The following is a 56554-nucleotide window of genomic DNA, read 5'->3' on the forward strand; positions in this document are numbered from 1 at the left end:
CGCAATGACCTGATTGATGTTGACTTAAACCGAGACGGTGTCATTGACCTCAGCGACGATAGCCCGGATGTGAGGTTGAAATGGTTTTTCTTAGATAACACCGATGTCGTCAAGCGGGTGGAATTTAGCGACGCCTTGGTATTTGAAGAACAAGGCATCGATTTTACCTATATTGGCTATGACTTTGATGACGACGGCGCGGTGCAAGATGACCAGTGCTATGTGCTCTACACACAAGCGCAATCTGCCGATCAGCCACCTACTTATGCACGCCAAACAACAGGATGCTAAGCGCTATCGACGCGCTTTACAAATCATCGAACATTTGCGACCAGGTAATGGCCGATTGGTGTAAATTGGGCAACCCCTCATCACTGATGTTGAGCGGTACACAGGCTCTTTGCATCGCCCACCAACTGCCAGACTCGTACGCTTTTACCAGCTCGAGCAGATAAAACAAGGTGTTGTTTTCCCCATTTAGCGCATTGGCAATATCATCGGGGAAAGGCAATTGCTCAACAATGCTTTGCATGGGTCTATCGAGCATGGCATCAATGAGTGAAAAGAGCCCTACAAGGAACGCGCTGCTACTGAGATGAGGGAAATAACGCTTTGCTAATAGCTCACAGAAGCGCGCGCGAATTGACGACATCTTGGTCAGCTCAAGCGGTTTTTCGTGGGCGATATGGGCGGTCACTATCAGTGACACAAAACGCCGCACCCGCAGCTCGCCTAGATACACCAAAGCTTGCTTAATGGAGTCCATACGCTCTTTAAGCGGAAACAGCCCAGAATTGATAAAGCGCAATAATTTGTAGGCTAAGGCGGTGTCTTGAGAAAACACCTCGCTGAGTTTATTGAGATTAATATTGGGCTTGAGGGTCATGCTGTAAATCATCATGATCAATGCCGAACGAGCAACACAATCGCGCTGTTTAACCATTTGCGGGCGAGCAAAATAATAGCCCTGAAAAAAATCAAAACCGCGTGCTTTGGCTTGCTCGTATTGCTCTTGCGTTTCTACTTTTTCCGCTAGGTACTTTATATTTGGATACTTTTTTAACACTGCAAGGGTTTGGTCTATTTCCTCAAAGCTGCTGTGCATAAGGTCAAACTTAATAAGCCGCACTAGCTTTAGAAACTTTTCCCATTGTGGGTGGTATTGAAAATCATCGAGCGCCAAACGAAAGCCACGGTGAAACAACTCTCGGCACAACTGATAGTGCTCTTCACTGGGTTCAACAGTCTCGAGTATTTCAATCACCACTTTATCGGTAGGAAGAAACTCTCCTAAACGGGCATGTAGCGATTGCTCACCAAAATTGATCAGTGCTTTTCGCCCACCGGTGAGAAATGATAAACCTTGATTGAGCTGATTATCATAGATCAGTTTGGCTGTCGCGGTTTTATCCTCGACATTCGGGAAACGGTTGTCTTCACCATCGCGAAACAACAACTCATAAGCAACCACCTTCTGTTGCTTGTTAAATACTGCTTGGCGCGCTACAAAAACGTCCAACCCTGCTCTCCTCGGCTACCAAATTCGCACTCAATCTTCACTACGACGCAAGTATACCCACCGCAAAAAACTTCACAATCGAACAAAAGCATAGGGTTGGAGAAGAATTTAACGCTTTACCTGGGTGTTAAGCATGGCTGAAGATGAAAAAAACACCAACAAATCGACGAAAAAGCGCAGAATTAAGGCCAAGTTACTTGTTGTCAGCACACTTTGCCAGTAATGTTACAGCCTATCAAAATGAAAGAGCCCCACCCTTCTTTTCATGATTACACAGTGCAAGTCACTGCACTCTCCCGGGGACGTGGCTTGCTCATGCGATAACTGACAACAATAACTTCCTGATAATGGAGTAAGCAATGCGTTTATCTATGATTGCCGCAGCGATTGCTGCGACTACCCTAGTTACAGGCTGTAGCGAGCAACCTGCTAACAACGAACAAAACCAAGCTCAAACCGAACAAGTAGCCAAAACCACCACTGACGCTGTACAAGAAAATCTCTTTTTAAGCCCTAGTCCATTGCAATATATGGCGCCCGAATTTGATAAGATTGATACCAGTTTATATGAGCCGGCATTTGATGCGGGGATTGAAGAGCAACGTGTTGAGATTGAAGCTATCGCTAACAATTCTGAAGCGCCTACTTTTGAAAACACCTTGGTTGCAATGGAACAATCCGGCGCCATTTTGGACCGTGTACGCGCCGCTTTCAACAATCTCTCTGGCCTAATCTCAAATGATGAATATCAGCGTATCGATGCCAAAATGGCGCCGGTTTTGGCCGAGCACCGTGACAATATTTATCTAAACAAGGCCCTTTTTGACCGTGTCGCTGCTGTTTATGACAACAAAGACACGCTGAGTAAAGAAGACCAACGCCTGGTTGAATATTACTATAAACGCTTTGTGCGTGCGGGTGCTAAGCTGGATGAAAGCCAAAAGCAACGTATGCGCGAGATTAACTCTGAGCTTTCTAAACTCAGCACTGAGTTTTCGCAAAATATCTTAAAATCATTCAAACAAGATACCATCTTAGTCACAGACAAAGCGCAATTAGCAGGTTTAGCTGAAGATGAAATTGCCAGCTTAAAGGCAGCTGCGGAAAAAGCAGGAAAAGACGGCTACATGATCACCTTGGTCAACACCACCCGTCAGCCAATTCTTTCAAGCCTCGAAAATCGTGAGCTACGTGAAAAAGTGTGGCGCACGTCATCACAGCGCGCGCAACAAACCAATGGCCCAATTGCTATTAAAGAAGCGCAGCTTCGAGCAGAAAAAGCTGCTTTGCTTGGTTTCGAATCATGGGCACATTACCAGCTAGACGATCGCATGGCGAAAACGCCGGATGCAGTGTTTACTATGCTTGATGATCTCGCGCCGAAAGCGGTCGCTAAAGCTAAATCTGAAGCTGAACTCATTCAAGCAGCAATCAAAAAAGACGGTAAAGACTTTGAGCTTAAGCCTTGGGATTGGGCTTATTACGGAGCGAAGGTGCGCGCCGAGCTATATGACATTGATGCAAGCTTAGTAAAGCCTTATTTCGAAATGAATACCGTTATTAACGACGGCCTGTTCTTCGCCATGAACAAGCTTTATGGCATCACCATGAAAGAGCGCAATGACTTGCCAACCTACCACGAAGACGTGTTTGTATGGGAAGTATTCAATGAAGATGGCAGCTCAATTGGCCTATTCTACCTTGACCCTTATGCTCGCGAAGGTAAGCGTGGCGGCGCGTGGATGAGTGCCTATGTATCGCAGAACCACCTTAAAGGAACCAAGCCTGTTATTTATAACGCGCAGAACATTCCCAAGCCAGCTGAAGGTCAACCAACACTGATGACCTTCTCTGAAGTTACGACTATGTTCCACGAGTTTGGTCATGCCATTCACGGTCTGTTCTCCGATGTAAAATACCCATCGCTTGCCGGTACGGCCACTGCCCGTGACTTCGTTGAATTCCCGTCTCAGGCTAACGAGGACTGGAACATTGAGCCGAGCGTACTCGCTAACTATGCTAAGCACTACAAAACTGGCGAGCCTATCCCTCAAGAGCTGCTAGATAAGTTATTGAAGTCGCATACCTTTAACCAAGGTTTTGATACCACTGAATACCTAGCCGCAGCGTTGCTGGATATGGAATGGCACTCTATTGCACCGGGTACCAAGGTTGAAGACTTTGCCCAGTTTGAGCAAAACGCGCTTGAAAAACACGGCATTGATTACTACCCAGTGCCGCCGCGTTATAAAACCTGCTACTTTAGCCACATCTTTGCTGGCGGCTACAGCGCGGGCTACTACGCCTACCTTTGGACAGAAGTGTTTGCAGCGGACTCGTTCGCACATATGCAAAACGAAGGTGGCTTGACCCGTGAAAACGGTGATCACTATCGTAAAGAAGTACTCTCGCGTGGTAACAGCCGTGATTTAATGCAAAGCTACATTGAATTCCGTGGTCAAAAGCCGACCACCGACGCATTACTTAAACGCCGTGGTCTCGTGGAAGACAGCAAAGAGTAAATAAACGCTTTATAAGCACATCATAACGCGGCCCTTGTGCCGCGTTTTTTATTGAAAAAATTCATACTCAGGTACAGGCATCCCTACTGTGGCCCTGCTATAATGCCCAGCGTTTTTCCACACCATCCAGATTATGATAAAAAAAACGCTTATTACCCTTATTTCCCTCAGTGCAATCGTCCTTGGCGGCGCCGCTGTCTGGTTGAGTTATCAGTTATATCAGAACAAGTTTGTCACTCTAGATCCACAACTTAAAGAGGTGTCGGGGATTGAGTTTGATAAACGTGGCCGCTTGTGGGCCATTAACGACAGTGGCGATGGCCCATTTCTCTATCAGGTCGATGACAAAGGCAAAGTGCAACGGCGCGTGCAAGTGGTCAATGCCAAGAACATTGATTGGGAAGACATGACCCAAAACGAATTTGGCCATTTCTTTTTAGGTGACTTTGGTAACAACGATAATCTGCGCCGCTGGCTGACAATTTATAAAATAGAAAACCCCATTGATATTAAATCTGATGAAACCAACGCAGAGATCATTAAATTCACCTACAAAGAATTATGGGAGCAGCCGCTTACGCCTGAACGTAAGAACTTTGATTTAGAAGCCTTTGTTGAGTATCGACACCAACTGTATTTATTTACCAAAAATAGAACTCAACCATTTGATGGTAAAACGAACTTGTACCGTATTGGCAATCACGCGGGTAATTATGAGGCGCAATTTATCGCCTCATTTCAAACCTGTACCACCGCCGAAAAGTTATGTTGGGTGACGTCCGCAGCCATGAGCCCAGATAGAAAAAAGCTGGTATTGCTAGACTCCACCCATTTATGGCTGTTCGAGAACTGGCAAGGCGATAATTTTTTCTCCGGTACCATAGATAAGATCAATCTCGGTTTGGTAACACAAAAAGAAGCCGTCACGTTTTACGACAATGACACCCTGGTTATCACCGATGAGGAATTTAACGGGATTGGCCGCAATGTCTATGTTATAAAATTAACACAACAACAAAGAGAGCGTGTCAGCGATGGCTCCAAAGCCTTGTAGTATAGCGCCTCACTGACCACCTATTTAAGGAGTAATAGGGTGCTAGATAGTCCTATGCTAAAACAAATTACCGAATCCTTGGATACCGTTATATTCAGCTATGGCGGCTCCGCGTTTACCCTAGCGACCTTGATTCAAATCCCACTTATCATCGCCGGCGTGTGGCTCGTTGTGCGCTACATTGGTCGGCTCATCCATCGCCGTATTATACAAAAGCGAATGGGGCCAGATGCGGCGCTTTTATTCAAACGTATCTATTTGGTGCTGTGCATCATTATTATCATCTTTACCACCCTTGAAGTGCTTAATATTCCGCTCACCGCATTCGCATTTGTCTCCGGGGCCGTGGCGATTGGCGTTGGTTTTGGCGCACAGAATATCATTAACAACTTTATCAGTGGTTGGATCCTCATCGGTGAGCGCCCAATCCGTATCGGCGACTTTTTAGAGGTCGGTGATGCCAAGGGCGTTGTGGAAACGATTAACACCCGTTCGACCCGCATTCGCCGTAACGATGGCGTGCACCTACTGGTTCCTAACAGCCAGCTGCTAGAGAATACCGTAACCAATTGGACACTGATCGATACCATGGCGCGCACCTATGTTCGAGTTGGCGTGGCCTATGGCAGTGATGTGAATTTAGTGGCTCAGCTTATCACCGAAGTGCTAGAAGAGGTGCCCACCGTACTCAATAACCCACCCCATAGCGTTATTTTTGAAGATTTTGGCGACAGTGCGCTTATCTTCGATGCAGTCTTTTGGGTTAATGCGGAGGCCGAGTCCAACGTACGGAAAATAAAAAGCGATATCCGTTTTGGAATTTGTGAAAAATTTGCCGAGCATGATGTGGTTATCTCATTCCCACAACGAGACGTGCATATTGATGGTGAGTTGCATATTCGCCAACAAAAAAGCCCCAACTAGTGGGGCTTTTTACTTCGCTTAAATGTGCTTAGAAAGCATCAACGACCTTGTGTAACACTTCTACTTTACTGGCTTTAACCAAATCAGAAGCTTGAAGCTGGTCATTAAGTTGCTGCAATTCTGTGGCCGTCGCTGGCTTAACCAAAACGGTGCCATTAGCAAACTGTTGAACCATTTGTAAGTCGAAAGTGTTAAGCACTGCGTCAATATCGCCCGCAGGGATGAGCACTAAATTGCCGCTTACTGTAGCAAATTCACCACGTAGGGAGTGGCGCATTACATCGCCTTGCCACAGCCCCTCACGGTCACTGGCTACAGCGCCATCATTCGCTTGCACGTAGGCATTCGTGCCCTGCACGCTCACAGTTTTAGCCGGATCGGCTAAGTAAGCAGGTACGATACGGACATTGTCCACCTTCTCATACAGACCCACGCTGGCCTTTCGCTCTAACTTAGCGGCACTAATCGCAGGCACATCTTGAGTGCTTAGCTTATTACTTTGGTCCATAGTCGATTTTAGCGTTGTAGCATGAACTGGCGCCATAATCGCAGCGCTTAGCGCTATTGCAAGAGTTGTTAACTTATTCATTATTATGCTCCTTATTGACGACCAGTTACACGTAAACCCCATCCCTCGAGGACAGATTCTGCCTCGTTCGGGAAGACTACGCTGGTTTGACCGTTCATACTAAACGCAACTTGATTAGGCTGCGCCGTATCAACGACTTTCACAGTCCAGGTTCCTTTCGCACTCTCGCCATAGAAAGCGTTTGAGCGGAAATGCACCGTTGGCAAGTGAACATAACCTTGAGCAAAGTTGAAGTTGGCATCCAATGCTGGGTAAAGCTGCGCATGATGAGACGCAAGAACCACACTCTTAGTGCCACTTGGCGAAGTCACTTCGATAGCCAAGTCTGAACCCGCAGAGCTTTGAATCAGGCCCGGGATTTCTGGGTGACGGTAATCGGAGCGCATTTCTTCGTTAGCCACTGTGAAGCTAAACTGCATTGCTTCGATAGTATAGTCATCCGCCACTTCGATGCTGTGCGTTGCACCTGCCGCGTTGTTATCTGGAACCACTAAGGCTAATGATGCATCATCATTTTGAACACCCGCTGAAAGCCAGTCTGATTGCAGACGCTCGCCTAAGTCAACATCATAGTTCAACGCCATTTTAACCGCTTCACCCGCATTCACACGGCCAAAGCCATAGAAGTTATTGAAGTGGTAACCTGCGGCGTTTTCTACCCAACCTTGGTGAGCGACAAACTCGCCGTTAGCCGTATTGAGCGTAACAGCGGCGTTATCAGCGTCAGTCATGCTCGCCGTTGTCGCCAAAATATGTTGAATGTCGCGAGCGCTCAGATCTGGGTTAGCTTCCATTAGTAGCGCAACCACACCCGCCGTGTTTGGTGCCGCAGATGAGGTACCGCTCATGGAGTTACTGTAGTGACAGCTTGGGTTCATCGGGTGACCTGGGAAGTCAAAGTTTTTATATCCTTCAAGGAATGAAAGCGGCACACCCCATGCACTCTCTAAAGCATCCATCATCGGCAGTCCCGACGCACCTTGCAAGCAGGTCATTTCGTCCGTGGTGACCATTGCTGGCTCCCAGCTGCCGTCTTCACCGGCAGGAGCCGCAATAAACATGGCACTACCGGCAATAGAATAGCTTGAACGCTCGCCATTGGCTTTTAGTGCCGCCACAGACACACTGTGTAAGCTACGGTTAGCCTGAGAAACGTTGAGATCAATACAGCTTAGGCCGATGTCATTAACACCTGAAGAGCTACAGTAATTGCCGTTGTGGCGCCCTTCTTCGAAATCGTTACCCGCTGCGTTAATGCTTAAAGCACCTTTGCCATCGCGCAACACATCGCTAGCATAGGCCATGTTTGCCTCTTCGAACGGGTCCTCTGGTAAGAACGCCGGTGGGTTATAGCCATAGCTACGGTTAAACACTACCTGCTCATGGTTTTGAATACCACTGGCAGGTAAACCACTGATCAAGGCGCCCATGTGCGCGGCATTTTGGTTGGGAATATCCAGGTAGTTCATGGAGATAATTCCCGCATCAGGGGCCACACCACGACCACCCACACCATTGTGTGCTTTAGCCGCAATTAGACCGGCCACCGCAGTACCATGACGCGATGTTTTATCGCCTGTGATGGTCGGGTTAGTTGGGTCGAGGGCGTCATCACGCAGGTTTAAAGAGCGGTGAGCGAGCACGTTATCAGCCAAATCTTCATGGCCAATTTCTACGCCTTGGTCGACCACGACGGCAATACTGCCTTTACCCGTGATTCCCAGTTTATACGCTTCCAATACATTCATATCCGCACCGGCAGCGCGGCTAGAAACAAACGAATCCTCGAGTTGGGCGAAATACGCTTCTTGGTCTTGCTCGGCGATGCCATTAAGCACAGCAAGCTGTTCTTTGAAGATATCACTTTGAGCAAAAGCGCGCTGCTCATTGTTGTGTAAGTGCCACTGCTGCGCTGCTAAAGGATCGCCAGTAACATCGCTGATAGTGATGCTGCCAGCCGACGTTTTACCATTGGCAGAGACATCGTAATTGATAACAGCAGGCTGTCCTGATAACGAGGTGTAAATAAACTCTTTGTCTTCACCAAGTGCTAAAGTGCCGTGTGAGAACGTATAGATACCGTCTTCGGCCGCAACCACCTGGTCTTCGTCATAGAATGTCAGCGTGATAGCATCGCCATCTTGATCGTGAGCAATCAAGGTGCCGGTCATCGGCTGCCATTGTTTCACTCCCTCAAGACTGACTTCCCCAGCTTTCGGTGCAGTATCAACTACAGGTTGATCGTCGCTGTCGCTGCCACCACAACCACTTAATGCGATAAGCATTGCGCTGGTCAAGGCGCTTAATTTTATTTTATTGTTGTTCATTGACCTTCCTTCATTGTGAATGAAGGAACCGAATTTACGCAAATAGGAACATACACTCAATAGAGTATTTACATCTCTTTACAACTAAAGCATGAATTTGTCATATTTTGGTGTAAGAGTTCAAAAAGCCAGCACTTTAAGGTTGTTTATTGAACCCCAAGGCAACATTTTCCTACATTAGCGCTTGAATTTTGTTTCTAAAATGACTGATGAATTGGTGCGCTCAACGCCATCTAGGTTGCCAATATCATCAAGCAAGTGACTAAGCTTTTCGAGATTTTGCGCTTGCACTACCGCGATCAAGTCAAACTCGCCACTAATGGCATATAAGTCGGTAATCGCATCTATGTGCTTGAGTTCAATGTTGGTTTTCGTGGTGAGCTTTTGTTTCACCTTAATCGACACATGGGCTGACACCATGGATGATAAATAGGCGTCACCATACTCGACACTGTAGCCTTTGATAACGCCACTTTCTTCTAGCTTTTGCATCCGGCTTTGTACCGTCGAACGAGATAAATCCAGTGCTCTGGCCAAGTCAGAAATACTGGCGCGAGCATTGGTGCGCAGCAAGGACAACAACTTTTCATCTTGTGCGTTAATCATTTTGCATGCCTTTTTCGTTAATTTGATGGCTATTATAATCAATTTTAACAATATGGCACTGCAAATTGAACTTGATTAACGGCACCATAGCAGTAAGTTTTAATGAATCTATGCTTGGTGCAGCAATGACTCGGCCAAGCACAGTAAAAATAAAGGTGTGTCATGCAAGTAAATCGTGAACTATTTAATGAAGTAATGGTGCCAAACTACAACCCGTCAGCGGTTATTCCGGTAAAAGGGGAAGGCTCTCGCGTTTGGGACCAACAAGGTAATGAATTTATCGATTTCGCCGGTGGCATCGCGGTCAACTGCCTAGGTCATTGTCATCCAGCTCTGGTTACTGCATTGAAAGAACAAGGCAGTAAAATCTGGCACCTTGCCAACGTTATGACCAACGAACCGGCTCTGCGCTTAGCGAAAAAACTCACCGACGCAACCTTTGCCGATCAAGTGTATTTTGCCAACTCTGGCGCTGAAGCCAATGAGGCGGCGTTAAAACTGGCTCGTCGTTGGGCGTTGGATAACTTCGGCGAAAAGAAAGCAAAAATCATCGCGTTTAACAAAGGCTTCCATGGCCGTACTTTCTTCACCGTTACCGTGGGTGGCCAAGCCGCTTACTCTGATGGCTTTGGGCCAAAACCGGGTGAAGTAGTTCACTGCGATTATAACGACCTCGAGACTTTTAAGTCGTTGATTGACGACGACACCTGTGCGGTGATGATGGAGCCATTGCAAGGTGAAGGTGGGATCATTGCCCCTGATATGGACTTTGTTAAAGGCGTGCGTGAACTGTGCGATAAGCATAACGCGTTACTTATTTTTGATGAAGTTCAAACCGGTGTTGGTCGCACTGGCGAGCTATACGCCTACCAAGGCCTAGGCGTAACACCAGACATTCTTAGCTCAGCCAAAGCACTGGGCGGCGGCTTCCCTATTGGTGCCATGCTTACCACTAAAGAGATTGCCAAACACTTAAAACCGGGCACGCATGGTTCAACCTATGGCGGTAACCCACTGGCCTGTGCGGTCGCTGAAGCAGCATTTGACACGGTAAACACACAGCAAGTGCTAGAAGGGGTGAAAGTTCGTGAACAGCTATTCCGTGACGGTCTCAATGCTATCAATGAAAAGTACAATGTGTTCAGCGAAGTACGGGGTAAAGGCTTGCTACTAGGCGCGGTACTTAACGCCGACTACCAAGGCCGCGCCCGTGATTTCCTTAATGCGAGCGTTGAAAACGGCCTAATGAGCTTAGTCGCAGGCGCCGATGTAGTTCGCTTTACGCCATCGTTGGTGATCCCTGAAGCGGATATCAAAGAAGGGCTAGCGCGCTTCGAAAAAGCCGTTGCTTCGCTGGTTAACGCCTAGTAACCACACGGCTAAGAGCCTACTTATGTTAGTACTTAGACCTATTCGCGGCGATGACTTCGCCGCGCTAAAACAAATCGCCATCGAATCGGGCCATGGTTTTACCTCGCTGCCTGTCGATGACGAGTTGTTACAAGCAAAAATCGAGCGCTCAGAGCGCAGCGTTGAAAAGCATGTCAATGGCCCCGGCGATGAGGGCTATTTGTTCGTACTGCAAGATACCGAAAGCGGCGATATTGTCGGCACCACCGGCATTGAGGCGGCAGTCGGTATGAGCGTGCCGCTGTATCATTATCGGCGCTCCACCTCGGTGCATCACAGTCCAAGCTTAGATGTTTACAACCGCGTAGATACTCTGTCGATGTGTAACGATTACACCGGCTGTTCGGAGATCTGCACCTTATTCTTGCGTGAGCCGTATCGGCGAGGACTCACCGGTCGCTTCTTATCGCGCATCCGCTTTTTGTTTATGGCCGAACACAGCGACCGTTTTAGCGACACCATTATCGCAGAAATGCGTGGAGTCAGCGACGAGCATGGCCATTCGCCTTTTTGGCAATGGTTGCAACAACACTTTTTTAGCATCGAGTTCCCTCAAGCCGACCACTTGGTAGGTTTAGGTGACAAGACCTTTATTAGTGAGCTGATGCCGAAATACCCCATTTACGTCAACCTTCTCAGTGAAGCGGCCCAAGCGGTCATTGGCCAGGTCCATGACAACACCAAGCCGGCGTTACGACTGCTGCAACGCGAGGGCTTTGAGCACCGTGGCTATGTTGATCTCTTCGATGCTGGGCCAACGGTGGAGGCCAAGCTAGGCAATATCAGCACCGTTCGCCAATCGAAAGTATGCCCAATTCTCATCAAAGAGCAGCTTGAACCGCAGGCCACCACTTGGGCGTTATGTAACGATAAAGTCGCCGATTTTCGCGCTATTTTTAGTGATGCCGTTGAATATTGCGACATCAAGCACCAACTTTATATCAGTGCCGAGGCTGCTGACACTTTAGGCGTCAGCCAAGGTGATTCAGTGCGCTTTTTCGCACTCTCTAGTCGTTAAGGAATGGCTATGAATGTTCAATTTATAAATAACCAATGGCTGGCCGGTGAAGGCCCGCGTTTTGAATCGATCAACCCCGCTACAGACAGCGTTGTTTGGCAAGGCCAAGGCGCCAGCCCAGAGCAGGTCGATACCGCTATCGCCAGCGCCCGTGCCGCACAATTTGCTTGGTCGCAGAGTGCACTTGATGAGCGTATTGCCGTACTCGAGCGCTTTGTCGAGCAGTTAAAGGCCAATGCCGAAGAGCTCGCCACCACCATCGCCGAAGAAACGGGCAAACCCATTTGGGAAACGCGCACCGAAGTCGGCGCCATGACCGGCAAAGTGGCTATCTCGATTCGCGCTTACCAGGAGCGCACCGGCACGGTAGAAAACCCGATGCCAGGAGCCAAAGCCTTTATTCGTCACAAGCCCCATGGCGTGGTGGCGGTTTTTGGCCCTTATAACTTCCCAGGTCATTTACCCAATGGTCATATTGTACCTGCCTTATTGGCTGGCAATACTGTGGTATTTAAACCATCAGAGTTAACACCTAAGGTCGCCGAACATACCCTTAAACTTTGGCAACAAGCCGGTTTGCCAGCTGGGGTTATCAACCTAGTACAAGGTGAGATTGAAACGGGTAAGGCCCTGGCCTCACATCAAGACATTGATGGCTTATTCTTTACCGGCAGCTCACAGACCGGGCACTTATTGCACCAACAATTTGGTGGTCATCCGGGCAAGATCTTGGCGCTGGAAATGGGTGGCAATAACCCATTGATTGTCAAAGGTGTCAGCGACATCGACGCCACCGTCCATGATATCGTGCAATCAGCCTTTATTACCTCAGGTCAACGTTGTACTTGCGCTCGCCGCCTATTTATAGAGCAAGGTGAACAGGGTGATGCCATTATCAAGCGTTTACTTGAAGTAACCAGCAACATTAAAATTGCCGACAGCTTCGCCGCAGAGCAGCCATTTATGGGCGCGATGATCAGCAAAAAAGCGGCAGCGGGCATGCGTGCAGCGTACGAGCAACTGCTTGCACAAGGCGCTACTTCCCTACTGGAAATGCAACACCTTGATACAAACACTGGTTTTGTCAGCCCCGGCATTGTTGATGTCACCAACATCGATTTAGCCGATGAAGAACATTTTGGGCCGCTGTTAAAGGTGTACCGCTACAGTGATTTCGACAGCGCCATCAATGAAGCAAACAATACCTCATATGGTCTATCAGCCGGTCTTTTAGGCGACAGCCAAGCTGATTACGACTACTTTTTAGGACGCATTCGCGCTGGTATCGTTAACTGGAACCGCCCCATCACCGGTGCCTCAAGTGCCGCACCTTTTGGTGGTATTGGCGCCAGTGGCAACCACCGAGCCAGTGCCTATTATGCTGCCGATTACTGTGCCTATCCGGTAGCGTCGGTGGAAGCACCCACGTCTACCTTGCCGGAAAAACTTGCGCCGGGCTTAATACTTTAAAAGAATCAAACGCATCTATGTGTTAAGGAATTATTATGCATAACAATGTAAACACACTATTTGAACACTTGTGGGACAACTACCTTGAAGTGACTCCATCAGCCGTTAAAGTACACGAGCTACTAGGCTCGACTCAACGCGATGACGTTATTAACGACCATATTGCGCTGCGCACCTTTAACTTGCCTAAGGTTGGCTTAGAAAAGCTCGCTGCGCACTTTAAAGCCGTGGGTTACAAAGAGTGTGGCGAGTATCACTTCGAAGCCAAGAAACTCTACGCCAAGCATTTTGAGCACGAAGACCCTACTCAACCTAAAGTGTTTATCTCTGAACTACTTGTTGAACAGTTCTCAGATGAGCTACAAAAAACCGTTCATGAGATGGTCGATAGCATTGATGAAGACGCCGTCACTGCAGACAACTTCTTATACTCTGGCACCCATTGGGATGTCAGCTATGAAACCTATCAAAAGCTATTGGCAGAAAGTGAATACGCTGCCTGGATGTCGGCTTGGGGTTATCGCGCCAACCACTTTACCGTGAGCATTAACCACTTGGCGCAATTTGATACCATTGAGCAGGTGAACCAAAAGCTTAAGGATGCTGGTTTTAAACTGAATACCTCAGGCGGTGAGATCAAAGGCTCTCCAGAGGTGCTACTAGAGCAGTCATCAACGCTAGCTGACGATGCCAAGGTGGCTTTTTCAGACGGTGAAAAAGCGGTACCAAGCTGCTTCTATGAGTTTGCTCTGCGCTACTTGAAGCCTGATGGCGAAATCTACACCGGCTTCGTCGCCGCTTCTGCGGATAAAATCTTCGAAAGCACCAACGCCCGTTAAGGGTTAACGGTGCTTATACTGAGTCTTGCAGTATCCGCGTTCAATACGCGGATCACGCAAGGCTTGGTGTTTACTTTTGCGACCACTAACCCGCGCTCGCCAAAGACGAAAACTCCCCGCCTTTAGTTCACGACGCATCAGTTTTATTACCGCTTGCTCATTGAGACCGTAGAGGCGTTCAATGGCCTCAAACGGGGTTCTATCTTCCCATGCCATTTCAATAATACGCGAATGATCGCCAGCACCGCTGCTCATCGTATCTCCTACTCATTGATTACTAATCACCACGCCTATTAGCCATAACGGCAACAAGGCTCATGGTGCAGTTAAACCTTGGCAAAGGCGGGAAAGATCACTGTGGCGCACAAAAAAGTTAATCTTCCTTATAAATATTGTCCGGTGTGTGGCTTGCGCTTTACGTGGCGTAAAAAATGGCGCAATAACTGGCCTTCTGTACGTTATTGTTCGAAGCGCTGCGCAGCTAAAGGTGTAGGCTAAATACTTTATTATCAAGGTGTTTTCTAGCATACTTAGCGCATATATGCCGCTATTGGATTTTACACTAAGGAAGGTTTGCGCATGGGTGCAAAGCAAGATGTTACTGCCGAGCTACTACCGGATTGGGACCACTATATTGCTAGCGAGCCCAGTCGGGCCCTCGCGGATATTTATCAGCGCGCAGGCGCTCGCAGCCAAGATATTCGCAACTGGTATTGGCGCAGTATTCAATCCAAACGCCGCGCCTCATTAACGGTGCGCATTCTGACTTTCTCTTTGGTTATTCTTGGGGCTTTACTGCCTATTTTTGCCGGTCTATTTGAGCATTATCAACAGCGTCTATACCTAACCCAAGCAGGTGTCGGTGCGCTTGCTCTGGCGGGACTGTTACAAGCGGCAGATCGTATTTTTGGTTGGTCCAGCGGTTGGATCCGCTATATTTCCACGGTGACAGAAATGGAAAGCCTCAGCCGACGCTTTGAGGCCGACTGGTCACAGTATATTTTACACCGCCAACAGCCATTGCAACAGGACGATGTCCGCGCCCTGTTTGATTTGTCGCGCCACTACTTAGCGCGCACCGCACAATTACAAAAAAGCGAAACTCGGCAGTGGGTGTCAGAGTTTGCCACCGGCAATGAATTGCTCGGCGAGCTTATTCAACAATACCAAGCACCGTCGCAGCCAAGCGAATCAATATCTGCGCCGTCAACCACGCAACCGGGTGCCCAACTTGGGGCGGTGAATGTTAAGGTGGAATTTAGCCACAGCCCCTACTGTTATGCCATTGCCATCGACGATGCCGCCCCGATACGTTGTTGCGCCCACACGTGGACACAGCGCCATCTCGCACTGGGCGCGCACATCATCAAAATCTATGACGAGCAAGGTAACGAGGTGCTGGCGCAACAAACTTTTTATGTCAGCGCGGCACAGATTGCCGAGCTCACTATTGCCTTGCCGGCACGCTCAACATAGCCTTATTGGGCTGCGTGGGTATTGCTGTGTAGCAAGTGCGGCAACGCTTTGACCTGATAGGCTTTAAAAAGTTGGCCGCCGTTATCTATGATAATATCAATGCTGGGGTGAAACTGCTGTGCAAACACTTGCGCATCCGCCGGCGTGGTCCACAAGTTTGACACCACCACCACCACTTTTTTGCCTTGCTCGGCGAGCTTATTCACTCGCTCACGACTCGCTTGACACTGGCGCGCCGTATCCGCCTTGCGCTCTTGCCAGTAACTCTCGCACCATGTGGCGCTAAATAGCACTGCATCTGCCAAAGGGAGCTTTGTTGGCGATGGGTCATTTTCTCGAAGCATCTTGGTTGGCAGTGGCTTAGCGTTGGCCAATGCCATGAGTGCCTGGGCCAACTGTTCATCGCTTTGATGGCTGCGATAGACTAATTGCCCTTGGCGGTTAAACAGCAAATGCAAGGGCGTCCCTTGCAAGCCGACCTGGGTTGCTAATTGCTTATGCTCATCCTGAGCAATCGTCATACCCAGTTGAAAACGCTCAACCACCTTGTTAATGGCCTGCGCATCATCGTTCAGGTCGATGTTAACGGCAACAAAGGCTAATTTATCGCCAAAATCTTGATAATGCTGCTGCAATTTTGGCATCTGTTGCATGCACGGGCTGCACCAGCTTGCCCACATCTTTACATACAGAGGCTTCGCGCCCTGCAACTGCGCGAGTGACACTGAGGTACCGCCTTGCAGCTCTTTTAGCTGAATGTTGTGCAATGGTGTGGCGTGGATGAACCAAGAAACGAATGTAAAGGTCAAAAGTATGAAGTATTTCATTGTTGCTACCTAGTTATTGCGATGGCCCTAAATTAGCAATATGCTGGTGGCAAAGCTTGAACAAAACCGACAATGTCATGACCTCGCCCACACGCATATTGAGCAGCCAGTATTATCGTCCTTTAAGCGACTTTGCCCTGCATATAAAGGCCCTGTCTGTAGGTGGTGTGGCCCAGGTATGGCAGGCGCGAACCGGCGCTGAACAGCCCTACTCGCAGCAATTGTTACACGCTGATGCGCGCATGGGCTTGCTCGCACTTACACAGGGTCAGGCTTATTTAGGCGAGCAGTTATTAACGCCGGGGCTGTACATCACCGGTTGTCAGCAGCATAGCAAGGTGTTGAGCTGTGCAGCGGGCACTCATTTGCTCGGAGCCCGTTTTCATTTAGCGGCACAGGGCAGCTTCATCAGACAACCCGCCGCAGAGATGGTGAATCAATGTATTCGCATTGATGATATCGACACCGCCCCGCAACTGCACCGCGCCGCGCGATTCAGTGAAGCGCAACCATTTTTTGATCTCATTAAAACCCTGAGCAGCCATTTACCCCGCCAGCAACAAGTGCTCAGTGGCGCCGCGATTGAGGTATGCGCCAGCACCGCCGATTTAGCCGAGCAACTGGGTAAAACCCCGCGCACTATCGAGCGCTACTGCAAACACCACATTGGCATTTCCCTGCGCAGCATTCATAAACTGCAAAGAGTGGCCCGCGCCCGCGAGCGAATTAAACATCAGCGCCAAACGTCTTTAACCGAGTTGAGTTATGCTCTAAATTTTGCCGATCAGGCTCACTTTAGCCGTCAGTTTAAACAAGTGGTTGGGCTCAGCCCGCGTGATTATCAACAACTAAAATGGGCTAATCGTTCGGCCTAAAGGGCTGAGCAAACCGCGCATGTATCAGCGCACTGTGGCCCTGTTTGTCTACACCAACACATAAACCATCTTCCGCCAAATACAGTGCTCCGCTATACCTGTCTGTGGCAATGTCAGCAATGTGCGCCATCGTTGCATCTCCCCCGTATCGGGCACTGAAATGGGTGAGTATCAGGCTCGGCACCTGGCGCTGTTGGGCATAATCACAAATTCGCTCAACGTCGCTGTGGCCAGTGTGAAACCCAACCTTGTGTAAATCTTTGGCGGTGAAAGTCGCCTCATGAACCAATAACTGAACCCCTTCGATAAGCGGGTCTAAGCATTGCGGCTTTTCATTATCGCCACACACCATGACGCTGCGCGCTGGCCACGATGGATAGGTATATTGGGTGGCCGTTAAAGTTCGGCCCTCAAAGGTTACGTCTTCACCACGTTGCAGTTGGTTATAATGGCGGCCTGAGTCGATATGGTGGCGCTTAAGCTGTGCAATATCCAGCTTTAATGGGATGGCATGCTCGTCAAAGCGATACGCCTTGCTTGGCACCCGGTGTTGTAGCGCGCAGCTGCGCACTGTGGCCCAAGAGCCGGAGTACTCATCAAGGGCATCATAATCATAGAGCTGCAAGGGAAAGTTCAATTGCCAATCACTGAGCTTAAGAGTGGCACTGACAAAATCCAGCACCTGCTGTGGGGCGATGATGGTAAGCGGCGCTTGGCGGCCACTGAGCCCGGCCGAGGCAAGTAGCCCCGGCAAGCCATAGCAATGGTCGCCGTGTTTATGGGTAATAAATATCGCCTCAAGGTGATAAAGACTGAGCGTCGTTTTTAATATTTGATGCTGCGTTGCTTCACCACAATCGACCAAATACCAAGGCTTTTTATCCTCTCGAAACACCGCGTAGCCTGAGACATTGCGCGTTGATGTCGGTGTGCCCGAACTACTACCGAGAACCTGGACCTGCATTGTGGCCTCCTTGAACAAATGAAGGTGTTGGTTGATTTTACGCACCTTACCCCCAAAATATAAGTAACGACAGCAACATTGTGAGAACCTCGATGAAAAACGAAATAGACAGTAAGACCCTGCTGCGGGTCTATGAACATATTCAAAAACATGGTGAGCAAACCGACGAGGGCAAGTTCTATGAGGGGCTCACGGCATTTTCTGATGTCGATGGCTATACCGTCTACCTACAAGGAAGTGGTGTGTTAATGCGCTTTGGTTTTCACAACACTTACCACCTCGATTACCAAAGTGATAAGAACAAAGAAGATTTCATCAAAAAAATTGAGGCGATAGCTAAACAAGCTTGATCGCTGCGTTACTGTGCCTGCGTATATCTTTTCATAGCAGTTTAAGGAGATGAATGTGCGCAGGCCTCGAGGTCCAAGAAAGACCCCCAAGACATTACAACACCATAGTGAGCAAGTGGTCGCCGCTCTAAAAGCGGACCCCAGTAAGCTCGAACTGATCAAAAATAACTTGAAATATTACCGCCAGCAGCGCCATCTTAAGCGCGGCTTTTTACTAGCCATCGAGCGTTTTGATTGGGTTTTTAGCGCGCACAGCGATGTCGATGAAATCTGCGACGCACTGCTGCGCGACGACTATATTGGCAAACGCTTACGCCGTTATCCCCTGCTCTACAAAGGAGTATTGGATGATTAGCTTGGTGTGGTTAAAGCGCGATTTGCGCATTAATGACCATGCCCCTATTCATTTTGCCGCGCAAAGCATGCGCCCGGTGCTGTGTCTGTACGTTATTGAGCCCGAATATTGGTGCCTTGATGACACCAGCGAGCGCCAATTTCGTTTCATTGCTCAAGCATTGCACTCCCTAGCTACCCAACTTGAGCGAATCGGCGGGCGGTTATTAGTGCGGCGCGGAGAGGTGTGCGACATCTTAGCGCGCATCCATCAACATGCGCCTATCCATACCCTGTATAGCCACCAGGAAACCGGCAACTCGTGGACGTATATCCGAGATAATCAGGTGTTTTCATGGTGTCGCGAGCGCAGCATTGCCATTGCCACCTATCGCCAACAGGCGGTATTTCGTGGCGCGATAGAACGCGATCATTGGCAAACAAAGGCGCAGCACTGGCTCAAGCAACCGCAATTAGAAAGTCCCACACACTTAACGAGTTTGCTTAGCCATCATGACGGTTTAGCATTACTCGATCACTATCCGGGCAACGATAACCTTATTGCCAGCGGCGCCCAGCATGGCGCCCACGCCTGTGCCTTGGCCACCCAGCAAAGCTTTTTAGCAACGCGCATGCACCACTATCGCGGCGGCATTTCTTCTGTCCTCAGTGCCCCCACCCGGTGCTCTCGTTTAAGCCCTTACCTCGCCTATGGCGTTATCAGCCTGCGCGAAAGTATCCAGAGCCTGGGTGCTATCAAAGGCGCCGTAGGCCATAAGCGGGCGGTATTGGCCCGTATGCATTGGCACAGTCACTTTGTGCAAAAGCTGGAGTCAGAGCCGAGCTATTGTGAACACGCAGTGCACCGCGACCTTATTCATTTACGCGCCGAGCAGTTTGACGAGCAGCAGTTTTTAGCCTGGTGCCAGGGGCAAACGGGCGTACCCTTTGTCGACGCCTGCATGCGTTTTTTGCATCACTATGGTTGGATTAACTTTCGTATGCGCGCCATGCTTATTGCCTATGCCAGTTACCAACTCTGGTTAGATTGGCGCCAACCAGCGGCGTTTTTAGCAGCGCAGTTTGTTGACTATGAACCCGGTATTCATTATCCCCAAGTGCAAATGCAATCGGGCTGCACTGGTATCAATCCGTGGCGAATGTATAACCCGGTGACACAAGGACAAAAATACGACCCGCACGGTCATTTTATTCGTCGCTGGCTGCCCGAGCTGAACAAGGTGCCTAGCGCCTATGTGCACACCCCGTGGTTATACAATGGCCTCAGTCATGACACCTACCCGCACCCGAGTGTGCTACCGGACATTGCCCTGCGACAAGCCAAAGCGCGCATTTCCGATTACTACCAGCGCCATGTCAATAGCCGCGAGACGGCGCGCGTGGGCCACCAACATGGCTCCCGTAAACGCCAGCCAAAGGCAACAAGTAAAACAAAATCAAGCAAACAGCTGGGGCTATTTTGATCTCTTAGCACTGTTGGTGCGTAACAATTATTGCTTTTCCCTAAAGCATTATGCCCCTGAGCGGGCAAGCAGAGGTGCCCACCTCTGCTTTTTTTTGGCTATCCATCGCGCGCTGCTCGGCTTTGACCGATAAACGATGACCGCCGCGCGCAATAATGGTATCTTTTGCGCCATTTGTGACTCCAAGGACAATAACAGGTATGAGTAAAGCAGTCTCATCTGACATGCCAGAACAACAAAAGGGGTGGTTTAATCGCTTTCTAGCAACGGTCGAGTTTCTCGGCAACCTGCTGCCTCACCCTATCACTCTATTCGCACTTTTTTGTGTCGCCATTGTGGTTATCAGCGGCATAGCCGACTGGGCCGGCCTCAGCGCCATAGACCCACGCCCTGAGGGCGCTAAAGGACGCGATCCAGATGGGGTGATCGAAGTCGTGAGCCTATTTAGCGCCGAAGGCTTGCGCCGCATTTTTGAAGGGTTAGTGACTAACTTTACCGGGTTTGCGCCGCTAGGCACAGTATTAGTGGCCTTACTAGGGGTGAGCGTTGCTGAACACTCTGGGCTACTGTCAGCGGCCATGCGTGGCATGGTCATGGGCGCCTCTAAACGGTTAGTGACGTTTATGGTGGTGTTTGCTGCGATATTGTCAAATACCGCTTCTGAGCTCGGTTATGTGGTACTTATTCCCCTAGCAGCAATGATTTTCCACAGCCTTGGACGCCACCCTCTGGCCGGTTTAGCGGCAGCGTTTGCTGGGGTTTCCGGTGGCTACAGCGCCAACCTTCTATTGGGCACCATTGACCCATTGTTAGCAGGGATCACCACCCCAGCGGCACAAATGATTGACCCTGACTACCAAGTGGGCGCTGAGGCCAACTATTACTTTATGTTTGTATCGGTGTTCATGATTGCCATCTTAGGCACTTGGGTCACTGAAAAAATCGTTGAGCCGCGCTTGGGTAAATATGACCCCAGTGAAGCCAGCATTGATTTGGGCGAGAATAAAATCGACCACCTGAGCAAAAAGGAAAAAACAGGCCTCAAATGGGCGGGTCTTTCGTTTGTGCTTATTGGTGTAATTTTAGCGTTCACCATTATCCCCGATGACGGTATCTTGCGCCATCAAGAGACCGGCGAAGTGAAAGGTTCCCCGTTCTTAGAAGGAATTGTGGTGATCATTTTTATCACCTTTGCTATTCCTGGTTTTGTTTACGGCCGAGTGGTCGGCTCAATGAAAAATGACCGCGATATAATTGATGCCATGAGCAAAAGTATGGGCTCGATGGGCATGTATATCGTTCTGGTGTTTTTCGCTGCGCAATTTGTCGCCTTCTTCAAATGGACCAACCTCGGGACTATCTTAGCGGTGAATGGCGCTGCCTTGTTGCAAGCGCTTAATCTAACCGGGCCTGAGGTGTTTGTGTTCTTTATTCTTATGTGTGCCATGGTGAACTTGAGTCTCGGTTCATCATCAGCGCAATGGGCAGTAACCGCGCCTATCTTCGTTCCTATGCTGATGCTTATTGGTTATGCCCCGGAAACAATCCAAGCCGCCTACCGCATTGGCGACTCGGTGACGAACCTTATCACCCCGATGATGAGTTACTTCGGTCTCATACTTGCGGTTGCAACCAAATATAAAAAGAATATGGGTATTGGCACCTTAGTCGCGACCATGCTGCCTTACAGTATGTTGTTCTTTATTGGCTGGGTATGTTTGTTCTACTTATGGGTGTTTGTGCTCGGCATGCCAGTCGGCCCAGGCTCGCCCACCTACTATCAACCTTAAATAAGAAAAGCCGGCCTCTATGCCGGCTTTTTTGTATTTGCCCACATAAGTTCAAGGCACATTACCTTTGGCGTATGCAGCTGAGGATGTTGAACAACGTTGCATACAAAAATCTCGTATGAGGTCACGTTATGATTCGAAGTGAATAGCTCTGTTAGAGGAAAGTCAGAAAAAAAATAACGCGAGCATTTGAGTTAGCAAAAATCGCTCTCATTTTTATATATCAAAGTTGGAAATAAAAACTCTGTTAAGATATCCAACATCAGATTACTTCAATCGCATAGGTGCTAACGTCCACCTGTTCATTCCCTTGAGAATATGCAAAAACTGTATATTAAAACAGTTACGTCGCAATCGCTCACTTAGTCAAGAAAACGACCCAATCGCGTGCTTTTGTCGCAAGATAAAAACGAGCAATAGCTATTTTTAATGATACTGGCAATGAGTTAACTAGTCTGCTAAAAATATATCATTCAGAAAAGTGAGCGGTAGCGTATTAGAAAAACGCGCGATTCGCTCGCTATAGACATATTAACTGCCAAAATCAACCAAGGAAGGGTTAATGCAGGCTACTTTAATTATCGGACTACCAGTAATAGTAATTTTGTTGCTCATTACAATGTTAAAGCTCAAACCAATTTTCAGTTATATGGCTATAGTTGGATTAGGGGTATTGTCATCATTCGCAGTGGAATTCTTTTTCTGCTCTGTTCTAAAAACACAGTGTGAATCAGATGCTTTAAACGCAGTAGGTCTCTTATTCCTTTCATTATATGTAATAGTGATTAGTGCGGTTATTTACGCTATTTTGCCGCGTAAGTTTAAAAAACATCGCGGTGATCATGTCAGCTAGCAAACCAAGTAAGCGGCTTAATCAAACTATCAAAAGGATCACAAGTCATGGAAACTGATAACCAAAGCAAAATAAACTCTGAAGATATTAGTCTCAACAAGGATCAGTTCATTTCACTACTGATATCCTCAATAACAAGTGAGGTCTATCAGAGGGTTGAAGAAAAGCAATCTAAAAATAGAAATATATTTATTGGTGTTTCATCTTTAGTCCTTGCTATTTTTGTTTCATTAGGAGGTGTTCTAATGAATCAGCTTATGGATGTCGCTATCGACAAAAAGATAGCTCAAGCTCAGGAGGAGAATTTGGGTGAATCCCTCTATGTATTTGAGGTGGCGGCGTTAGATATAGAAGTTCGCTCGATATTGGAAAGCGATAGATTCTCAAACGAAGATGCTGAATCTATCATTAGAAAAATTGATAGGCTCTACAAGTCTGGAGTGTTAACTCAAAAAGATCCCAACATAATCAATGAAAATATAGAAAGATTGAGTTACTCGGTTAGTAAAGCAATTTTGTCTTTTGGACAAGCTGACCGGGTAGACTATATTCTTGAGGTTGAGAGAAAAGCATCGCTGGTTGCTCAGAGAAGCGATGAAGTTCCTTTAGTGATGGCGATTTCATTAGGTGACCGACTCCTTCAAGATTCAAAAGCACCTGAAAGTTGGGAAAGTGGTGGCTTTTTAAATGATGAATATCAAAAGTTTTTTTCCTACCTTAAAAAAGCAAAAGAAATAGGTTACCCCGAACTTTATATTTTATATGAGTTATTTATGAGTCAATCGAAGGGGCTTTCGGATTCAGATTTTGAACCTCTATTAAGTGATCTATCTGATCTTTCTAGTGAAGATATAGAGCACTTTAACCGACGATTTATGTCTGTCATTAATTCTAATCGTAATGCCGGTGAGGTTCGTCAAAAGAAAATAGCTCTTGAAATATTACGTAAATACTCAGACAAGAGTCCGACTTTGAGTCATTTGAGTGATTTGGCACTTTCAGACAGCTAACAAAAAAATGTTGTGGATTCGCTTCGCTCACCGCAAATTTTGGCGTTAGGTAGAAAGATGGAATTTGAAACTTGGGAATCACCTTTTGAAAAGGGAACTGCTTGGATCATTGACGTGTCGTGGGGTAGCGATAGATGGTCACTGACAAAATCTTCTGGCGAAAAAGTTGAAATCCTTGGCAATCCCAAACATAAGGGCATTGATTTGATCGCTCGTGTTTTCCATGAAGAAACTGAAGCGGTTTACGAGTTAGCCTTTGAAACGGTTAATGCATATCGCTTACTCGATGAGCACGGTCTTCTCTATCTGTGGTCATCTGAACGCCCCAAAAAGAATACTTTTAAGCTAAAAGGCCACCCATGGCATGACGAGAGTCCTCTTTCATTCGCTATGGGAAATAGTCAGGAGTGGTCACATATGCTGGTAACAGACGACGAATGCTTGGAAGTCATTTGTAGTGAAAGCCCTAAAATTACAAAGGTTAAAAATATTCATTTTTCCGGCAATGCTACCTAACAATCTGCTGTAGTCGCTCGCAGGCTCGCTGAGACGCAAACACATAGGCTGCGTCGTTTCGCTCCTAAGCAGGGCTACATGGACTCCCCTTTGTCAAACAATGGGCGCCTTCGACAACAATAAAACCGGACAGCTGCTCTACATTCGGCGTTTATTAGCTTTGTTACGCTATCGCCCTGACGATTTGCGCTTGAGCAATGACTTCATTCGTTAGACAGTATGTTGTTTCCAACTTTATTTAGCATCTACAGTAGCGAAAGCAAAGACTGTCTAGGCTCACATGGTGCACTGTGCTAGGGTTAGTTTTTAATATTCGCCATGGAGGCTTGTTCAGTGCGTACACCTCGCAAACTTGCTGCCCACTACCGGGCCATCGTCAGCAGCATTGGCTTCTACCCTGCTATTATCATCACCTTGCTGTTGTGTTTAGCAATGCTTTTGGCGAGCATCGAATACCATGAGCTGGTGATGGCTTTAAAATCACAGTGGCCGATGTTGTTTGTTGCTGATTTAGACACCGCAAAAACGGTGCTTAACATTCTCGCCGGTGGTCTCATCTCGTTGACGGTGTTTAGTTTTTCTATGGTGATGGTGGTACTTAATAACGCCTCATCCACCCTCTCACCTCGGGTATTACCCGGACTCATTACCATGAAGTCGCACCAATATGTGCTCGGGGTGTACTTAGGCAGTATTGTCTTTACCTTGGTTACCTTGATGAATATCCACGCCGAAAATGGCGATACCCAGCCGCCATCACTGGGCACCTTTATAGCCTTGATGCTTGGGCTGTATGCCTTGGCGCTATTTGTATTTTTTATTCATTCCATTTCCCGCTCCATACAAGTAGACAATGTGCTTAACACACTATTTTCACAAACTCAGCAACAACTGCAAGCCATAGCCCAAGCACAGCAGCCTGATATCGCGGAAAAACGCCCTGACTATACCCAGTGGTATCATATAAAAAGCCCTCAAGCCGGTTATTTTAAAGGTGTGCATACTCAGCAATTAAGCAAGCTACTGGCCCAGCATGATCTTCAGCTGGTGGTTGAAATTGAGCCGGGCTTTTTTTGTGTCGAAAGCTTTCCCTACTTAGCGGTGAATAAAGATATCAGCGATGACGGTGAGCTTTGTGAGCAAATTTGTAAGTGCAGTGTTTTTTATATTGAAGAGTATATTGGCGACCATTACAGTTACGGCATTCGCCAAATTGCTGAAATCGCCATTAAAGCGTTAAGCCCAGGGATAAACGACCCCGGCACCGCTGTTAAAGCGGTAGACATGTTGAGTATTTTAATTATCACTCGCCTGCGCATTGCCGATCACAATTACACCTTGGCGCACAGCGAGGAAGAAGCGGCCCCTAGATTGTGGTTCTATGAGCCCAGTATCGCTACTTTGTTAGAAGATAACTTTGACCCGATTCGCCACTACGGGCGCGAAGACACCACCATTTTAGTGAACCTTCTTGAGGCACTAAAGAACATTCTGTTTGTGTGCGATGGTAATAAGGCTTACGTCGATGCTTTGTATCGCTATGTGCAAGCCACCGTATTCGATGCTGAGCACAACATCACTAATCCGTATGAACGAAAGCGTATTGATGAGATGCTTGAACGTGTCAATGAAGTCGCCCAGCGGCGCGGTGATGATGTTCATCTAGCACTATCACCGCAACAACAAAGCTAAAGCTGCCAAGCGTAGCTGATTTTAGTAAAAAATGTACGCTCAGTGCGTTGCAGCTCATCCAGTGAGTCATCTTGATAACCGCTGTCGGAATAGCCGAGATAGAATACCGACTGCGGATTCATTTTGTAGGAATACACCACCTGCGAGCCAAAATCGCGATTACGCTTATGCACTTGCGAGTAAAGGTAGGCTTGCTGGTTGCGGTCAATATCTTCAAACTGCCAGATGACCTTAAGCATGCTGCGAATATTGAATTTATAGTAAAGTCGCAGGTCCCACTGCTGGGCACGATAAACGGATTGCTCATCAACATCGAGCTCACTGTAATTGTAATTCACCTTAAGCTGCAAATGTTGGTTCACATCCCAGCTCAGGGAGTTTTCAATATCGGCTCCCTCACCAAGGCGAGCATTGCTGTAGTCGATACGTGAACCGTAATCGGCATAAAGCACATAGGTTAAATCTTGATGTGGGCGAATAGAGAACTGCACATACCCATTATTTTGGATAAAGTATTCGCCGTAATAAAGCTCTTCGCTATGCCACATACCAAGCTCGTAAGTAGAGACCAAGGGCCCTTCAGCATATAAATAGCCTTCAAATTCTTGCTCAAGTAAATCGCCATCTAAATCAAAGCTTTTATCCCACTCTAAATCATATTGCCACTTAGTGATGCGGGCGCCATCGTCACCGTACCAGGTTTGCCCGCCACCGAGCACGTACTCGCGAAAATCAGCTTTGGGCTGATAGCCCATATCGGCGCGATAGTCTTCATCAATCTGTTGATACTCGCCACGCAAGTTGTAATCACGCTTAGTGCGCTCAAGCGCCAAACTAATTGCCTTGCCGGACTGATCAGCAGCAACGTCCCAATTTTCGACAAACAGCGCGCTATTATCGGTGTCAGCATAAGACAGTCCGTAGTTAAAGGAGTCGCTGGCATTAAGGGCATAGGTACCATCGAGGGCTGCTACGGTATTATGATAATCTCCCCCTTGGCGCTGCGTAAGCGTCATCCCTACCCCACTGCGCTGTCCCCAGTCATAACGGTAACGCGCCACCGCATTGGTGACATCATCTTGCAGTTGCGCCAGTGATGAGCCTTGATTACCCGGCAATAAAACTGACGGGTTGGCGTCATCGGCGACTAACGTGGCATAGGTATGCGCGCCCTGCTTGCCGGTGACTTTCACACCATAATCCGGCTCGGCGATGGTGCGGCTGTAAAATAGCTCTTGCTGGTTGGTGCGAAAATACGAGGAACCATCTAAGAAAAACGGTCTTTTTTCGGCGTAATACAACGAAAAGTTGGTGTTTACATCGAGCTGCACAGCGTCAGCTTCTACCTGCGAAAAGTCCGGGTTAACCGTGGCATTAAGCAAGGTTTCATCATTGATACGCCAGCGTAAATCGGCGCCCACTTCAACATCAACATCGCCATTTTGCCAATCACCGGGAACGTGCTCTTTACTGTCGTGGCGGCTAGCACTGATATGCGGCGTAAACAACACATCACGATGCTCAGTGCGATTGGCAAGCCCGGTGAGTTTATCAAATTGGCAAAAACTGCATTTTATATCAAGATCAAAGCCGACATTAGACAAGCGATAGAACACGTCCCGTGGGTAATTACGTGCAATGGAGATGCCCCAGGTAATGGGTTCATTTGTTTTAGGCAGGTTCAATACCGTCAGGGGTATTTTCATTTCTACCACATACCCATCGCTATGAATTTGCGCGGCGCTGTACCAAATGGCATCCCAACTGGGGTCTTCAACCCAGGTATCAAAGTCGGTCGCGAGAATATCGCCTTGAGCACCATAAGCATTAACGAAAAACTCAAAGGCATTGCGCTCATCATTTAGGCTATCGATGATGATACCGACATTGTCGTCCTGCCATAACTCATCTCGGTCCCGCAAGGCTCCGCGAATGGCTTCGGGGTTAGGATCCTTGGCATCGATGCCTAAATATAGGAATTGGCCATCATCGAATAAATAGGCGGTTGTATTGACTGGGGAGGCAGCGCGCTCAAGGGGCTCATTCTGAGTGTTAACAGCGATTTGCGTGGCATTTTTCCACACATGCTCGTCAAGATTGCCATCGAGTTTTACTTGCTCTTGCAGGTGTGCCAGTGCAAATTGTTTTGCTGGAGGGTATGCAACAACCGTTGCGCTGAAAAGGCTGCAACACGCAGCCAATAATAACACGAAGCGCGCCATAAACGTCCTTATTGGTACTACACCACTGTCTGCGTGGTAATTTTACTTTATGTTAACAAACAAAAAACAAATTACCACCCCTGTGCGATGAACTTTGTACCTTTTTTCATTTATAGCGCGTGGACTGTTGTGTGCGGTTTTATAGCTTAACTAACGTGCCCTTAAGAGCCACACCGGCCATTAAAAAGCCAGCCCCACACTCAAATTGTTCACTGCTTTTAAATTCACGCTTTTTATAGTACGACTCTATACCCACGACGGCATTCATGCCTTCGCGCTGAGCGCGCTCTTGCAGTGCTTTAAGCGCACTGAGCATCACCCACTCACACGCTTCTTTGTCTGATTTATTAAAGGCATTGGTTTTCTTATTGGTCATAACCTCACCGAAGGTCTCTTTCGCCGCACTGTGTGGTTGATCGGCAAAGTAAAGGGGCACATCCAATAGCGCATCCTTGGCTTTCGTGGTCGCTAACAAGTCGGCAATAGAGTACTTGCCGATATCATCACGAGCCGCCACACTGTGCGATGTTGCGGCCACAAGCGCTGCCATTAATAAATATTTTTTCATTTCTTATCCTCTGTTGTTATAGAACTTCCATGCCAACCCAAAGCCAAAGGCAACACTGTGGTTGCGCTCCACCAGTGGGCTATCACGCCACTTTGCATCCTTGATGCGATAATACTTTACAAACCCGCCAAACCACCAGCGTCTTGAGTCATAACTTAGCCCCATAGACACTTCTTCACCGCCATATCCGTTACCACTGGTGTATTCGCTGCGCAGTGAATTAGCGGCCGCCGCTGGCACTGCATAAAAGTAGTCGGCGTATTGTGAACTGGCATAATTAATTGCCAAACGGCTGGTTAACGTGATGCTTTGCGCTCCTTGTTGCCACAATCGCTGCCGCCACTGGGCATAAGGTCCCGCCTTAAAGCCAATATCATCAATACGGGTGAAATCCGTTGCCAGTGCCTTACGGGTAAACACGCCAAGCTTAAAATAACTAGGTTGGTTATAGTGGCCGACAACATAATAATCCAATGCAGGGCCCAACTCGAACACCCAGTCCAAATCGTCCATGCCATCGCGCGCTTTACTCTCACCGCTGTCTACTGCAATTCCAGCGGTGGCAGAGATGTCCAAATGCCAGTTATTATGCTGCCATAAGTAACCGGTGGCGCTGCGCCTATCAAGGTTTAAGCGTTCAGAGCGATAGCGCACATAAGGCACTGGCAACGTGTAGCTTTTTGACTCACGGGCACCGATATAAAGCGGAATATTAGCATGAAATACCCCCGCCCCAAGCTCAAGCTCAAGCTCTGCACTGACACTCGAAGCGCTGTACAGCGCTAAAACAAACGCAAAGCAACGCGTTATCACGCTCATGGCATGCGCTTAAAAATCAGGGATGTGTTAATGCCACCAAACGCAAAGTTATTACTCATGACATAGTCACACTGTAATTTGGTTGGCTGGCGCAGATAATCCAGCTGTGCACACTGTGGGTCAACACTCTCAAGGTTAACGGTAGGCGCAAACCACCCCTCACGCATCATTTCGATACTGGCCCACGCCTCGATGGCACCACACGCGCCTAACGTGTGACCTAGGTAGCTTTTGAGCGAGCTAATGGGTTTACGGCCAAGGGCATTAAAGGTGGCATGAGATTCGGCAATGTCACCGCGATCGGTGGATGTGCCGTGAGCGTTAACATAGCCTATTTGTTCGCCATTAAGCTGGGCATCATCAAGGGCCATAGTGATCGCCGTTTGCATGGTATCGCTGGTCGGCTGGGTCACATGCTCACCATCGGAATTACAACCAAAACCGACGATTTCCGCATAAATAGTCGCACCACGTGCTTTGGCGTGCTCGTACTCTTCTAAAATCAGTGTTCCCGCACCCTCACCTATCACTAGCCCATCGCGGTCTTTATCAAACGGCCGAGGCGTATGCTTAGGTGCGTCATTACGACAACTGGTGGCGTATAAGGTATCGAATACGGCGGCCTCGGTCACACAGAGCTCTTCGGCGCCACCGGCAACCATGGCTTTTTGTCGACCGAACTTAATGGCCTCATAGGCATAGCCAATGCCCTGTGAGCCCGAGGTACAGGCGGAGCTGGTGGTGATCACCCGGCCTTTGATACCAAAAAACACGCCAATATTAACCGGCGCAGTATGGGCCATCATCTGAATATAGCTAGTTGCCGTCACCCCACTCATCTGCCCCGATTTCATCATATCAGCGAAGGCAATAAGCGGCGGCGTTGAGCCGGTTGACGAACCATAGGCAATGCCGGTATCGCCATTGGTAAGCGCCGGGTGCTCAAGCAAGCCTGATTGCGCCAATGCCCGCTCGGTGGCCACCGTGGCCATCAATGCGACGCGCCCCATAGAGCGCACCATCTTACGTTTATAGTGGCTAGGGCGCTGAAAGTGCGTCACCGGCGCCGCTAATTTGGTATTCAAATCAGCTACATCTTGCCATTGCTCCATCACTTTAACGGCGTTGTCGCCCTTCTCTAGCGCACTGCGCAGGCTCGGCCAGTCATCCCCTAGTGCCGTAATACAAGACATCCCTGTAACCACAACCCGTTTCATTACACTAACCCACCATTGACTGAAATAACTTGGCGGGTAATGTACGCCGCCGGGTCAGAGGCTAAAAATGACACCGTTGCCGCGACCTCTTCAACATTGCCCATACGCCGCATCGGCACATGTTTTAATAGCTCCTTGGTATCGAGCTGCTCGGTCATTTCCGTGGCGATCAACCCGGGAGCGACACAGTTGACGGTGATTTTACGTTTTGCCAATTCCAGCGCTAATGCTTTTGTAGCACCGATGATCCCCGCTTTGGCTGCACTGTAATTCACTTGGCCGCGATTGCCAGCAATGCCCGATACCGAAGCCAACGTAATAATACGTCCACCCTGACGGGCACTGACCATTGGCATAACCGCCGGGCGGACAACATTATAAAAACCATCTAAGCCAGTGCTAATAACCGTGTCCCATTCGTCGTCGGTCATCGCCGGAAAGGCGGTGTCACGCGTGACTCCGGCATTACACACCACACCATAATAAGCACCATGTTCGGCAATATCTTGCTCTATGCTTTGGCGTGCTGAGTCTCTATCGGTGACATCAAAACACAGGACTCGCGCACTGCGGCCCATAGCTTGGATTTGCTCACTGACTTTTTGAGCTTGCTCACGCTGGGTGCGACAATGCAAGATAATGTCAAACCCTTGCTCGGCAAGGGCCAGCGCGATGGCCTTGCCTATACCTCGGCTTGAACCGGTGACTAAAATAGCTCTACTCATTGGTTTTCCTTAATAAACTTCATCGGGTCGGCAGGCTGAAATACATTAATTTTGGCTTCGAGATAACGCTCGTTATCGCATTCAATGGCGCAATCGAAAACACTGAGCCCGGACTCGTCCTGCACCACTTGCGTGACATAAATATCCAGTGTGCTGTCGAGCTTAAAGACCGGCTTTAAACAGCGGATTTTTCGACTGCCTAATAAGAAGCCAATTTTAACACCGCGCTGGTGCTGACAATCGTGAGCACCGGCATAGGCGGCGATACTCTGCGCCATGTATTCGCTGCCGATATAACTTTGCACCCCATTGATATCACGCTGGTAAAATGCACTGTCTGGGGTAATGGTCACTTGGCAATGGGCGCTGTCACTATCAAACGAAATCAGCTCATCAATCAACACCATGGGAGGGCGATGCGCCAGCAATTCGCTTATAGGTCGATGGTTGTTGGTCACGCTATTTCTCCAATAATGATACTGGCGTTATTGCCGCCAAAAGCAAAAGAGTTACTCATACATGTTTTCGGCCGTTCCCGAGTGGGTTGTTGTACAAGATTAATCGTCGCCAAGGAGGCATCAAGGGCGTAGCCGCTATGATATGGCAGCGTTAGGGTCTTCCCTAAACGTTGCTGCTCTATCAGCAGCCAACATAATCCAGCCTCTATTGCACCGGCGGCACCCAAGGTATGGCCGGTAAGATGCTTTGATGAACTCACCGGCGTTTGCGCGCCGATGACATCGGCAATGGCCCGTGCTTCCATGGCATCATTTTTTACCGTTGCAGTACCGTGGGCGTTGATGTAATCAATATCTGTGGCTGTCAAAGCCGCCTCGGCCAACGCCTGGTGCATTGCCGCTATGGCACCTTTACCTTGCGGCTCGGGTGCAGACATATGGTACGCATCGGAGCTACTGCCACAGCCTAATAACGCACAGCGCGCTGAGCCAAAATCCGCTGAGCGAGTCATAATGAATAAGCCCACACCTTCGCCAATATTAATGCCATCACGCTGCTGAGCAAAAGGCTGGCAAATCCCGGCGCTGGTCGATGCCAGTGCTTTAAAGCCATTGACGGTCAATTGGCATAAACTGTCTGCGCCGCCACAGATGACCGCATCTGCCAGCCCTGCTTGTAACATCGCTTTGGCGCTGCTCAGTGCTTTACTGCTAGAGCTACAGGCGGTGGAAATACTGTAGCATGGCCCCTCTAAGGCCAGCTTGTCGCGAATATACTGCGCGGGGGCATCCAATGATTGCTGGTGGTAGTGGTAGTGCTTCGGCCAGCTACCTTGGCGAGCTTGCTGTGCTCGAGCACGCTCACCATCATAAATATCAGCGGTGCTGGTGCCGATGATTACGGCAATACGATGCGCTGCTATGCGGCTACGCAGCTTATCTAAGGTATTAGTTAATTGCGCCAAAGCAAGGTCAATCATGGCGTTATTGCGCCCGGTGCTATCAAGGGGCAAATTAGCGACCTGACCTAAATAGGGGGTCATGCCCTCATTATCTAGCCCAGCGACTTGAGCCAAACCACTGCGCTGTTCGCCGCTCAGGGCATCGAGATGGGCACTGGTATCCGCTCCTAATGCGCTGACAAGCGCGAGGTCGTTTAACCAGGCGTTCATAACCCCACCTCGGTAAATATAATTTGGTATTGGTGCATATAATTAGTTAACGTTGTTGTGGCGCCTTGGTACTCTATGCGCAGTAAGAGCGTGTGAGCACGTTTAATTTCCCTCACTCGGGTCGCGCCGCGCTGGAATTCCTGTATTTGCGCCCCTTTTAACTGCGCCTTGAGTTGCTGCATGGGCCAATGCACCAATTGTACATCGGCCAAAATGTACTCTGGGTCAATCGGCAGCGTGGCTAACTGAGTGCTTGCGCTGATTTTCTCATCATCACTAAAGGCCATGGACAACAGCGGGATACCTGCCCCCGAGGTCAACACTAAGCGCAGCTCACCGCTTTGATTAACGGCCAGTTGGCTCAGTAGTGTAGCACTGCGCTCAGCCCGAGAAAAAGTCAGCTTTTTTTGCCACTGTTGCTGATGTAATGACGGCGGGGCAACACCCATATCGAAGCTCACCCCAGCGGCCAAGTCAACGCTATTGGCGTTGCGCTCTGGCACCGTAGTACAGGCCGATAACACGGTGACAATAATTATCCATACAGCCCGCATTATTGAGTTTCCATGTTACAAAGAGTCGCAAGCACATCAAGACGGCGCTCACTTTGTGCCACATAGGGATTAGTTTCATCCCAGGCATAGCCTGCCAAAATGGCACTGATCATACGCCGCACATCACTGCGCTGCTGCGGGTAAAAAATAACATCCTGAAAGCGGCCATCGTACCAAGCGAGGACAAAGGTTTTAAAGCACTCTACCCCTTGTTTAAGTGGTTGGGCGAAGTCTTTGTCAAAATCCACTTTTTCGCCACGCAAAAAGCCATCGACAACCGGCGCTGCCAATGACGCCGATTTCAACGCAATCGTTACCCCAGATGAAAACACCGGATCAAGAAACTCCCCAGCATTCCCCAATAACGCATAGCGCTTGCCATACAAGCGACTGACATCCGCAGAATAGCCGCCTAAGCGCTGGGTATCAGTGATTGCCTGCGCCGAGTCAAGCAACGCTGCGAGATTCGGCTCTTGGCCTACCAGGCGCCATAAGTTTTGTTGTTCACTGAGGGCCTCGTCAAAGTACTCGGGCTCACCCACCACGCCTAAGCTGGCGCTACCATCGGCAAAAGGGATAAGCCAATACCAGATGTCGCGATGCTGCGGGTGCACGGAAATTAAGATCTTGTTTCTATCAAAATTTGCGGCGCTGATATGGTCGTTGATATGACAGAAATAGGCCGTTCTTGTGGGCAAACTAGAGCGGCGCTCTAGCTCAAGTAAGCGCGGCAACACCCGGCCAAAACCACTGGCGTCGAGCACAAATCGCGCTTGCAGCCGATAGCTTTGCTGTTCGCTGGCCACAGACAGTTCGATATGCTCATCATGTTCTTGCAGCGCTTCAACTCGATGGCCGTAGCGAATCTCCACCCCCTGGGCCTGGGCGGTATCGGCGAGCAACTTGTCAAACGCTGCACGTTTGACTTGATAAGTAGTGCCACGCCCTGCAGAGAACTTGTCGGTAAAGTCGATAGCGGTATCCGTTCCTTGATAATGAAACGCGGCGCCATTTTTAAACTGAAAACCCAGCTCTTCGGCATGCTTGTCCACGACCTCGTCCATGCCGGCTTCGCTAAGGTAGGCCATGCATTGCGGCAGTAGGCTCTCGCCAATGGAAAAGCGCGGAAAATGCTGACCTTCAAGCACCACCACGTGCCAACCACGCTGGCGCAATAAGGCACTGACTAACGCCCCAGAGGGACCAGCACCGATGACCACAACGTCCGTCTGTTCAGTCTGATTTATCATTTTTATTCTCAATACTTAGTGGCGCTACCCAGTAAACAACAATAAGCCCGATCAGCACGGCAGCACCAAATTGGCTGATAGCGGGGGTATTCGAAAACACTAACATCGCGAATACCGCCAAGGACGACAACGCTGACAGGCTAATGGCAACAAAGGTGGTCGGCTGGCGCCCTGATTGCTGATAAAAAATAAAATAATCAACAGCTAACGCTAACACTAGGATAAGCCCCAAGGTATGAAATACCGACAGGGGCATAACGACCGCAATAAGGGTCACCACCAGCAACGCGCTTAGCGCCAACCAAGCAACCATGGCAGCCCCTCTGCGCAGGCCAAAAAACGCGATAAATACAATGGCTATGGCCAGGACTGCGAGCGCTAAAGCCCAATGAATACTGTGATGAAAGTGCGCTAACATGGCGCTCAGCTGGCCGGGCACATCCACCAACTGCATATCTTCAAACTCTGCCAGATAACCGCTCAGCGAGGCATGTTCAAGCGCGCTGACGGTGCTCAATGAATAAAAATATGGGCCTTGTTTGATAGGCGCAAGAAATACATCGGCCAGTGGCCCTTGAGCAAACTGCTCATAGCTCAACAGGGTATTTGCATCCGCTGGTAGCGCGGCGCCGCGTAATTGCGCCAAAAAGCTAAACCGGCCCTGCTGCTGCGCCTGGCGATAAAGAGTTAAAGCCTGTTGTTGGCTTTGCTGGCTAGGCAGGGCCACGCTGAGACCCTGAAACCGCCCTTGATGCAGTTGCACAAAACTGCGCACGCGCTCTTCGTTTATTAATAACTGCTCGATGCTTTCGCCTCGCACTAGCACCTGAAACGTTGGCCCATCACCATTTAAGTACAGGTGATGGCGCTTTTGCGCTTGCATAAGCTGCGCTGAGCTTGCATTAAAGCTGGCGATAGAATCGTTGACTTGTGGCCATTGCACACTCAGCAACAGGCCACTCACGCCCGCAAGAGTCAAAGCGATGGCACCTTTGCGCCGGCGCAGTCGAGCAAACAAGGTTAATGCGCAATCAGCAGTACTCAGTGCTAAGGGGCGTAATTGCGTAGGACGCTGGGCGCGGATCACCACAAAGCGCACGAAAAACCAAGCGCCGCACAATCCAGCAACAATAAAAATAGCGACATCTTGCAATAAGCTCATCGGCGCGGTGAAAAAGCAGGCGTAGCCGAGTGCTGTCGAGCCAAGAGCTAGCAATAACCCGCGTTTCAGTGCTACGCTGTAGCTATTGCTTTTTTTGGTTCTGTCGCTCAGCGCATGCAGCGCGTAATCGATGGCGACACCAATTAACGTCGTGGCGAACACTAAACTCAACACATGCAGTTGTTGGCGCAGCAATAAAAGCGCTAGCGCGCCTGCGAGCACTGCACTGCTTACGGTTAATAAACTCACCCACAGTGGCCAAACGCCGCGTATGGCGAGCAATACAAAAACAGCGAGTAACACCAGGCTCGCCAAGCCAAAGCGATTCATCTCCCATTGCGCTTGCTCCGCGTTTTCACTGTTATGAAATAGCACTCCAGAGTATTCAATCTCGGTTTCTGGGTGGGCTTGGCGAAGCGTGCGAACCGCGTTTACAAGCTCCGCTGCCAGGGCATTGTTTTGCCATATTGTTGCTGTCGTCGTCACCTCACTGACCAGCAGCCAAACGGGAGGCTTATCTCCTTGGCGCCATTGTAACTTACCATCGACGAGCCCTAATTGCTGACCTGTTGCAAAGGTGTCTAAAAAGCTAAAGGTTGCTAAGGATGGGTCATCACTGATACTGCTTGATAACCAAGGTGAGGCAGTCTGCGATAATTGCCGCTGAGCATAGTGACTAAAGGCCGTGGGTGAGCGCAGCGCTTGTTGATAGCCCTCGCTCATGAGCGCGCCACGATAAGGCTGGTAGAACTCGGCGATACGCTTAAGTGTCGGTTGCACTTTAACCTTAAGCGACGGGTGTTGTTGCAGTTGCTGCGCCAGCTCATGATAAGCATTGACCGCCGTTTTGCCACTGAAAGAAAACACCAACTGGTTCTGCGCCGTACTTGATAGCTGCTGTTGCGCGCTATAAAACTGCGCATCGACGGCTTGAGTGGGCTGGCGCTCCAATAAGGCCATCATATCAGCACTGATACGCACTTCTTTCAGCGTCCACACCGCTACTGTGCAAAGCAGCAGGAAGGTGGGCCACAGTACGATGCCTACAGACCTTGCCCAGCTGCTCACTGCGTCGCTCCATTAGGGGTAAGGATGATTTCAGTGCGAGTGCCTTTTCGCTCATACAAGCCAATAAAACGCACCTGCTGTTGGTTGTCTTGGCAGCTGATAAGATGCGTGAACAGGCTTTTTAACTCTTGGCTCTGCGCCAACAGTTTAAGGCATGACCAGGGCTTGGCGGCAATCCGCTCGGGCCGGGGCGCAGGCTCACTAATAAAAAACTGCGCCAGTTGCTGCGGGTCCTGCTGTAATAGTGCCTGTAATAAAGAGCTATAAGCACCACTTTGTGCCTGTTTAACAAACTGATCCTCACCTTGGCGCTCGAACACGCCCTCACCATCGATACGCAATACATTTTCTATCGGCGTTTGGGTGTGCCACCAAAGTTGCTGCGCCGTGAGACGATAACTGCCGGTGCTGACAAAGGCGTTATCAAAGCCAGCGAAGTGCTTATGTTGCTCAAACTGCCCTTGCTGCGCCGCAGCCATAAAGGAGCACAGCATCACCAACACCGAGAGCCACTTACTCACGATAGCACCTGCGCTAGCTTGTCACCGATAATGCGTGGCGACACAAATTGCATCTCTTGGGTGGCTCTATCAACCGCCACTTGCACGGTATAGGCCTTCGTGAGGCGCTTATTCGAAGCACTGTCGAAGATCACGTAGTCAATCTTCAGCCGTGTTTCATATTCTTTTAGGTATGCCTCTACACGAATGCGCTGCGTAAAAGAGGCCGAGCCTACGTACTTGATACGCATATCGACAATAGGCCAATCATAACCAGAATCGCGCATTTGCAAATAGTCGTAATCGAACTTGCGCAACAACTCACAACGCGCAACCTCAAGGTAGCGGGCATAATTGCCATGCCAAACGATTTGCATTGGGTCACAGTCGTGAAATGGGATCTCAATATCAACGGCTGCGCTCAATAGCGTATTTTTATTATTCATAAAGGGTCCAACGCTGGTTTTGAATGTACTCGACGGTTTGCCGAAGGGTGCTCTCCAGTGGCCGGTCTTCTTCGAGATTAGCAAAATAGCCACTGATGTCTTGGTACATGCTCTCTATGTCTTCGCTGAGCGCGCTTTGTTGCAACTCGCCGCGCTGAATACGTAGTCTCAGACCTTGCACTGCCGCCAACAGCGTGCATGCTAATACTTGCTCGGTCAACTCCAACACCCGCAAGCAATCTCTAGCGGCGATGGTGCCCATACTCACCTTATCCTGATTGTGACATTCGGTGGAGCGGGAAAAAACACTCGCCGGCATGGTTAACTTCAACGCCTCGGCGGTAAACGCCGATGCGCCGATCTGCACCGCTTTAAAGCCGTGGTTAATATAGCGGCGCTGCTGTTGGGCATCACTGAGGTTACTAGGCAAGCCGTTGTTATAACGGGTGTCCACCAAGGACGCTATTTGCCGGTCGGCAAGATCGGCTAAATTAGCCACCGCATTTTTCATGCTGTCCATGGCCATGGCGATATGGCCGCCATAGAAATGCCCGCCGTGCAGCACATGCTCCCCTTCACCATCAATAATGGGGTTATCGTTCGCAGAGTTCAGCTCATTTTCAATAAATTGTCGGAACCACGGCAAACTATCGGCCAACACGCCAATAATATGTGGCGCGCAGCGAATAGAGTATCTATCTTGCAAGCGGTCGGCATTGCGGGGGTGGCTATAGTGGTTAAGATCGTCTCGGATCCACTTTGCCACTTGCTGTTGGCCGCTGTGCGGTTTCACCGAGAATAGAATCTCATCAAAGTGATGGCTATTGCCTTTGAGTGCGATAGAGCTCAAGGCGGTGATACGAGTGGCTAACTTTACGGCATAACTGGCACGCTCAAAGGCAAGACAGGCTACTGCGGTCATCACCGCTGTGCCATTCATCATCGCTAGGCCTTCTTTAGGACGTAGCGTAATCGCCGTTAAGCCACTTTGTGCAAATGCTTCTTGGGCGCTCATTACTTGCTCGTTAAAGCGTACCTCACGCTCACCAACTAAAGCACCAGCTACGTAAGACAAAGGCGTTAAATCGCCACTGGCCCCCACCGACCCCTCTTGCGGGATAAGCGGTAAAATGTCGTGGTTAATCATATCACGCAGTAAGTGCAACAGCTCCCAACTAACACCTGAGTAGCCTTGCGTCAGTGATGCTAAACGGGTCGCGAGAATCGCCCGCGTTTGCGCAGCATTGAAGTGTGCGCCTAAGCCGCAGCCATGAAAGCGAGTTAAATGCAGCGGCAGCTCTTTGACCAAATCAAGAGGAATATCTACGGTCACCGAGTCGCCATAGCCTGTGGTCACCCCGTAAATGACGCCTTCTTTTTCCAGGAGTTGATCTAAAAACGCAACCCCTGCATCAATCTTGCGCTGCAGATGCGCTGAGGTGCTTATCTCTGCATTCACTGAAGCCTGGGCAAAGGCGACAATATCTTCAATGCGAAGCGGCTTTTCGCCGAAATGAATCGTTTGACGGCTAGACACGAATTAGCTCTCCTTGTGGCGCGCGCTGTGCTCATCACGCTGCCAAAAATCAAAAAAATTAAACCATTGGTAAGGGTACTGCTGCACAACAGTCTCTAGCTCCTGCACGTAATCTTGGATTATTTTCTCCAGCGCCTGTTGCCTGCTCTTGCGCGGTAACGACAAGCCGTCGCTGTATTTGTTAAAGTGCACATCAAAGCTACGTCCGTTGCGCATGCAAAATAGCCAATAAATGGGGCACTCCAGTAGCGCAGCTAAAATAAAAGGCCCTTGCGCGAACGGCGCGGGGCGGCCTAAAAATGGGCAGTATTGCACGCGCCCGATTGCCGTGGTGCTGGTTCGATCACCGACGATAACCACAAACTCCCCCTGCTCAACCTTGGTTTTCAGTAGAATTGCCAAGTCCGGGCCGAGTTCACTCACCTGGATAAGGTTAACTGACACATTGGGGTTAATGCGTTGCAAGGTGCGGTTAAACTCCACTGCATGATGGGTAAACACCAACACATTGATTACGCAGTGGCTATGGCGCATACCTAACGCCCGGCACACCTCCAAGTTTCCCAGGTGGGAGCCGATAAAAATAGCCCCTTGCTTATGCGCCACTAAATCATCAAACAAATGCTGATTACGGTAATTGATTTGCGCTGGGCTAATGCGACCTAACCAAGCATCTATTTTATCAAAGGCGCTATCGGCAAAGGTACAAAAATGTTTCAGCCCGGTGCTAAAACGCCACGGTGGCTGAGTGCTGTTGTAATCATGTAAATTCTGCCAGTACTGCTTTGTGGCTGCGCGCGCCTTGCCCCCGGTGAGGTAAAAGTAAAACACCACAGGAAAAAGAAACACCCACAGCACCTTGCGACCAAAGAGCTTGTAGACCGCCAATAAAAACTGCATGCCCCAATAACTGCCGCGTTCCTGCATTTTCGACCAATGTGTTTGGCTCATGAGTCTACCCTGGGTTTGCGCAGCAATAACTTAGGTAACCGAGGCAGCATGGCGAAAAATAATCGCGTATGCAGCCAGCTAATTTTGAGATTATCGTGCAGCGGCTGAAAGTGTGACACGCCCTGCTCTGGATAGATCACCTGGGTATCGATAAACAGCGAAGGAACACCTTGCCAATACAGACGCACCATGACCTCAATATCAAAATCCATACGCGTCCCCAAGGCACGGCTATCAAACAAGGCGATACACGGGGCCAGTGGATAAACACGAAAGCCACACATGGAGTCTTTAATCGACAGGCTCAGGGTTTCTACCCACACCCAAAAATGGGTGATATAGCGGCTTAAATAGCGATGCTTGGGCACCGACTCATCATACACCGGACGACCGCTGATAAGGCAATGGGGGTGAGCCTTGGCTTTAGTGATAAGCTTTTGCATATCGGCCAAACAATGTTGACCATCGGCGTCTACTTGCAAGGCATGAGTGTACCCTTGAGCATAAGCCCAGCGCAGTCCGGTTTGCACTGCCGCGCCTTTGCCACCATTAACCTGATGCCTAAGCAAATGTAAACAGTCAAAGCGCTCGCTTAACTGCTGCATATAACGCTGTGCTGAAGCTGCGCTGCCATCATCTACCATCACAATATCCAGGCCCATAGGCGCAAGTTCAGCAATGACATCGGCAATCACCTGCGTATGGTTATAGTTGGGGATCACAATGCACAGTTTCATGCGTCACTCGCAAACACAATACGACCGCTGGCATGCTGGCCTTTGTGCGAATAATACCGAAAAGTGACCTTAGCGCTTTTTTTCTCAAGCGCTAAGGTCACTTCTAGCCCTGGGGTCATGACCACCTGAAACTTGAGGACTTCGACATTTTCAACCGCATTTTGGTAGCCAAAATATTTGCGTCCATAGTGGATGGCCCAATCCAGTTGCACCACCCCGGCCAAAATCGGCGCATCGGGAAAGTGGCCCTTAAAGTAATCAAGCTGGGGCGCAAGCGATAAGGTTAGCAATACCTCATCCGCTTGCTCATCAACGCCAACAATATCGGGGTGAGTGACTTTAAAATCAGTCAAAATACGACTCCAGTTCACTGGGCACTAATTTGCCTTGTGAGTTGTAAGGTAAGCTTTGTAGATAGCGCCATTTACGCGGCAAACAGACCGCTTCAAATTCTTGACCAAGGTGCACTTTTAGGGTTTGGCTAATATGTTTACGCGGACATTGTTCGAACTGATGTAGGCCCTCGCGAGTGAGCACCACAAGCGCGCCAAGGCGGCCCGTACTTAGCTGCATAATGGCCGCATGCTTGACCCAGGGGTGAGCTATTAGCCGGGCCTCCATGCCCACTAGGTTCACCCGCTTTTCCGCCACTTTAACAGTGCGGTCGGCGCGCCCTAAAAGTATAAACTCGCCGTTGCTTAACAGCTTAACTTTGTCGTCTAAGCGCATTGGCTCGTCTAACAATGGCGATTTTAGTGTTAGTTGTCCGTTGTGACGCTGCAATGCGACACCTGGGAATGGCTGCCAAGGCACAGCGCCGCTGGTGCTGACTTGGCGATAAGCAATGCCACCGGTTTCTGTACTGCCATACACTTGGATAATGGCGCGCTCGAACTGCTGATACAATTGTGTTGCATCGCTGTCCTCTAGCGGTCCACCGGAAGAAAATAGCAGCGCGATATTGCTGCGCTTGCCACCGAGGACATTATCTTGCACTAACCGCGAATACTGCGCTGGGGAGGCAACCAGCACCCAGTTGTTAGGCGCTTGGGAATCAATATACTGCGCTAGGTGCTCAGGATAGTGGAACATTGGTCCGTGCCAGCAATGGCCGAAACGGGCGGGCCATAATACTTTAAAAAGTAAACCGTAAATATGCTGATGGGACACCATAGCCACAAACCGTGGTGAGTCAGTAGCAAGGCGAGCCATAAAGGTTTGCTCGAGTGTGTTGAGCTCGCGATTTATCGCTGTCCAGGTTTTGTATATGGCTTTAGCGGGGCCGCTGCTTCCTGAGGTAAAGAAGATCAACCGACCGCTTATTTTATCATTCGGCCAATAGATATTGTCATTGCGCTGTTCGGCCAATGATGAACTGGACGTATCGTCGAGCGCCTCATCGATATAGCTAAACCCGCCTTCAGAGGCTGCACTGTGTTCGCCGCAAAAAAATGCGCTTAACTCACGCATTCTCGCCAGAGTCTGCGGTTGCGCATTAGGCGGTAAGATAATGTCCATGGGGGTTTGTGCTAACGCCATGAGGCGGATAAAGAATTCTACGCTGTCGCTGTGATACAGCACCACCGCTGTACTCATATCTAGCTTTTTATAATGTGCGCTAAACGCATTGATACGCTTAATCAGTGTATCAGCAGTGATGAAGGCGTTCTCGTCACTGGCACAATTTGGCGCCAATAGGTCGATTAATTTATTTAAGCTGTCCATTGCTCTTTAACCACATTCTATAAGCAAACTCACCGCCACCCAAAATGCCCATCGCTATATAGGCGACTAAGCCATTGTACACAGTCCAAAGCACCATATCTTCTAGTAGCACGGTGTAGGTAGCAAGAGCCGCATTGAGCACAAAGAAAACGGACCATATTTGCGTCACTCGATAGGTATAACGCACGCCTTGGTCGCTTAATTGTGGCTCGCGCAGTCTTGCAAAGCGCTCTATCATGCTGGGTTTATGCACCAGTGTATAAGCGAACGCTGCCGCCATAACAAGATTAACAATCACCGGATACCATTGCAGTCGGTGAGGCTGTGCGCTCACTAAGGCACTGGCCACTAAAATAGCGCCTGCCACGGAAGTGGGTAATAGCCAGCCACCCAGCACTTGAATACGCAAGCTCAAAGCGGCACGAATAATAAGCAAAGCCAATAACAGCCACATGATTTGTTGACTATATCCTTGGGATAAACCGAGATACACCAATACAGGGTAAGCCAGCAAACAAATAGACAGCAGCGTGTTAATAATTGCTTTGAGCATGAGGTGCCTTAAGCGACTAGTTTATGTACTTCATCAACCACATCCGATACCGTGCGTACCTGCTTAAAGGCTTCAGGTTCGATCTTTTTACCGGTGATTTCACGCAGCTTCACGACTAAGTCGACGGCATCAATGCTATCGAGATCGAGATCTTCATACAAGCTAGCTTGCATGGAGATATCATCGGCTTCAATTTCAAAGTCGTTTTCTAAAATGCCACGTAATACGTCGTAAATTTCAGCAGCGGTTTTCATGTCTTCTTCACTCTTAGGTGTTGTTGCGGGATTGTTCGATAAACTCAGCGAGCGCATTAATTGAGGCAAAATGCGCTTTGGTTTGCTCTGAATTGGCATCAATTTTCACATTAAACTCTTTTTTAATCGCCAAGCCGAGTTCTAAAGCATCGATGCTATCTAGACCAAGGCCGTCAACAAACAAAGGTTCGCTGTCATCAATGTCATCAACGCTGACATCTTCCAGGTCTAAACTGTTTATAATTAGTTGTTTTAGTTGTAACTTTAACTCATTCATAATTTTTCTACTTGGTTATGAAAATAGGTTTGCAAATACCGAGTCAGCGCGCGCGACTGCACACTTACCGGTTGTTCATCTTGCAGCCATGGCTGCGGCTGCTCTTGGGCAACTTGCAGATGCATGTGCGCTTTCACGGGCGCCACACGATACCAAGGCACCCCTTTGGTTAAGGTGCTCGGCTGCATTGTAATTAACACCGCCCTTATCGGACATTGTGCTCGTAAAGCAATATTTGCCGCTCCACGCTTAAAACGGTTCAGTCTGCCACCGTGAGAGCGCGTACCTTCCGGAAATATAATGAGATTATTACCTTGTGCTAAAGAGCGCTCACAATCTTCGAGCAGACCTTGTGGGTCGGCATTACTTATATAGCCAGTGCTTTTTATCACGCCACGCATAAACGGGTTTTTAAATAAGTGGGCTTTAACGACACAATCAGCATTGGGAATGGCAGATATCAGCACCACTACGTCAATGAGGCTGGGGTGATTAGCCAACACCAACTCCCCTTTTAGCGTTTTCAGCACCTGTTTGTCATACACGTGAAAACCAATAACGCCCAAGGTATCCATCAATGCCACGAAGAAGCGAAAGCTATAATGCACCACTTTTCGAGCCCGAGCTTGACGCACATGCGGGTCGTGATAACACACACGCTGTAGCGGGAAAACCAATACACTGAGCACAACACCGCCAAGACCAAAGACACTGAAACAAAAACCAGTGCCCAGCACACGCCAACAATAGTTCAGTTTACTGAGCATAATGCCAACGCCACTTTCCTACATCTATCGACTGATTGTGGATTGCGGCGTGCGCAAACCGTAGCGCCGATAAAGACGGTTCTGGTTGAGCATCAAGCAACTCTTGAAGGTCATAGCCATGCCCATTGATATTTTTTTTCAGTACTAAGGCAACACAATGATCCACCTGTTCTTCGTCAGCGTATTGCGCGTATATGTCAGGGAGTGCCCTATCCACATGAAGAAGTAAAACACGCTCAGCGTCACCACTGTGTAACTGCAAGTAAGCTTCGATGAGTGCACTTGAGAAAGTGCTCCGACCACCTGCAATCGCACTTACTGCAGCGGTATTGTTTGTTAGTATTGATAACAAACCGGAAACTGCATTATGTACGGAAAGACCAAATTGAGTTGGCGACAATGGCTGCTGCTCAACTAATTGCTCGAGCAAGTCAGACGTTTTATGTAAATCGCCGTGACGCGAGGAGAATACAACAGGCATTGCGTGTGCATCTATATTAACCATATTGGCACAGCTAAGCGCCATTTTCGCAAATAAGCTCAGACGCCGGCGCTGCATCGGCTTCACCCAGCTGACATCAATGTCGCTGTTAATTGTTGCCAAAGAAGCAATAACGTCTGTTATTGCTGGGTCTTTGACCTGCGCCGTCGGCGGCACATATATCGCTAACTTTTCAACAGCACACTTCATCGCTAAAGTCCGTTTTCCACAAGGGCGCAAATAGTACTGGATTGTTATTTAAATAGCAAAAAATGTAGCACTAATTAACTGCAGGTTAAGGGAGTGGAATGTCCAAGCAGTGCCCCAGCTATTGCAGGTTATCGGCAAAGAAGTGAATGGCGAGTGCGCAACGCGCACTCTAACTTTGGGCGTGGTTGCTTTAGATATAGACGACGGCTTGTTTATCTATCATTTCCGGCTGCGCGTCGCCAACTAGCTCACCGCGTTGCAATTGCGCCATGAGCGCCTTACCTTGGGCTTGCTGCTGCTCGCTCAGTGGCACATATGGAAGTCTAAACACCGGTTTAACCGCTGCCGTCATCGCCAACGCGGTATTGATAGCAACCGGGTTGGGTTCACAAAACAGCCACTGCATGAGCGGCTTAAGCTCCTCATTGCGCTGCGGTTGTGGTGTGCGCATCAAATCACAAAATAACTCAGGTATCAGGTTGGTTGTTACTGAAATCACACCGTGGGCGTCAAACTCATGGATTGCATCATGCGCTTCGTCGTCGTTGCCTGACCAGCAAGCAATGCCCTGGCGCTCGTAGGCGGCAATACGTTCATTGCCACCGCACTCCTTAACGCCGACAAAGTTTTTATGCTCTGCAAGCGGAGTCATAATATCAGGAGTCAAATCCTGACCCGTACGCCCAGGTACGTTGTAAATAAACGCTGGGCCAATATCAAGAAGGCGGCTAAAGTGCTCTTTCAAACCCGCCTCTGAGGTACGTCCATAATAAGGATTAATCTGCAACGATGCATGCATCCCTTTTGCGAACCCATAGGTGGTTGCTTTAATCGCTTCGCGGGTGTTGTTACTGCCAGTATTTCCGACTATCAATAACTTATCAGCAAACTGCGAAACACTGTGGGCAATAAGCATCAGGTGCTCTTCCCAATTCATCAGTTGACCTTCACCCGTAGTACCGCCGACCACAATACCATCAACGCCAGCGGCGATTTGTCTTTCAACTAGTTTATCAAAGGTGGATAAGCATACCTCACCCGTTTGTGTATAAGGCGTCTTTATCGCCGTGATCACACGAGCTTGGCGTATTTTTTCCATTGAGCGCATAGACATAGAAATAATCTCATTTATTCTTTTATAGCAACATTTAATCATATCCATCGCCGCAATGGCAGATGTCTATGACTGATAGACGTGTTTATGCTAACAAATTATACGCCTTGCATCTGAATTGCATTTGAACCACAATAACTGTACATATGTACAGTTAACTGATTTACCAATGCATCTACTCGACTACCTTGAACAGTTCTACTATCGCGAAGAGTCTTTGTGTCAGCTGCTCGGTATCGAGCAAGAACAATTACAACACTGGCAACACTTACGTATATTTCCTCAGGCCAGCTATAGCCTTGAGAACAGTATTCAGTGCCACTCTTACCAAGGGATCTTTCCCTGCCAAGTATTTTGGCAGTATTATCCCGTAGCCATGCAAGATTGGGGCAGACAGCTGCAAAAGTCCGATATTGAAAGTGCTAGCACGGCATTTATTCTGTTTGCTCAACGTGCGCAGGGGGCGTTACAAAACTTGCAACAAGACGGCGTATTCATTGATGAGAGTTATACCGAAGACTTTGACGAGCGCCTCACCCACCTTTGGCAGCAATTTCTCACTGGTCAATTCGGCACACAAACTCGCAATGGGCAAATAGAAGAAATCATGCAAATGGATGCATTGCGTTATAGCATTGATACGATTACTGAGGGACTCACTGTTCACGCTCTAGACAAAACCCAACGTCAACAGTTACACCCTGTTATGAAGCAGTTTTCCAAAGTGTTGATTCAGCCGCCAAGCCATGAATATGACCAGTCTTTGCGTGCTCGCTACCTGGATAAATTGACCATGAAGTACGATTTATCAGTAAAAGTGTAGAGTGGCTGTGCTACATCACGTGCTTACAAGTATTAGCATCAGGTCAGTACGCCTTTATATAACTTGGCGCGCTCAGCCCTGTTTATTTGCTAATGAGGGTGCAACATAACGCACCCGCCTCTACTAAAACAGCTCTTCAATGCTAAACATCACTGTGCATGGCTTCTGGCCTGCGCGTTGTAATAGGCACGGCAAACAGATTCTCGTCAAACAAATGAGAATTAGTTGCAACAACCTTAACCAAATGATATGTTATCACATAATTAAGGAGGTATTGCTATGAAACCTAATATTCACCCTCGCTACCAAAAAGTGGCCTTTCATGATACATCAGCTGATCAATACTTTGTGATTGGTTCAACCATTCACACTGACAGAACCGTAACCCTTGATGGCGTTTCCTACCCTTACGTCGCTATTGATATCTCTAGTGCGTCTCACCCCTTCTACACCGGCAAACAAAAAGCCGTAGGTAAAGATGGCCGTATAGCTCAGTTTAACCGTCGTTTTAAAGGCTTAGGAGCAAGAAAATGAAAGTATTGAGCTCGTTAAAAAGCGCCAAGAGTCGCCCCGGTACGCAAGTGGTAAAACGTCGCGGCCGCGTATTCGTTATTTGCAAATCCAACCCTCGCTTTAAAGCAGTGCAAGGAAAAGGCGGCAAAAAGCGCAAATAATGTAAAAGTGGTGCGTAAATAGCCAATTGACTGTTTACGTACCAGTCTAAACTTTACTGTTTGTGGCCCTATGCATACACTTAAATCTCTTCCGCTATTGCATGGTCACAATGAAGTATCTTCTGTTTACACTGCTCTGTTATATCGCCCTCGCCTTTAACAGCCCCCAAGTCGAGGCGCAAACTGCATCACCAGCGCTAAAAGTCTACTTTGTGAATCCCGGTCATCAATTTAATAATGCCACGGGTTTGTTTTGGCGTGATGTGAGCTCTGCCATGAACAGCGTCGCAGAAGATTTAAATATCGAATTGACGGTGAGTTACGCCAACCGAAACCACATCTTAATGAAGTCGCAGCTACGCCAAGCAATGAGCAGTGATGCCGACTACCTTGTTGTGGTTGACGAAAAGAAGGCGGTAACACAGTGGCTCAATGGCTCTCCCGAAATCACCAAGCCTATTTTGTTTATATTTAACGCCCCAGATGACGAGGTATTAGAAACTAAACCACAATGGTTCATTGGTTATCTTGCCCCCAATAACTTCGACGCAGGCTATCAGTTGGCAAATGCTTTATACCACATTGCGAAGTCGCGCTTTGCTCATGGCACAACCCTCAACTTATTAGCTCTGCATGGAGATTACAGCACTGACTCGGCAATCAGCCGCAAGCATGGCTTAGAACTTTTCTTACGCCAGCACCACGATATTAAGTTAGTACACAGCGATGTCGCTAATTGGTCTCAAGAGGAAGGGTTTCGAAAAAGTATCCGAGCCTTAGCCCGGTTCAAAGAAATTAATATGGTGTGGGCGGCCAATGACCCCATCGCCAACGGTGTTGTGCGTGCTGCCCGTAATGCTCGGGGAGAGACGCAGCCTGTTATCGGCGGTATCAATTGGGACAAGGTCCCAAGCAATGTCAGTGCAGATGTATCTGTCGGCGGGCATGTACTGCTCGGAGCCGCTGCGCTTATTGCTCTTTACGACGCCCATATACTTGAGCGGCCCTTCGGCTCTGATGCCAATTACCCAATATTCGCCGCCAATGATCCGCAATTTACGCCCCTTATTAATGCGTTGCACAATAAGGGACTAGGGGATATCGACTTTACTCGGTTTAGCAAAACTGCAGCGCAACCGTTAGATTTCACTTTATCCAACCTCGCGCAATGCTTAGCATCGCGCTGCCCTTAAAAACGAGTATTAATCGTTAGCCGAACAATAGCTCCCAGAAGCCTGGCGGTTCATGCAACTCATGATACTTTTTACGCAGCATATCGATGTCTTTGAGAGTTTCACGGGCAGCCTCAAGTTGCCCCTGAGAAAGTTGTTGTTCAGCCGAGGCTATACGCTCAAGCACCTTATCCAACCCCTGTTGTGATTGCTCTGCTGCTTTTGAGAAGCGCGCTCGTTTGGCCTCTTGTACACGCTCTTTCAGGTCCTTCAGAGCATTACTCATGATTGTCGGTTGCTGCGCCTTCATTGCTTGTTTGTAGCTATGGCCCATGTTTTTCATCACCGCTTCAAGGTCGACCTGCTGAGATTGAGCCTGGGACAAACATGGCAAAGTAAATAAAATAAGGGCGCTAAAGCGCGTTAGTAATGGCAACATAGTTACATCTCTTGTCTTTTGAGTCGCTATTGTACCGATGCATCGACAGGACACAAGCGCCCTGTCAATCCCCTTTACACTTCGCCTCAAGTACTGTCGGTTCACTGTCTGGCTGGGCGTAATGTAAGCGCCCCAGAGCGTGACCCACATGATAGCCATCTAACCCCGCCACCGCGACCGTTTGCAAGCTGTTGAGGTCGATATGGCCATCTTCAAACAAGGCCGGCTGCTTAAGTACCACCTGTTCGATTTCACCGATCAACATGATGGTACCGTTGTACTCTATTGGCTGCTCGCTTAGCAGCTTTACGCTATAACAAAGCTGACTCTCGGCCACACTGGGCGCGGGGCAATCAGCAATAAATTCGGCAGTGAGGCCAGTGGCTGAGAACTCACTCTCACCTGCTGGGTATTTGGCCGATGTTTGATGCGCCTGCTGCCAAAAGGATTGGTGAACTTGGTTCAAGGTGTACCAACCGGTTTCCCGAATATTGGCCAGAGTGTGGCGCTCGACCACGTCAGGGCGCATGATCATCCCCACCAGCGGGGGCTGCGCCCCTAGGTGTACCACTGAGCTGACAATGGCAAGATTATGCCGCCCTTGATGATCTGCAGTGCCCACTAAATTGGCACTTTTATAGCCGGACAAAGAGTTAATAAAATGAGCGCGATACCGCGATGGCATCTGCTCAATGTCGTGTTTACTAAAATGCATAAAAACGCTCTTTATAATTAAAATTGAATAGCAGATTTGTCCCAATCAAAGTAGCCACACTCAGGTAAGTCCTGCGTTTCCAAAGTGAGCTCACGCAGCCGCTGAGCCACAAAAGTAGGCGTAAACAGTTTGTGCTCGGGAACATTTTTTTGAAAAGGTTTAGATAGTGGTGTATCCGTGGTGCCAGGATGAAACAGCACGAACTTTGCTTGTTTGTGGGTGCGTCGCACCTCCACAGAAGCGGTTTTCACTAACATATTCAGCGCCGCCTTGGAGGCCCGATAACTGTACCAACCTCCCAATCGGTTATCGCTAATGCTGCCAACTCGGGCGCTAAAAATGGTTACCACAGACGGTTCATTACGAGGGACTAATACCGGTGTATGCTTAAGCCACAACATGGGAACAAGGGTGTTGGCTCTTATCACCTCACTGAATTGCTGTTCATTAAAAGCCGATAAGGATTTTTCTGGGGCCACGCCTTGGCCATGCAAAACGCCATTGCAGATGTAGATATAGTCAAATCGCTGCCCGTTGAGCTCCTTCACCCACTCATTAATAGCCTCATCATCATAATCAACGAGGTAATGCGGGCTGCGCTCAAGGCTACTGCGCGAAACTGATGTAACCTTCACCTGTTGCTGTTCAAGGTCTTCAATAAGGGCTTTCGCAATTGCGCTTGAAGCGCCGATGATCAACGCCTGTTTCATGACTTGGGATTGCGACATTGGTTATTCGCACACTGACTAGGCATTAATAGCCGAGAAACAGGGAGGCGATAACGAGCGAAGAGTCGGTACGCAATATCCGCAAACCATTTAATGACCGGCCAGCGTAAAACAGCCAGCCATCGCATCTTGCCGACTTGTCGCCACACTCGCACCGTGGCATCTAAACCGAGGTACAGTTGCCCCTGCTCGTCCACGGCATGCAAAATACGATTAGCGGCGCTGAATTGCACCTGCGGATAAGCGGCCATGGTTTGACTATCGTGAATATCAACGAGCTGAACTTCATCTTGCATATCCGCTTTTTTTAATTTCCTCATTTCCGCCACACACAGCGGACATTGCGCATCATAGAATAAGGTGATCATACTTACCTCCGCAAACAAATACGCACCATAGATGGGAGAAGATCAAAAAAGCCCTTGGCCGGAGCTCAAGGGCTTGTGTGATGCGTTGGCATCTATCAGTTAACTAGCATTACGCAACGTCGTGGTTTCGCCATCGGCGCGCTCACCATTAGGAGTTAATAAGTTCATATCGTAATCAAACTCATCAACACGAATAGCCAGCTCACGCTTGTTGTTATAGTCAATAAGTGACGCGTACTGCTGCGCGTCAATAACGCTTGCCGCTAACGCGTTGTCGAGAGTTTCGCTAAAGCGTACGCCTGAGCGGATCTGCTTCGACTTAATAGCCTTGCGCACTTTCGCTAGGCTGTCTAGGTTAGCCAGTTTTGCTTTGTAAGCTTGCTCATTAATGTCATGGCCATCACCTGGCGTTGGCTTAACGAGATGCGTCAGTTGCGCTTTAATATTGGTATCAAGCTGTGCTTGCTTCGCCAGCTCACGTACCAACTCGTCGCCGATAGCAGGCATTTTGTAGCCATACTGCCATGTCAAAAAGCGCATGAACTTACGCGTACCAGACGCAGGGAAGTTATCCAAGAATGCATGCAATGCCTTTTCCGCCTGCTGCAACGCCCAACGAGTTGCATAGTGGAAGTAAGGAGCCGCTTGCTCTCTATCCTCAGCACTGACTTTTTGCTCATAGTATTTAATGGATGCCATAGCTGCATACATGTAGCTCATCACATCACCTAAACGCGCTGACAACATTTCTGCTTGCTTAAGCTTGCCACCTAACACCAATAGCGAGAAATCGGCGTATACCGCTAAACGAGAGGATAGCTTATGTACCGCTTTTTCATATTCACGCACCTCTGGCAAGTTTGACTGACTTGACGCAGTGAACGGGAGCATGCCGTGCTTAAATGCACGAAGTGCGTTTGCTGTGCTGTAACCCACAGTTTTGCGCAAGATGCGATTGAACGTCGCGTCGGCATCTTTTTCCTGTGAGTGAATCGCCTCAACCATGTTTTGCAGATACGGGTGACAACGCATTACACCTTGACCAAAGATCATCAGGTTACGCGTCAAAATGTTTGCGCCTTCAACGGTGATAGCGATAGGCTGCGCCACAAAGCCGCTAGCTAGGGTGTTTTGCGGGCCGCGTTGAATCGCTTTACCGGCCTGAATATCCATTGCTGAATTAAGCACATCGCGACCAATTTCAGTCATGTGGTATTTGGCAATAGCGGTTACCACTGATGGCTTCAAGCCCATGCCAAGTCCTTCGGTGGTCAGCACTCGCATGGCTTCTTGTAAGTAAGTTTTACCGGCAATATCCGCGAGTTTTTCCTGGATACCCTCAAATTGGCCAATAGCCAAGCCGAATTGCTCACGCACAGCGGCGTATTCTGCGGCGCCTTTAAAGGATACTTGTGATACAGATACGCCCAGTGCAGGTAGTGAAATACCGCGCCCTGCGCCTAAACAGCTCACCAGCATTTGCCAACCACGACCAATATTCTGTTGTCCGCCGATGATGAACTCCATCGGGATAAAGACTTTCTCGCCGCGTGTCGTGCCATTATAAAAACGCACGCCCATCGGGTCGTGACGGTTACCTAATTGCACGCCAGGGTGGTCATGAGGAATAAGCGCACAAGTGATACCTAGGTTTTCTTTGCCACCGAGTAGGCCATCAGGGTCTACTACTTTGAACGCCAAACCCAGTACAGTCGCGATAGGGGCTAAGGTGATATAACGTTTATCCCAAGTGACCTCAAGACCTAATACTTTCTTACCCTCAAACTCACCCTCTTTAACCACACCAATGTCTGGGATACCACCGGCGTCAGAGCCGGCCTCAGGGCTAGTTAGCGCGAAGCAAGGAATGTCGCGGCCATCAGCTAGGCGTGGTAAATAGTGATTTTGTTGCTCGTCAGTGCCGTAGTGAAGCAGTAACTCACCTGGGCCTAGAGAGTTAGGCACCATGACTGTCACTGCCACCGCCGAGGATTTCGTTGAGATTGTCGCAACGATGGTAGAGTTTGCATATGGGCTGAACTCTAAACCGCCAAACTTTTTCGGGATGATTAACGAGAAAAAGCGCTCTTTTTTAAGAAATTCTAGAATATGCTCAGGGAGATGATTACCCGATTGGATTTCGGTCTCGTCAATCATCTCTAGCAATTGTGCCACTGGGCCGTCGAGGAATGCCTGCTCTTCGGCACTCAAGGTTGCCGCTGGCACATCGCGCAGGGCAGCAAAGTCAGGTTTACCCCGGTAAATCGAGCCCTCTAACCAAACATCACCAGCGTCTAGCGCCTCTTGCTCGGTAACAGAAATACTCGGAAGGATTTTTTTCAATTTAGTACGTAAGCTCATAACCAACTCATCAGACCAGTTAATTTACCCACTATTACGGCATAAAAATACAAACAGATCAATTGGTCCAACCAGTTTTTTAACAGAAATTTCAATTCCCGTTTAAGTTGGTGCAATTAACACATTGAAATTAAATGGCTTTAAGCGCACAGTTGTACGCTGAATTTTTTGTTATTTATCTTGGTATCGGCTGAGACAAAAAAGGCAGGCGGGCTGTAAATCAAAACAATACCCAAAAGCTCGGGTAGTTAAGATAAGGAAAAGGCACAGAGCCGGTGCTAGAAGGCACCGAATTTTACTGGGAGTAACTGTACTAACACATCAGGTGCAATTGCCAGCTCAACGCCCCGCTTGCCTGCGCTGACATAAATACGCGGCTGTTGTTGTGCACTTTGATAAACAAAGGTCGGCAAGCGCTTTTTTTGCGCAAATGGGCTGACTCCCCCAAGCACATAGCCGGTAATGCGCTCAACTTCACTCGCACTGGCCATCGCCACCTTTTTACACCCCACTAATTTTGCCAGCGCTTTGGTATCGACCGTGCGATTGACTGTCGTAATGGCGACAACATAGTCATTATTCGCGGTTTTAAGAACCAAGGTTTTGAACACGCTTTCACAATCTAGAGAGAGCTTGGCAACGACTTCCTGGCCGTAATTGTCAGCTTGAGGGTCATGGCTAAAACTGAGCAACTCGTATGCGTGTTTGTGCTTTTCCAATAGGGTCACAGCGGGGGTCATAGTGTATCCGTATCTCTATCATCTGTAACTTAAAGCATACTGCGGGGTTAGCTCTTTGTCTATGTTTCAGAACCTAGCTAACTATATGATAACAAGGCTCTTATGTTAATTCTGTGTAACTTTAATCTAAGTTTCATAAAAGCTTCGTTAGGATGTCATGAAATCACTCATAAGGGGTTGTCTGCGTATTGATTAAGTGAGCCTCGAGGGATATGATAATAGCTATCATTTACACTTATACTTTTCGGTAATCTAATTATGAAAACATGGTCACACTCTATAAAACTTGCGGGCCTTGGCCTTGTTCTAGCCTCTGCCTTAGCCACTCAACCTGCCTTTGCAAACGGCCCAATCGGTGAGCACGTAAATCACCTACAGGAAAACTTAAAAGACTATTCAGAAGAAGTTGAATGGATGGTTGGCAAGGTTGATACCCTAGTCGGCAAATATGAACAGCAAGGCAAGAAGTCAGTAAACAGTGATGAGCTCATTGAATACTGGGAATCGGTTAAGTTCCACAGTGCCATTGAAACTAATTATGTGCCGGTTTATGCCTCGATTTGGCAAGGTTTGTACGGTGTAAAAATGGCCATTGATAATGGCGAACCTAGCAGCAACGTGCGTACCCAACAACAAGCCATGAATGCAGCCTTGTGGCAGGGTCTTGGGGCTGTTAAACTTGCCGCGCAGTACCAACAAAAAGGCTTGCTTGAGAGCGTTAAAACCACAGCAACGGAGTCCATGACCCAAAGTGCGACCATTGTTGAAATCAAGCACAAACTGGACCGCGTCGTTGCCAAATACGCAGAGCGTCTTAATGAAGAAGCGACCAGCATTGTCCACGATACCTACTTGCACCTTTTTGAAGGCGTAGAGGGCACGCTGATTGAGCAAGACGCTAACCTCGTTGAAGTACTAGAAAAAGATTTTAACGTTACGCTGCCTAAAGCCATCGCTGATGATAAAGGCGTTGATGCGGTGCGCAACGTTGTCATTGATATGCAAACAAAATTAGACCGCGCTAAGGCGTTGATTGAGAAAGCCGAAAAAGCACGTAAGGATGTATTTTAAGTGAAGCGTAGGACCTTTATTCAAGGCCTAGCTGCGTTAGGGGTGGCTGGTGCCTTGCCGCTGCCTCTGTCACGTGCATTTGCCGCGACCACAGCCAGTCCTGTTTCTGTTGATCAGTTACCGCGTTTAGAGGGGAAGCTGACGCTTTACCTTGGTCGCGGTGAAGGAGGCCTGTATGAAAACGTGTTACAAGCCATCCAAGACAAAAACCCCAAACTAGAGCTTGGGATCCGTCGTGGTCCGACTGC

General features: G+C 48.7%; 61 protein-coding genes (2 of these 61 only partly in view). 25 read left to right on the forward strand and 36 right to left on the reverse strand.

The window, feature by feature from the left end:
- Positions 1-291 carry the 3' portion of a prepilin-type N-terminal cleavage/methylation domain-containing protein gene (locus MHM95_RS05055; protein WP_051034508.1) on the forward strand. 252 nt of this gene lie to the left of the window's left edge, so 291 of the gene's 543 nt are visible here — the last part of the coding sequence; its start codon lies off the left edge, out of view; it ends in the stop codon at positions 289-291.
- Between the two features lie 16 nt (positions 292-307).
- Here the strand turns inward: MHM95_RS05055 and MHM95_RS05060 are convergent, their stop codons facing one another.
- On the reverse strand, positions 308-1519 hold the full coding sequence (locus tag MHM95_RS05060; protein ID WP_022946791.1) for an HDOD domain-containing protein: 1212 nt from the start codon (positions 1517-1519) through the stop codon (positions 308-310).
- A 359-nt stretch (positions 1520-1878) separates the two neighbouring features.
- Between MHM95_RS05060 and MHM95_RS05065 the strand changes: the two genes are divergently transcribed.
- The 3 genes from MHM95_RS05065 to MHM95_RS05075 all read left to right on the forward strand — a co-directional run bounded on the left by MHM95_RS05065 (position 1879) and on the right by MHM95_RS05075 (position 6019).
- Complete coding sequence (locus tag MHM95_RS05065) at positions 1879-4041, forward strand: M3 family metallopeptidase (RefSeq protein WP_239384554.1); 2163 nt, start codon at positions 1879-1881, stop codon at positions 4039-4041.
- A 133-nt stretch (positions 4042-4174) separates the two neighbouring features.
- On the forward strand, positions 4175-5095 hold the full coding sequence (locus MHM95_RS05070) for a hypothetical protein (RefSeq protein ID WP_138587421.1): 921 nt from the start codon (positions 4175-4177) through the stop codon (positions 5093-5095).
- A gap of 54 nt (positions 5096-5149) precedes the next feature.
- A complete protein-coding gene (locus MHM95_RS05075; RefSeq protein ID WP_022946788.1) occupies positions 5150-6019 on the forward strand; it encodes a mechanosensitive ion channel domain-containing protein in 870 nt (289 codons plus the stop codon).
- Between the two features lie 28 nt (positions 6020-6047).
- On the opposite strand, the gene MHM95_RS05080 is transcribed toward MHM95_RS05075, so the two are convergent.
- The 3 genes from MHM95_RS05080 to MHM95_RS05090 form a co-directional block, all read right to left on the reverse strand.
- Positions 6048-6608 (reverse strand): hypothetical protein, encoded by a 561-nt coding sequence (locus MHM95_RS05080; protein WP_138508270.1) that lies wholly within the window; start codon positions 6606-6608, stop codon positions 6048-6050.
- An 11-nt stretch (positions 6609-6619) separates the two neighbouring features.
- Positions 6620-8935 carry a S8 family serine peptidase gene (locus tag MHM95_RS05085; protein ID WP_239384556.1) on the reverse strand — a complete coding sequence of 772 codons (2316 nt, stop codon included), beginning with the start codon at positions 8933-8935 and terminating at the stop codon, positions 6620-6622.
- A 177-nt stretch (positions 8936-9112) separates the two neighbouring features.
- Positions 9113-9541: an Lrp/AsnC family transcriptional regulator gene (locus MHM95_RS05090; RefSeq protein WP_022946785.1), complete on the reverse strand. Its 429-nt coding sequence runs from the start codon at positions 9539-9541 to the stop codon at positions 9113-9115.
- Positions 9542-9703: 162 nt separating this feature from the next.
- Between MHM95_RS05090 and MHM95_RS05095 the strand changes: the two genes are divergently transcribed.
- The 4 genes from MHM95_RS05095 to MHM95_RS05110 are packed head-to-tail and all read left to right on the forward strand — an operon-like array spanning position 9704 to position 14278.
- A complete protein-coding gene (locus MHM95_RS05095; protein WP_045979944.1) occupies positions 9704-10909 on the forward strand; it encodes an aspartate aminotransferase family protein in 1206 nt (401 codons plus the stop codon).
- 25 nt (positions 10910-10934) lie between these two features.
- Complete coding sequence (astA, locus tag MHM95_RS05100; protein ID WP_022946782.1) at positions 10935-11969, forward strand: arginine N-succinyltransferase; 1035 nt, start codon at positions 10935-10937, stop codon at positions 11967-11969.
- 9 nt (positions 11970-11978) lie between these two features.
- Positions 11979-13439, forward strand: a complete 1461-nt coding sequence (gene astD, locus MHM95_RS05105; RefSeq protein WP_239384558.1) for a succinylglutamate-semialdehyde dehydrogenase — start codon at positions 11979-11981, stop codon at positions 13437-13439.
- 35 nt (positions 13440-13474) lie between these two features.
- Positions 13475-14278 (forward strand): DUF1338 domain-containing protein, encoded by an 804-nt coding sequence (locus MHM95_RS05110; protein WP_022945492.1) that lies wholly within the window; start codon positions 13475-13477, stop codon positions 14276-14278.
- A gap of 3 nt (positions 14279-14281) precedes the next feature.
- Here the strand turns inward: MHM95_RS05110 and MHM95_RS05115 are convergent, their stop codons facing one another.
- Positions 14282-14533: a TIGR03643 family protein gene (locus tag MHM95_RS05115; RefSeq protein WP_235418278.1), complete on the reverse strand. Its 252-nt coding sequence runs from the start codon at positions 14531-14533 to the stop codon at positions 14282-14284.
- Positions 14534-14635: 102 nt separating this feature from the next.
- On the opposite strand from MHM95_RS05115, the gene MHM95_RS05120 reads away from it, so the two are divergent.
- A complete protein-coding gene (locus tag MHM95_RS05120; protein ID WP_081604432.1) occupies positions 14636-14776 on the forward strand; it encodes a DUF2256 domain-containing protein in 141 nt (46 codons plus the stop codon).
- A gap of 81 nt (positions 14777-14857) precedes the next feature.
- A complete protein-coding gene (locus MHM95_RS05125) occupies positions 14858-15754 on the forward strand; it encodes a DUF4231 domain-containing protein (RefSeq protein ID WP_239384559.1) in 897 nt (298 codons plus the stop codon).
- A 2-nt stretch (positions 15755-15756) separates the two neighbouring features.
- Here MHM95_RS05125 and MHM95_RS05130 read toward each other — a convergent pair whose 3' ends face one another.
- Positions 15757-16581 carry a redoxin domain-containing protein gene (locus MHM95_RS05130; RefSeq protein ID WP_239384560.1) on the reverse strand — a complete coding sequence of 275 codons (825 nt, stop codon included), beginning with the start codon at positions 16579-16581 and terminating at the stop codon, positions 15757-15759.
- Positions 16582-16637: 56 nt separating this feature from the next.
- Here MHM95_RS05130 and MHM95_RS05135 point away from each other — a divergent pair, with 56 nt between their 5' ends.
- Positions 16638-17456, forward strand: coding sequence for a helix-turn-helix domain-containing protein (locus MHM95_RS05135; protein ID WP_239384561.1), 819 nt, complete (start codon positions 16638-16640; stop codon positions 17454-17456).
- Here MHM95_RS05135 and MHM95_RS05140 read toward each other — a convergent pair.
- The gene (locus MHM95_RS05140) at positions 17440-18420 is read right to left on the reverse strand and encodes an MBL fold metallo-hydrolase (protein ID WP_239384562.1); all 981 of its coding nucleotides are present in this window, start codon (positions 18418-18420) and stop codon (positions 17440-17442) included. The two genes, MHM95_RS05135 and MHM95_RS05140, sit on opposite strands and share 17 nt — an antisense overlap.
- Positions 18421-18512: 92 nt before the next feature.
- Here MHM95_RS05140 and MHM95_RS05145 point away from each other — a divergent pair, with 92 nt between their 5' ends.
- The 8 genes from MHM95_RS05145 to MHM95_RS05180 all read left to right on the forward strand — a co-directional run bounded on the left by MHM95_RS05145 (position 18513) and on the right by MHM95_RS05180 (position 26448).
- A complete protein-coding gene (locus tag MHM95_RS05145; protein ID WP_022943876.1) occupies positions 18513-18770 on the forward strand; it encodes a DUF3081 domain-containing protein in 258 nt (85 codons plus the stop codon).
- 49 nt (positions 18771-18819) lie between these two features.
- Positions 18820-19125: a hypothetical protein gene (locus tag MHM95_RS05150; protein WP_239384563.1), complete on the forward strand. Its 306-nt coding sequence runs from the start codon at positions 18820-18822 to the stop codon at positions 19123-19125.
- Positions 19118-20587 carry an FAD-binding domain-containing protein gene (locus tag MHM95_RS05155; protein ID WP_239384564.1) on the forward strand — a complete coding sequence of 490 codons (1470 nt, stop codon included), beginning with the start codon at positions 19118-19120 and terminating at the stop codon, positions 20585-20587. Before MHM95_RS05150 ends, MHM95_RS05155 begins: the two co-directional genes overlap by 8 nt.
- A 200-nt stretch (positions 20588-20787) precedes the next feature.
- A complete protein-coding gene (locus MHM95_RS05160) occupies positions 20788-22377 on the forward strand; it encodes an AbgT family transporter (RefSeq protein WP_026110962.1) in 1590 nt (529 codons plus the stop codon).
- A gap of 562 nt (positions 22378-22939) precedes the next feature.
- Entirely contained in the window at positions 22940-23230 is a 291-nt protein-coding gene (locus MHM95_RS05165) for a hypothetical protein (RefSeq protein WP_239384565.1), read from the forward strand.
- Positions 23231-23277: 47 nt separating this feature from the next.
- A complete protein-coding gene (locus MHM95_RS05170; RefSeq protein ID WP_239384566.1) occupies positions 23278-24240 on the forward strand; it encodes a hypothetical protein in 963 nt (320 codons plus the stop codon).
- 57 nt (positions 24241-24297) lie between these two features.
- Positions 24298-24756 (forward strand): hypothetical protein, encoded by a 459-nt coding sequence (locus tag MHM95_RS05175; RefSeq protein WP_239384567.1) that lies wholly within the window; start codon positions 24298-24300, stop codon positions 24754-24756.
- A 333-nt stretch (positions 24757-25089) separates the two neighbouring features.
- Complete coding sequence (locus MHM95_RS05180) at positions 25090-26448, forward strand: DUF2254 domain-containing protein (RefSeq protein WP_239384568.1); 1359 nt, start codon at positions 25090-25092, stop codon at positions 26446-26448.
- Here MHM95_RS05180 and MHM95_RS05185 read toward each other — a convergent pair.
- The 23 genes from MHM95_RS05185 to dapA form a co-directional block, all read right to left on the reverse strand.
- Positions 26445-28670 carry a DUF5916 domain-containing protein gene (locus MHM95_RS05185; protein ID WP_239384569.1) on the reverse strand — a complete coding sequence of 742 codons (2226 nt, stop codon included), beginning with the start codon at positions 28668-28670 and terminating at the stop codon, positions 26445-26447. The two genes, MHM95_RS05180 and MHM95_RS05185, sit on opposite strands and share 4 nt — an antisense overlap.
- A 139-nt stretch (positions 28671-28809) precedes the next feature.
- Entirely contained in the window at positions 28810-29238 is a 429-nt protein-coding gene (locus MHM95_RS05190; protein ID WP_022943864.1) for an excinuclease ABC subunit A, read from the reverse strand.
- Positions 29239-29241: 3 nt separating this feature from the next.
- A complete protein-coding gene (locus MHM95_RS05195; RefSeq protein ID WP_239384570.1) occupies positions 29242-30057 on the reverse strand; it encodes a MipA/OmpV family protein in 816 nt (271 codons plus the stop codon).
- Positions 30054-31274: a beta-ketoacyl-ACP synthase gene (locus MHM95_RS05200; protein WP_053909358.1), complete on the reverse strand. Its 1221-nt coding sequence runs from the start codon at positions 31272-31274 to the stop codon at positions 30054-30056. The genes MHM95_RS05195 and MHM95_RS05200 overlap by 4 nt, the downstream gene beginning before the upstream one ends.
- A complete protein-coding gene (locus MHM95_RS05205; protein WP_022943861.1) occupies positions 31274-31999 on the reverse strand; it encodes a 3-ketoacyl-ACP reductase FabG2 in 726 nt (241 codons plus the stop codon). Before MHM95_RS05205 ends, MHM95_RS05200 begins: the two co-directional genes overlap by 1 nt.
- Positions 31996-32457 (reverse strand): hotdog family protein, encoded by a 462-nt coding sequence (locus MHM95_RS05210; protein ID WP_239384571.1) that lies wholly within the window; start codon positions 32455-32457, stop codon positions 31996-31998. Before MHM95_RS05210 ends, MHM95_RS05205 begins: the two co-directional genes overlap by 4 nt.
- Positions 32454-33629, reverse strand: coding sequence for a beta-ketoacyl-ACP synthase (locus MHM95_RS05215; RefSeq protein ID WP_239384572.1), 1176 nt, complete (start codon positions 33627-33629; stop codon positions 32454-32456). Before MHM95_RS05215 ends, MHM95_RS05210 begins: the two co-directional genes overlap by 4 nt.
- On the reverse strand, positions 33626-34183 hold the full coding sequence (locus MHM95_RS05220; protein ID WP_239384573.1) for a DUF3261 domain-containing protein: 558 nt from the start codon (positions 34181-34183) through the stop codon (positions 33626-33628). The genes MHM95_RS05215 and MHM95_RS05220 overlap by 4 nt, the downstream gene beginning before the upstream one ends.
- Positions 34183-35433 (reverse strand): NAD(P)/FAD-dependent oxidoreductase, encoded by a 1251-nt coding sequence (locus MHM95_RS05225; protein ID WP_239384574.1) that lies wholly within the window; start codon positions 35431-35433, stop codon positions 34183-34185. The genes MHM95_RS05220 and MHM95_RS05225 overlap by 1 nt, the downstream gene beginning before the upstream one ends.
- Positions 35417-37663: a hypothetical protein gene (locus MHM95_RS05230; protein ID WP_239384575.1), complete on the reverse strand. Its 2247-nt coding sequence runs from the start codon at positions 37661-37663 to the stop codon at positions 35417-35419. The genes MHM95_RS05225 and MHM95_RS05230 overlap by 17 nt, the downstream gene beginning before the upstream one ends.
- Positions 37660-38184 carry a hypothetical protein gene (locus MHM95_RS05235; protein ID WP_239384576.1) on the reverse strand — a complete coding sequence of 175 codons (525 nt, stop codon included), beginning with the start codon at positions 38182-38184 and terminating at the stop codon, positions 37660-37662. Before MHM95_RS05235 ends, MHM95_RS05230 begins: the two co-directional genes overlap by 4 nt.
- Positions 38181-38609: a thioesterase family protein gene (locus MHM95_RS05240; RefSeq protein ID WP_053909352.1), complete on the reverse strand. Its 429-nt coding sequence runs from the start codon at positions 38607-38609 to the stop codon at positions 38181-38183. The genes MHM95_RS05235 and MHM95_RS05240 overlap by 4 nt, the downstream gene beginning before the upstream one ends.
- A complete protein-coding gene (locus MHM95_RS05245; RefSeq protein ID WP_239384577.1) occupies positions 38602-40146 on the reverse strand; it encodes an aromatic amino acid ammonia-lyase in 1545 nt (514 codons plus the stop codon). The genes MHM95_RS05240 and MHM95_RS05245 overlap by 8 nt, the downstream gene beginning before the upstream one ends.
- Before the next feature lie 3 nt (positions 40147-40149).
- A complete protein-coding gene (locus MHM95_RS05250; RefSeq protein WP_239384578.1) occupies positions 40150-41097 on the reverse strand; it encodes an acyltransferase in 948 nt (315 codons plus the stop codon).
- Positions 41094-41834 (reverse strand): glycosyltransferase family 2 protein, encoded by a 741-nt coding sequence (locus MHM95_RS05255; RefSeq protein WP_239384579.1) that lies wholly within the window; start codon positions 41832-41834, stop codon positions 41094-41096. The genes MHM95_RS05250 and MHM95_RS05255 overlap by 4 nt, the downstream gene beginning before the upstream one ends.
- On the reverse strand, positions 41831-42187 hold the full coding sequence (locus tag MHM95_RS05260) for a thioester dehydrase (protein ID WP_239384580.1): 357 nt from the start codon (positions 42185-42187) through the stop codon (positions 41831-41833). Before MHM95_RS05260 ends, MHM95_RS05255 begins: the two co-directional genes overlap by 4 nt.
- The gene (locus MHM95_RS05265; protein ID WP_239384581.1) at positions 42180-43559 is read right to left on the reverse strand and encodes an AMP-binding protein; all 1380 of its coding nucleotides are present in this window, start codon (positions 43557-43559) and stop codon (positions 42180-42182) included. The genes MHM95_RS05260 and MHM95_RS05265 overlap by 8 nt, the downstream gene beginning before the upstream one ends.
- On the reverse strand, positions 43543-44112 hold the full coding sequence (locus MHM95_RS05270; RefSeq protein ID WP_239384582.1) for a hypothetical protein: 570 nt from the start codon (positions 44110-44112) through the stop codon (positions 43543-43545). The genes MHM95_RS05265 and MHM95_RS05270 overlap by 17 nt, the downstream gene beginning before the upstream one ends.
- 8 nt (positions 44113-44120) lie before the next feature.
- Complete coding sequence (locus MHM95_RS05275) at positions 44121-44366, reverse strand: acyl carrier protein (RefSeq protein WP_022945170.1); 246 nt, start codon at positions 44364-44366, stop codon at positions 44121-44123.
- A gap of 13 nt (positions 44367-44379) precedes the next feature.
- Positions 44380-44643, reverse strand: coding sequence for a phosphopantetheine-binding protein (locus MHM95_RS05280; RefSeq protein ID WP_022945171.1), 264 nt, complete (start codon positions 44641-44643; stop codon positions 44380-44382).
- Positions 44640-45410, reverse strand: coding sequence for a lysophospholipid acyltransferase family protein (locus MHM95_RS05285; protein WP_239384583.1), 771 nt, complete (start codon positions 45408-45410; stop codon positions 44640-44642). Before MHM95_RS05285 ends, MHM95_RS05280 begins: the two co-directional genes overlap by 4 nt.
- The gene (locus MHM95_RS05290) at positions 45400-46101 is read right to left on the reverse strand and encodes a beta-ketoacyl synthase chain length factor (protein ID WP_239384584.1); all 702 of its coding nucleotides are present in this window, start codon (positions 46099-46101) and stop codon (positions 45400-45402) included. The genes MHM95_RS05285 and MHM95_RS05290 overlap by 11 nt, the downstream gene beginning before the upstream one ends.
- 190 nt (positions 46102-46291) lie before the next feature.
- Entirely contained in the window at positions 46292-47209 is a 918-nt protein-coding gene (gene dapA, locus MHM95_RS05295; RefSeq protein WP_239384925.1) for a 4-hydroxy-tetrahydrodipicolinate synthase, read from the reverse strand.
- A 175-nt stretch (positions 47210-47384) separates the two neighbouring features.
- Here dapA and MHM95_RS05300 point away from each other — a divergent pair, with 175 nt between their 5' ends.
- The 4 genes from MHM95_RS05300 (at position 47385) to MHM95_RS05315 (ending at position 49905) form a co-directional block, all read left to right on the forward strand.
- Positions 47385-48038, forward strand: a complete 654-nt coding sequence (locus tag MHM95_RS05300) for a DUF6058 family natural product biosynthesis protein (protein ID WP_239384585.1) — start codon at positions 47385-47387, stop codon at positions 48036-48038.
- A 279-nt stretch (positions 48039-48317) separates the two neighbouring features.
- The gene (locus tag MHM95_RS05305; protein WP_022945176.1) at positions 48318-48572 is read left to right on the forward strand and encodes a type B 50S ribosomal protein L31; all 255 of its coding nucleotides are present in this window, start codon (positions 48318-48320) and stop codon (positions 48570-48572) included.
- On the forward strand, positions 48569-48712 hold the full coding sequence (gene ykgO, locus MHM95_RS05310) for a type B 50S ribosomal protein L36 (RefSeq protein ID WP_022945177.1): 144 nt from the start codon (positions 48569-48571) through the stop codon (positions 48710-48712). The genes MHM95_RS05305 and ykgO overlap by 4 nt, the downstream gene beginning before the upstream one ends.
- A 110-nt stretch (positions 48713-48822) precedes the next feature.
- The gene (locus MHM95_RS05315) at positions 48823-49905 is read left to right on the forward strand and encodes a substrate-binding domain-containing protein (protein ID WP_239384586.1); all 1083 of its coding nucleotides are present in this window, start codon (positions 48823-48825) and stop codon (positions 49903-49905) included.
- 16 nt (positions 49906-49921) lie between these two features.
- On the opposite strand, the gene MHM95_RS05320 is transcribed toward MHM95_RS05315, so the two are convergent.
- From MHM95_RS05320 to ybaK, 6 genes are all read right to left on the reverse strand, one after another.
- Complete coding sequence (locus MHM95_RS05320) at positions 49922-50323, reverse strand: cytochrome b562 (RefSeq protein WP_239384587.1); 402 nt, start codon at positions 50321-50323, stop codon at positions 49922-49924.
- Positions 50324-50387: 64 nt separating this feature from the next.
- Positions 50388-51038, reverse strand: coding sequence for a flavin reductase (locus MHM95_RS05325; protein ID WP_138587449.1), 651 nt, complete (start codon positions 51036-51038; stop codon positions 50388-50390).
- A 17-nt stretch (positions 51039-51055) separates the two neighbouring features.
- Positions 51056-51766 carry an SDR family NAD(P)-dependent oxidoreductase gene (locus MHM95_RS05330; RefSeq protein ID WP_239384588.1) on the reverse strand — a complete coding sequence of 237 codons (711 nt, stop codon included), beginning with the start codon at positions 51764-51766 and terminating at the stop codon, positions 51056-51058.
- Positions 51745-52134: a DUF393 domain-containing protein gene (locus MHM95_RS05335; protein WP_239384589.1), complete on the reverse strand. Its 390-nt coding sequence runs from the start codon at positions 52132-52134 to the stop codon at positions 51745-51747. The genes MHM95_RS05330 and MHM95_RS05335 overlap by 22 nt, the downstream gene beginning before the upstream one ends.
- Before the next feature lie 99 nt (positions 52135-52233).
- Positions 52234-54495 (reverse strand): acyl-CoA dehydrogenase, encoded by a 2262-nt coding sequence (locus tag MHM95_RS05340; protein ID WP_022945183.1) that lies wholly within the window; start codon positions 54493-54495, stop codon positions 52234-52236.
- Between the two features lie 278 nt (positions 54496-54773).
- Positions 54774-55235, reverse strand: a complete 462-nt coding sequence (gene ybaK / locus MHM95_RS05345; protein ID WP_022945184.1) for a Cys-tRNA(Pro) deacylase — start codon at positions 55233-55235, stop codon at positions 54774-54776.
- A gap of 258 nt (positions 55236-55493) precedes the next feature.
- Between ybaK and MHM95_RS05350 the strand changes: the two genes are divergently transcribed.
- Both MHM95_RS05350 and MHM95_RS05355 read left to right on the forward strand, forming a co-directional pair.
- The gene (locus MHM95_RS05350) at positions 55494-56306 is read left to right on the forward strand and encodes a hypothetical protein (RefSeq protein WP_239384590.1); all 813 of its coding nucleotides are present in this window, start codon (positions 55494-55496) and stop codon (positions 56304-56306) included.
- Positions 56307-56554: the 5' portion of an ABC transporter substrate-binding protein gene (locus MHM95_RS05355; protein WP_239384591.1), read on the forward strand. The gene runs 793 nt beyond the window's last position; the window shows 248 of its 1041 coding nt (coding positions 1-248); it begins with the start codon at positions 56307-56309; the stop codon falls past the right edge of the window.

The sequence above is a fragment of the Pseudoalteromonas sp. CnMc7-15 genome, from assembly GCF_022347925.1.
GTDB lineage: Bacteria > Pseudomonadota > Gammaproteobacteria > Enterobacterales > Alteromonadaceae > Pseudoalteromonas > Pseudoalteromonas ruthenica.

What these genes read in the sequence shown, in the direction of transcription:
- MHM95_RS05065 (WP_239384554.1), top strand. Translation starts at nt 1,879, where the DNA reads ATGCGTTTATCTATGATTGCCGCAGCGATTGCTGCGACTACCCTAGTT.
- MHM95_RS05070 (WP_138587421.1), top strand. Translation starts at nt 4,175, where the DNA reads ATGATAAAAAAAACGCTTATTACCCTTATTTCCCTCAGTGCAATCGTC.
- MHM95_RS05075 (WP_022946788.1), top strand. Translation starts at nt 5,150, where the DNA reads ATGCTAAAACAAATTACCGAATCCTTGGATACCGTTATATTCAGCTAT.
- MHM95_RS05080 (WP_138508270.1), bottom strand. Translation starts at nt 6,608, where the DNA reads ATGAATAAGTTAACAACTCTTGCAATAGCGCTAAGCGCTGCGATTATG.
- MHM95_RS05085 (WP_239384556.1), bottom strand. Translation starts at nt 8,935, where the DNA reads ATGAACAACAATAAAATAAAATTAAGCGCCTTGACCAGCGCAATGCTT.
- MHM95_RS05090 (WP_022946785.1), bottom strand. Translation starts at nt 9,541, where the DNA reads ATGATTAACGCACAAGATGAAAAGTTGTTGTCCTTGCTGCGCACCAAT.
- MHM95_RS05095 (WP_045979944.1), top strand. Translation starts at nt 9,704, where the DNA reads ATGCAAGTAAATCGTGAACTATTTAATGAAGTAATGGTGCCAAACTAC.
- astA (WP_022946782.1), top strand. Translation starts at nt 10,935, where the DNA reads ATGTTAGTACTTAGACCTATTCGCGGCGATGACTTCGCCGCGCTAAAA.
- astD (WP_239384558.1), top strand. Translation starts at nt 11,979, where the DNA reads ATGAATGTTCAATTTATAAATAACCAATGGCTGGCCGGTGAAGGCCCG.
- MHM95_RS05110 (WP_022945492.1), top strand. Translation starts at nt 13,475, where the DNA reads ATGCATAACAATGTAAACACACTATTTGAACACTTGTGGGACAACTAC.
- MHM95_RS05115 (WP_235418278.1), bottom strand. Translation starts at nt 14,533, where the DNA reads ATGAGCAGCGGTGCTGGCGATCATTCGCGTATTATTGAAATGGCATGG.
- MHM95_RS05125 (WP_239384559.1), top strand. Translation starts at nt 14,858, where the DNA reads ATGGGTGCAAAGCAAGATGTTACTGCCGAGCTACTACCGGATTGGGAC.
- MHM95_RS05130 (WP_239384560.1), bottom strand. Translation starts at nt 16,581, where the DNA reads ATGAAATACTTCATACTTTTGACCTTTACATTCGTTTCTTGGTTCATC.
- MHM95_RS05140 (WP_239384562.1), bottom strand. Translation starts at nt 18,420, where the DNA reads ATGCAGGTCCAGGTTCTCGGTAGTAGTTCGGGCACACCGACATCAACG.
- MHM95_RS05145 (WP_022943876.1), top strand. Translation starts at nt 18,513, where the DNA reads ATGAAAAACGAAATAGACAGTAAGACCCTGCTGCGGGTCTATGAACAT.
- MHM95_RS05150 (WP_239384563.1), top strand. Translation starts at nt 18,820, where the DNA reads ATGAATGTGCGCAGGCCTCGAGGTCCAAGAAAGACCCCCAAGACATTA.
- MHM95_RS05155 (WP_239384564.1), top strand. Translation starts at nt 19,118, where the DNA reads ATGATTAGCTTGGTGTGGTTAAAGCGCGATTTGCGCATTAATGACCAT.
- MHM95_RS05160 (WP_026110962.1), top strand. Translation starts at nt 20,788, where the DNA reads ATGAGTAAAGCAGTCTCATCTGACATGCCAGAACAACAAAAGGGGTGG.
- MHM95_RS05165 (WP_239384565.1), top strand. Translation starts at nt 22,940, where the DNA reads ATGCAGGCTACTTTAATTATCGGACTACCAGTAATAGTAATTTTGTTG.
- MHM95_RS05170 (WP_239384566.1), top strand. Translation starts at nt 23,278, where the DNA reads ATGGAAACTGATAACCAAAGCAAAATAAACTCTGAAGATATTAGTCTC.
- MHM95_RS05175 (WP_239384567.1), top strand. Translation starts at nt 24,298, where the DNA reads ATGGAATTTGAAACTTGGGAATCACCTTTTGAAAAGGGAACTGCTTGG.
- MHM95_RS05185 (WP_239384569.1), bottom strand. Translation starts at nt 28,670, where the DNA reads ATGGCGCGCTTCGTGTTATTATTGGCTGCGTGTTGCAGCCTTTTCAGC.
- MHM95_RS05190 (WP_022943864.1), bottom strand. Translation starts at nt 29,238, where the DNA reads ATGAAAAAATATTTATTAATGGCAGCGCTTGTGGCCGCAACATCGCAC.
- MHM95_RS05195 (WP_239384570.1), bottom strand. Translation starts at nt 30,057, where the DNA reads ATGAGCGTGATAACGCGTTGCTTTGCGTTTGTTTTAGCGCTGTACAGC.
- MHM95_RS05200 (WP_053909358.1), bottom strand. Translation starts at nt 31,274, where the DNA reads ATGAAACGGGTTGTGGTTACAGGGATGTCTTGTATTACGGCACTAGGG.
- MHM95_RS05205 (WP_022943861.1), bottom strand. Translation starts at nt 31,999, where the DNA reads ATGAGTAGAGCTATTTTAGTCACCGGTTCAAGCCGAGGTATAGGCAAG.
- MHM95_RS05215 (WP_239384572.1), bottom strand. Translation starts at nt 33,629, where the DNA reads ATGAACGCCTGGTTAAACGACCTCGCGCTTGTCAGCGCATTAGGAGCG.
- MHM95_RS05220 (WP_239384573.1), bottom strand. Translation starts at nt 34,183, where the DNA reads ATGCGGGCTGTATGGATAATTATTGTCACCGTGTTATCGGCCTGTACT.
- MHM95_RS05225 (WP_239384574.1), bottom strand. Translation starts at nt 35,433, where the DNA reads ATGATAAATCAGACTGAACAGACGGACGTTGTGGTCATCGGTGCTGGT.
- MHM95_RS05240 (WP_053909352.1), bottom strand. Translation starts at nt 38,609, where the DNA reads ATGAATAATAAAAATACGCTATTGAGCGCAGCCGTTGATATTGAGATC.
- MHM95_RS05250 (WP_239384578.1), bottom strand. Translation starts at nt 41,097, where the DNA reads ATGAGCCAAACACATTGGTCGAAAATGCAGGAACGCGGCAGTTATTGG.
- MHM95_RS05255 (WP_239384579.1), bottom strand. Translation starts at nt 41,834, where the DNA reads ATGAAACTGTGCATTGTGATCCCCAACTATAACCATACGCAGGTGATT.
- MHM95_RS05265 (WP_239384581.1), bottom strand. Translation starts at nt 43,559, where the DNA reads ATGGACAGCTTAAATAAATTAATCGACCTATTGGCGCCAAATTGTGCC.
- MHM95_RS05270 (WP_239384582.1), bottom strand. Translation starts at nt 44,112, where the DNA reads ATGCTCAAAGCAATTATTAACACGCTGCTGTCTATTTGTTTGCTGGCT.
- MHM95_RS05275 (WP_022945170.1), bottom strand. Translation starts at nt 44,366, where the DNA reads ATGAAAACCGCTGCTGAAATTTACGACGTATTACGTGGCATTTTAGAA.
- MHM95_RS05280 (WP_022945171.1), bottom strand. Translation starts at nt 44,643, where the DNA reads ATGAATGAGTTAAAGTTACAACTAAAACAACTAATTATAAACAGTTTA.
- MHM95_RS05285 (WP_239384583.1), bottom strand. Translation starts at nt 45,410, where the DNA reads ATGCTCAGTAAACTGAACTATTGTTGGCGTGTGCTGGGCACTGGTTTT.
- MHM95_RS05290 (WP_239384584.1), bottom strand. Translation starts at nt 46,101, where the DNA reads ATGAAGTGTGCTGTTGAAAAGTTAGCGATATATGTGCCGCCGACGGCG.
- dapA (WP_239384925.1), bottom strand. Translation starts at nt 47,209, where the DNA reads ATGCGCTCAATGGAAAAAATACGCCAAGCTCGTGTGATCACGGCGATA.
- MHM95_RS05300 (WP_239384585.1), top strand. Translation starts at nt 47,385, where the DNA reads ATGCATCTACTCGACTACCTTGAACAGTTCTACTATCGCGAAGAGTCT.
- MHM95_RS05305 (WP_022945176.1), top strand. Translation starts at nt 48,318, where the DNA reads ATGAAACCTAATATTCACCCTCGCTACCAAAAAGTGGCCTTTCATGAT.
- ykgO (WP_022945177.1), top strand. Translation starts at nt 48,569, where the DNA reads ATGAAAGTATTGAGCTCGTTAAAAAGCGCCAAGAGTCGCCCCGGTACG.
- MHM95_RS05315 (WP_239384586.1), top strand. Translation starts at nt 48,823, where the DNA reads ATGAAGTATCTTCTGTTTACACTGCTCTGTTATATCGCCCTCGCCTTT.
- MHM95_RS05320 (WP_239384587.1), bottom strand. Translation starts at nt 50,323, where the DNA reads ATGTTGCCATTACTAACGCGCTTTAGCGCCCTTATTTTATTTACTTTG.
- MHM95_RS05325 (WP_138587449.1), bottom strand. Translation starts at nt 51,038, where the DNA reads ATGCATTTTAGTAAACACGACATTGAGCAGATGCCATCGCGGTATCGC.
- MHM95_RS05330 (WP_239384588.1), bottom strand. Translation starts at nt 51,766, where the DNA reads ATGTCGCAATCCCAAGTCATGAAACAGGCGTTGATCATCGGCGCTTCA.
- MHM95_RS05335 (WP_239384589.1), bottom strand. Translation starts at nt 52,134, where the DNA reads ATGATCACCTTATTCTATGATGCGCAATGTCCGCTGTGTGTGGCGGAA.
- MHM95_RS05340 (WP_022945183.1), bottom strand. Translation starts at nt 54,495, where the DNA reads ATGAGCTTACGTACTAAATTGAAAAAAATCCTTCCGAGTATTTCTGTT.
- ybaK (WP_022945184.1), bottom strand. Translation starts at nt 55,235, where the DNA reads ATGACCCCCGCTGTGACCCTATTGGAAAAGCACAAACACGCATACGAG.
- MHM95_RS05350 (WP_239384590.1), top strand. Translation starts at nt 55,494, where the DNA reads ATGAAAACATGGTCACACTCTATAAAACTTGCGGGCCTTGGCCTTGTT.